Here is a 57,671-nt window from a genome sequence, read left to right as displayed (position 1 = left end):
ATTGGCATCACTGGGAGAAGGCACCGCCTACCGCGCGAGCGATCAGTGAAATGGTGATGCGACACGCACGCCAGGCGTTGGGTCAATTGTCATCAGAGTCGCCTGACAGGTGGGACGGGAGTGCCCTAGCCGATTGAGCGCCGGGAGAAGGGGCAGGTTGTTGAAACGCCGGCGACTGGTTGAGTGCGTTTGAGGATGCGCCGTGAAGCCAGAAGTCAATTCCGCCCGCTTCGACGAGCGATCCCAGGCGCGTTGTGTTGCTCGCAAGCATGCAGATCGCGAAGCCCGCGGAAAGCCATGAGAGTCGCACGTTGGATAGTGCAATCAACGTGGCGTCGATCAACACCACCGCCGCAGTCGGTGTGAAACCGATCAGGGCTAACAGAGCGCATCCTCCGCGAATCTGTGCGGCAAGCACCCCGGTCATCCAGACGAGAGAAAGGAGCGCTACACGACTCCCGACTGAGGCACCATAGCGTTGATCAAATCGGGTCCAGATAGACTGGCCGTCAGTCCAGAGCGAACGGGCAACGAGTGCGAGCACCGCCAAGCCGAGCGCGGTGGCGATCGGATAGTCGCGGCTGAGGACTCGCTCGTGGCTAAGGTCACGGAGCCACAGCTAAGTGATCTCGGTTCCCGCTATCTGGACCTCTGGCGCCGGATGGCGAAAGAACTCGCCGAGCGATTGCGCGAGCGCAACCGGTTCGTCAGCGTAGTGTATGCGGTCGGTGTAGACCAACCAACTGTCAGGAATCCATGGCAGTAGAGCGGCGCCACAGCAGCACTGAAATTAGGATCAGGGGAAGAACGGAAACGGTCAGCGGATTGGTCTCCGGGACCGTTGTCAGGCCAGTCCACCGCGCGAAGTAGATCGCGATTGCTATGCTTCCTCCAATCGCCAGCGTCGCTTTAGCGCATTTCTCGGAAATTCGACGGTTCAGCAGCGCGAATCCTAGCAAAGGGCCGACGGCGGTAATGTAGACCATGTTCAGGTCGACCATCATGTCGACCAGACTCTGGCCATGCTTAGCTACGAGTGTGCCGAGGGCAATCGATAGGACGCGCGACCAGATGGGCCGAGCGGCAGAGTGCGGGCCGAGAGAGACCGCAGCGTCAGTCATGGCCCTCAGAATCGAGCAGCCGGCACCCAGGGCGGTGGCGAGCAGAACGACGATGACGAGCGCTCTTGCGGTACTGGGTACGTATGCAGATAGTGTGTGCATCAGCACAAAAGGAATGACTTGAACGGGGTCGGCAAGAAACTGCAGATGCCAGACCGGCGAGGCTGCGATTACCGCGGAAGCTGGCAGGAAGCCGATCAGGAACACGAACCCTGCCGCGACAAGGCACCCGTTTCGCGCCATCGCCGGCGTGCGCGCCGCTAGTAGGAACTGCTGATAGTCTGCGCCACAGATGACCATGAGCACGACCAAGGCGACCGTGGACCCTGTATGGTCAAGCGTCGAGCCCCGAAGTCCGTCCAGAAACTGCACGGGAGCAGATAGCCACACATCGAGTCCATCGGTCAGGAAAAGCGTGCGCACGAGCACGACGTTGCATGCGAGCATGCAGATCGCGAACCCTGCAGCAAGCCACGACAGTCGCAATGCCGAAAGGCAGATTAACAACCCGTCAACAATCAGAAGAGCGGAAGTCGGGCCGATGCCTGCCATTGTCAGTATTGCTATTCCTCCCCGAATCTGTGCGGCGAGCACGCCGGTCATCCAAACAAGGGACAGCACGGCCACTGCGCGGCCAACTGAGGCACCGTAGATCTGGTCAAACCTTGCCCAGATGGATTGCCTCGTTGTCGAAAGGCCACGTGCGACTGCGGCGAGCGCAAGCAGGCCCAAAGCGCTGGCAATTGCATAGAGACAACCTGTCATGCCACCATGGAGCGCGAGTTCGCCGGTGCCAAGGAGAAACCCCGTACCGCAGCTCGTGGAAACCAGCAGGCTCGCCATCTGAACCGTCTTCAGTGTCCGTTCAGGCATGAGTTGCCTCCCACTTCGTTACGCTGGCGCAACTGCCCCACATGTAGGTCTCGCAAATGATCGCGCGTCGATTGAACTCGGAAATCTGTCTCAAGCGGCTGTGAAATTCGGGAAGATCAGGATAAGGGATATGCGGAAACAGGTGATGTGTCAGGTGATACCCGTTGTGATGCGGGTGCATGAAGACCGAGCTGATGCCATGATCTGGTACGTCACGGGTGTACGAGAAAATGCCGCCCGGTTGGAGTCCGTAGTGATCGGTCATTTCGCGAAACGTTGTGATGGCGTGGAACACTGTCGCGCGCGCAACTATCCATAGCGCAAAAAACAGCAGTGCGAAATGCGTCCCGATAGTGATGTCTAAAAGGGCTTCGCATGCGGCCCACCACAGTACGATGACGAATTTCTGGCGCAGGGCGAGGCGCGTGCTGATCAGGTGCCCGAAAATTGAGCCGGCCCACGTGGAGGGGGTAGTCAGCACGCGCAGGTAGACGCGGAACCAGTGATCGCCCGCGCGCGTGACGCTGGAAAGATAATCCGGATCGTGAACCGGATCGCCGAGTGAACCGTGATGCCAGGCATGCTGAAAGCGATACAGCGTCAGCTCGTTGAAGAGTGGTGGCGCAAGAAAGACATAGGCGATCCGGTCGTTCACGTCGCGGCTTTTACTTAAGTTCTGGTGTCCGGCCTCGTGCAGGAGGTTACCCAGCGCCCGCTGGCGGTTGCCGATGACGAAGAGCGCAGCGATACTTGCCCAGACCCCTATCCGGTAGGCAATCCAGACGGTAAGGCATATGATTGCCCAGTCTGCGGCGATGTCCGAGAGTGATCGCCATGTTCTGGCGCGCGGTGTTCTCCAGTCCATGCCCGTTGAATCTAGAGCGGCGTGCATGGCTGCCTGATCGGCAATAACGGATGATGATGCGGGTGATCTCATCGCAGGCTCCTTGTGGTTACGTGAAGTCCCCGGTGGTCCCCGATCGTTGAATGCGTATCTGTGTCAGAAAAAGCTTTGATCTGATCTTATGCGGTCATTCATGTCCGGGCAGCGGCAGTTAGAAATGCTGCCCGGTGTGCAGCATTTTTAAATTCACGACGCGTGTGCCCTTCAGACAATGGCATAACGTCACCATCTGAGGAGGGTGGAAAAGTTGAGTGAAAAGGACCTTGCAAAGCTGTGTGCGACGCTTAGTCCTGTGATGGCGGAGGCGACCTATGTCTATTGTTCGTTTCCGGACTTCACCTTGCCGGCCGGCTTGCTGGCCTTCTGCATCATCCGCGAGCGCGAAGGTCTGACGGCGATCATCGAGCGTGATGAAGCGCTGCGGCGCGGACTCGCCTTTACCTACGACGCTCGGCTTATCACCCTGTCGGTCCATTCGAGTCTCGAGGCGGTCGGATTCATCGCGGTGATCAGCCGCAGGCTCGCCGGGATGGGTATCTCATGCAATGTCGTAGCGGGCTACTACCACGATCACATCCTCGTGCCGGTCGACAGGGCAGAAGAAGCGATGACGCTCCTGCTCGAAATCGCGGCGTCGCCCGGCTGACGCGTACTTGCTCCAATGTGAGGGCACGAAGTTCAGGCCCGCTATTTTTTCTGTACGGCGAGTAGCTTTTATATCCCGGGTGGGCTTTGGCTTGCCGTGTGTGCGGGCAATCATTAGATTAATGGAAGATTGGGGGTATGGCGCGGCCCCTGCGAAGGAGGGATGTCCTGTCATGCCGAGATTGGGGTATCGACGGCGATATCGAACGGTCCCGAGCCGCGCTGGAGAGGAGGGAGCATGTTCGAATCAACTGATGGCCGCCCGGCGCAAGGGGCGCAGGATCAGGGCTCGACGCCCGAGCTTGAATACTGGCAGCGACATACCGAAGAATTGCAGGCTCTGATTGCGCGCCTGACGACCCGTCTCAGGGGCCGCGAGCGCCGTATCGCCCGTCTGGAGCTTGCCATCTCCCGCACCGTGGTGATGCATCACGTCTGGGCGTCGCATCTTGAACGCAGGCTCGAACGCCTGCCTTTCACCGCTACCGCCGTCGCCGACGACACACCGGCCGTAGTAGCTGAGCATGGGCACGGCGTGACGGTGCATCTTCCTCACCTGACGCGAACGCTCGAGGCGCTCTTTGAAGTCATGCGGGAGTACTGGACGGAATGGGAACCCGACCGGCCGCCGAAATCGTCTACCGTTGCGCGCGCAATCGATGCAAGACTCGGGCTCAAGGGACAGGCCAATGGCGAGGCGTCGCGTAGTTCCCAAACCTTTGCTGCTGCCTTGAGGCCCGACTCGGTCAACGAGTCAGATGGCCGCCACCACTGAACCGGACTTCCGACGGGCACTTCCGACGATATGACGGAATTGCCCGTCAGGCTTCCCGACTGCTTGAATGAGACCCATGCAGGAACTCTTTCGAACAGAACAGCGGGAGGTTATCCATGTCGGTCCAGTTAAGGGGAACGGGTGCAATCCTACGGCGCGGGCAGGTCGAAAGGGAAGTTGGTTTGAAGCGTTCGACGATCTACCAGCGGATGCAGGAAGGCACGTTCCCGCGCCCAATCCGCCTTGGCGAGCGCGCGGTGGGCTGGCGCGCATCGGATATCGAACGATTTCTTGAAGACCCTGCCGGGTATCGCGTCTTGCCGCCTGCCGATGAGGACTGCGATGTGTGAGCGCGCCTCTCAACGGTCCCTTGATGCGCGTCTGGATAACTGGGCGAGCGCTGGTCGCGGTCCGTACGATCCGGTAGATGCGGGTTGTATCGAGCGTGCATGGCGGCGGTTATCCGTACGTCAGCGCGACCTTTTACGCATGGCGTACCTGTGGCGCGCAGGTCGCGAGGTGATATGCCGCCGGCTTGGGATTCCAAGGCATCCTTGGCGCCGGTATGAGCTTGAACTGTCATCCGCGAAGCAGGCGCTGGCGGGCCTGCTGGCGGAGAAACCATGAATTGAAGTGTCCGGGTGCATGCCGGAACGAGCGCGGCCGTATGATGCGGCACGACCCCGCGCTCTGGTAGCAAAGCTCCGGGGGTAATTCAACAACCTGTTCCGGCCAATGTGCGACATGCACGGCCGAGTACGCATGAGCGGCCCCGACGTATCGACGGATGCGTGGAAGCATGGCGGTTGTTGCCCGATCCCGGGCCTGCGTTCGCAGACCCTTCTGTTTCTGACGCCTGATCCCCCTTGAGCCCGCGGTTTGCCTCCCTGGCGCCGCGGGTTCCTTTTTCTCCATCCGGTTCGACACCTCGGCGTTGCATCGATGGAAGGAAGCGGATCATGAACCTGTTTCGGTTGAAAAATGATGGAGTGCGGTTGCCTGTGATGCGCCGCGTCGCGCGTCGATGGGCGCTTGCGCTGACACTGTTCGCCGGTATTTCCCTTCTCGCGCCTGGCCTGGCTCACGCGGATGACTGGGACTGTCAGGTGCTGCTTTGCCTGTCCAACCCGGGCGGCCCGGAGCAGTACGGCGCGTGCGTGCCGCCGATCGAAAGACTGTGGAGTGCGCTGCGCCATGGTGATCCTTTCCCGACCTGTGACTTCGGCACGGGCGGCTCGCCGGGGACGTTCGCGACCAGCACCTTCGCAAGCGGTGGGTACTGCCGGGAGGGCCTCCTGTACTGGGGTGGCCCTGAGCAGAGTGAACTGCTGTGCGGTGCCACCGGTGCAATCAACGTCGACATCGATAACCAGCTGTATGCCCGTGTCTGGTGGGATGCGGGGGGCGCGGGATCGACGATCACCGAGTTCTACGGCGCGGGTAGTACGCTGGTGCCGTATGACCCTTCACAGTCAGCCGCGCTTTTCCTGCAGCGAAGCGAACAGTCGAACAGTTTTGGCGGCGGGGGCCAATGATGCTGCCTCTCGATTTCGCCACGCTTGCGGAGCAGTGCGCACCCCAGGTCTCGCCGGTCACGATGGCGGCGATCGTGCGGACCGAGTCCGGATTCAATCCCTACGCGATCGGTGTTGTGCGTGGCCGGCTGCTACGTCAGCCGGGAAGCGCAGCCGAAGCGGTGGCGACGGCGCACACACTTGCGGCCGCCGGATGGAACTTCAGCGTCGGTCTCGCACAGGTCAACCGCGCGAACTGGAGCGCGTATGGACTAACCGAGCAGAGCGCCTTTGACCCCTGTCTCAACCTGGCTGCGGGTGCCGCGGTTCTGGAGGGCTGTTTTATGGCCGCGCGCGCTGCGCGGGTGGACGGCAGGCGCGATCCACAGGCTGCACTGCGGGCAGGGCTTTCGTGCTACGCCAGCGGTAATTTTTCGGCGGGGTATCGCACCGGGTATGTGCAGCGCGTGGTCGATAACGCTCGCGTGCCTGCGTCGGCGCCGTCACACATAGTCGTGCCGACGATTGAGCCCATTCCGGTCGTTCCGGCGTTGCCGGTGGACCGGGCGCGGTCACAACCGGCGGGTCATCAGATATTGGAGCCGCCGGGCAACGCTTCCGATACGAATCCCGGCGAGCCACGCGCAAGCGCCGTGGTCTTCTAGCCTGGCTTAGCAGAATCAATCATGATGGAAAGGAGCTTTTTATGAATTTAGTAATCCATATCATAAAGAAGAGGGCTGGACGTTCACCCGTCGTTCTTTCTTCTGACCGTCGGGTGGCGCGGCGGGTTTCTGTCATCGCGACTGCGCTGCTAGTGGCGTCGCCCGCCTGGGCGCAACTGTCGCAGGTCAATACGCTACTGGGCACGATCCAGACGACCCTGCTGGGTGTCGGTGGCGTGATCTGCTCGATTTCGATCATCTGGGCGGGCTTCCGGATGATGTTCCAGCACGCCCGTTTCGGCGACATTGCGAACGTGTTCATCGGCGGTCTCTTCGTCGGTTGCGCGACAGTGATCGCCGGCATGCTGATTCCGACGAGTTGATCCGGGGCCCGCAACCATGAACCCGATCATGAATTCGCCTATTAGTCCACTTAGGGATCCGGTCTTCAAGGGATGCACGCGGCCCGCGATGCTCTGGGGTGTGCCGCTCGTGCCATTCCTCATGGTCGGTGGCGGCATGCTGATTCCTGCCATCTGGGCATTGCTTGCCAGCCCACCGCTCGGTGTTGGGCTCCTGTTCCTGATGATCCCAGTGTTCGTCGCCATGCGCGTTATCACGCGCCGCGACGACCAGCGTCTCGCGCAGTACGCACTGCGCCTGCGCATGGTCCTGCGGCAGGGCAATCGCCGCTTCTGGGGTATGCACGCCTACACGCCGGTTCGCCTGAAGAGGAGGACCTGACATGCGGGCCGACACGAGACACGGTGCGGTCGCCCACCGCGAGGTGGCGATTGCTGACCACATTCCGTATTCAACGCACGTCACGGACCATGTGATCAGGACGCGGGAAGGTGACTACCTGCAGATCTGGAAGCTCGCCGGCATCGCATTCGAGGCCGCCGATCCGGTGGACATCCTCGTTCGTCACGATGGGTTCAACCAGCTCGTGCGTGCACTGCCTGGTGGTCACGGTGCACTCTGGTCACACCGTCTGCGCCGGCGTGTTTCGGACCACTTTGCCACGCCTTATGGCAACCGCTTCTGCCAGGAGTTGGCGACACGTTACTACGCGAGCTTCGCGGGTTACCGGATGATGGCCAACGAGCTGTATCTGACGCTCGTCTATCGCCCCAACCGCACGAAGCTCGGACGCGTCTTCAGCCGTGCGGCACGCCGCACGCGCGACGACATCCGGCGCGACCAGCAGGAGGCGCTGAAAGTAATGGACGAACTCGGCGCCCAGGTCGAGTCGGGGCTGAAGCCCTACGACCCGGTGGCGCTTGGGGTCTATCACAGGCCGAGTCCCTTCACGAAGCGGCCGCGCCGGTATTCGTCGGCGCTGGAACTGCTCGGCTATCTCGTCAACGCAGTCTGGGAGCCTGAGCCGGTTCCTTCTGGCGTGATTCGGGAGGCATTGCCGACTTCCCGTCTGTTCGTGGGTGTAGAAAATGTCGAGATCCGCATGCCAGCCATGACGCGCTACGCCGCGCTGTTGGACCTGAAGGACTATCCTGAAGAGACCGAGCCGGGGATGCTCAATGGCCTACTGTATGGCGATTTCGAGTACATCGAGACACAAAGCTTCACGATCCTCGACAAACCTGGCGCGAAGGAAGCGTTAGAGCGTCAGCGCAACCAGCTGATCGCTGGCGAGGATGTGGCCGTCTCCCAGGTCGAGGCGATGGATCGTGCGCTCAACGACCTGATCAACGGCGATTTCGTGCTGGGTGAGTATCACTATTCGCTCGCGGTGCTGGCCGATACGCCCGCGGCGGTCTCGAAGCACGTGGCGAAGGCCCGCACGCAACTCGCCGATGGCGGTTTCCAGACCACCCTTATCGATCTCGTGGCGGACGCTGCATGGTTCGCACAGTTGCCGGGCAACTGGCGTTACCGGCCGCGCGAAGCGAAGCTGACGTCCCGCAATTTCTGTGGTCTTGCCAGTCTTCACAATTTCGCAACCGGCAAACGCGACGGCAATCCGTGGGGCGAGGCGATCACGATCGTCAAGACGCCGAGCGGCCAGCCGCTTTACCTGAATTTCCACGTTACGCCCGAGAAGCAGGATTCAGCCGACGAGAAGGCGCTTGCCAATACCCAGATCATCGGTCAGGCCGGTGCGGGCAAGACGGTCCTCGAACTGTTTCTGCTGGCGATGGCGACGAAGTTCGGGCTGACCGCGGTGCTGTATGACAAGGATCGCGGCACCGAGATCGCGATCCGTGCCATGGGCGGCATCTATACGGTGTTCCGCCGTGGCGAACCGACGGGGCTCAATCCGTTCCAGATGACGCCGGACGAATCGGTGCTGGACTTCTGGGAGCGGCTGGTGCGCAAGCTCGTCGATACGGGTGTGCCGTTGTCTGCCAAAGACGAATTGGACATCTCGCGTGCGGTGCGTGAAGTCTCCCGCATGGAAAAGCCGTTGCGCCGCCTGTCGATGGTGCGACAACTGTTGCCGAATGTGGGCGAGAACAGTCTGCACGCACGTCTCGCGAAATGGTGTGCAGGCGGGCGACTGGGCTGGGTCCTCGACAACCCGAGAGACACCGTGGACCTCGCACGCTCGAAGCTCTTCGGCTTCGACGATACCGAACTGCTCGATGACACGGAGGTTTCGACGCCCGTCACGATGTACCTGCTTCACCTGACGGAAAGCCTGATCGATGGCCGGCGCTTCATCTATGTGATGACCGAATTCTGGAAGCGGCTGGGGGACCCCGTCTTCACGGACTTCGCGAAGAACAAACAGAAGACGATTCGCAAGCAGAACGGGCTCGGCATTTTCGATACCCAGTCACCGGCGGATATGCTGCGCAGCGATATCGCACGGGCACTGATCGAACAGAGTGCGACGTTCTTCTTCCTGCCGAATCCGCGGGCCGACTACGACGACTACGTGCATGGCTTCAAGCTGACGGAAGCCGAATTCAACATCGTGCGTAGTCTCGGCGAGAACAGCCGCATGTTTCTGATCAAGCAAGGGCATCGGTCGGCGATCGGGAAACTCGATCTCGCTGGGCTCGGCGATGTGCTCGATGTCCTCTCGGGTACGACCGACAACATCCAACTCCTCGACACGATCCGTGCTCAGGCGGGGGACGACCCCGAGGTATGGCTGCCGGTCTTCCATGCGCAACTGGCGAAGCGTCGGGCGACCCAGACAACCCGGCAAACCCAAGCACCCCGTGCAGGAGGTGCGCAATGAGCGGCCTCTTTACCGCGGTTGGCGGCACGCTCGAGAACGGCATGTCGACCTACGTGACGAACGTCTCGTCGGCGCTGTCGGCCGCGCTCGTTCCCGTCGTAACGACGGCTGTGACGATCTGGGTCATCGCCTATGGTCTGGCGATCGTGCGGGGAGAGGCACACGAAGCCGTACCGGCGTTTGCGTGGCGAGGACTGAAAGTGGCAGCCATCCTGGCTTTCGCGCTCGGCAGCGGTATCTACCAGCAGCAGGTCGTGGCCTCTGTCAGCGGTGCCACGTCCGGCCTGGCACAGACGATCCAGAACGCGTCCAGCACCACGGGCGGTGGCAACCCCGGATGTGGATCCGTCAGTGGCAGCAGCGTGACATCGGCCAGCGCCACCAGCATCTACCAGACGCTCGACTGCTATGACCAGCAGATCGATCTCGTTCTGGATGCCTATTCCGAAAAGGCGACCCACGAGGGGCTTAGCCCGAGCGGCCTGGCTGCCGCCATTGGCGACATGGTGTGCGGGTTCGTGGCGGCGGTCGGCGGTTCGATTTTCCTGATCGTGCTCGCGTTCGAAGTCGTGATGGGGCGCATGCTGCTCGACCTGGTCCTCGGGATCGGTCCGATTTTCATCGCCTGTGCTGCCTTTGCGCCGACCGTCCGTTTCTTCGAAGCGTGGACGGCGAAAGTCGCGAACTACGCATTGCTACAGGTACTGGTGGCCGCTTTCCTGGGGATGGCACTGACGGCCTTCTCGACTGAGCTCGCGCCTTTCCAGGTAACGACTTCTCCGCCCGGCGCGAATGCGTCTGCTCTCGTGGCGGCCAGTCAGGCTGCGCTCGAAGCTGCGTCGGCGTGGGGTGCGGCACTCGGCATGTTTGCGACGGCGATTTTTCTGGCGATGGTTGGCTGGCAATTGCCATCAGTGGCGTCCGGCCTGTCAGGGGGGGCGACCGTGTCCGGCTTCGGCGCGTTCGTGGCCGGTGTCGCCTCACGGCGCTTCGCAACCGTGATCGGTCAGATGCTCACCCGCAGCGGGAATGGTCCGCGTCCTGGCGGCACGATCCGTGACCGGACTGGCCCCGGCGGCGGCTCGGGGAATTCATCGGGCGGCGCGGTGCCAGCTTACCAGCGTGCCGCGCACGCCAACCTGGGACAGGGCAGTTGAAGGAGGTCGACATCATGAAAGCACGATCGAAGGTAGCTACGTCTGCGCTCGTCTTGGCAGCCGTTTCTCCGGTGGGCTACGCCCAGGGCATTCCGGTATTCGACGCGCAGAACGTGGCCCAAGCCATTGCGACGGTCGCGCAGCTTGAGCAGGAGGTGCAGCAGGAGATCCAGATTTACCAGTCGACGGTTGGCACACGGGGCTTCGGTGCGTTGCTGAACAATCCGGTGGTGGGAAATTCGCTGCCGTCGAACTGGCAGGGCGTCTATGCGGCGGTACAGAACGGCGGCTACGCGGGTCTGACTGGAAGCGCGCAGGCGCTGCGTTCAGCCAGTAAGATCTATAACTGTGAAGACCAGGCCGGCATCGACCAGCAGGTGTGCCAGCGCGCGCTCAACAAGCCGTTCCAGGACAAGGCGTTCGGCCAGCAGGCCTACCAGTCCGAACTGCAGGAACTGAACCAGGTCCAGAGCCTGATGCAGCAGATCGATGTCACGCAGGATCCGAAAGGTATTGCGGAACTGCAGGCGCGCATCCAGACCGAAACCACGGCGGTCGGCGACGAGATGACCAAGCTGCAGCTCTTCCGGATGCTGGCCGATACGGAAGACCGGCTCATCGAGGAGCAGCAGAGCGAACTGGTATTGAGCCGCGCGGGCAATACCGTCAGGCTGCAGGACCAGATGGTGCCAGCGTCGTTCGGTAACTGAGGGGACGATCATGAAAAGATTTCTGGTTGCATTGCTTCTCATGAATTTCGTCATCCTTACCAGTGGATGCGCGTCGGGTCCACCTAAACCTGTCCTGCCGGATGGCTTGCATCGCGTGCCGATCAACCGCGAGCGTCCCGTGCCGCCGCTGCCGTCCGCCGCGTCGGCAGTCGGAGCCGCATCATGAGCACCGGTGACGACTATGGACGCGTGCTCGACATTGAGGCGTCACTGACACACCTGCAGGAGCAATCTGAGCGACGGGCCTGGCACGTGGCGTACGGGGCGGTTGGTGTGGCCGTGCTCAGTGTGATGGCGCTCGCCGTCATGGTGCCGTTCTACCGGGTGGTGCCTTTGCCGATTGAGGTCGATCGCCTGACGGGCGAATCGCAGGTGATCGATGTGCTCGACGCGCGTCACGTGCATACGAGGGAAATCCAGGACAAGCACTGGGTTGAAGCATACGTGCGCGAGCGTGAACGCTATGACTGGGGGCTGCTGCAGATGGACTACGACAGCGTGCTCGCCATGAGCGATGACGTGGTCGCGCGCGACTACCGGGGCACTTACAGCGGCCCCGATGCGCTGGACCGGCAGCTCGGCCCGAACACGGAGCGGCGCGTGCGGATTCTTTCGACGACGCTGCCTCCCGATGAACCCGGGCACGCGGTTGTGCATATCGAGCGCACGACATTCAAAAACGGTCAGGCGAACGCCGAGCCGACGCAGCGCTTCGTCGTCACGCTGGCTTACGCCTATCGGCCGCCGGTTTTCACACGCGAAAGCGTGGCCGTTGCGAATCCGTTCGGCTTCAAGGTGACGGCTTACAGCCGCGATCCTGAATATACGCCGCCGGCATCATCGTCGAGCGCGGGAGGTGCGCCATGAAAACGCTCCGTGTTTCGGTGCTCTGCCTTGTGGGTCTGCTGGTGCTGAGTCCGGTCGCACGGTCCTGGACCGTGCCGGGCTGGTCCGATGACTCACGGGTGCGGCAGATCGTATATGCGCCCGACGCCGTCGTGCGCATCAATGCACAGCGAGGCTTCGCCACCCATATCGCCCTCGACCCGCATGAGCAGATCCAGGTAGTCGCACCCGGCGATCGCGATGGCTGGCAGGTGGTGGCGAACAGGGGTGACCACGACGTTTTCCTGAAACCGCAGCTCGCCGCGCACAACTCGAATCTCGAGATCCGTACGGACAAACGCAGCTACAGCTTCGACCTGGTGGTGCTGCCCCTGAAGGCGAAATTCGGCAACGGCGACGAGATATATCGGGTGACGTTCGTCTATCCGGACGAGCTCAAGGCTCAGACCCATGCCGAAACCGATGCGGCGCTGGTGGCGCAGCGTCTTGCCCAGCCGTCGGTGGTGCGCAACACCCGGTACTCGATGCAGGTCATGCCGCATTCGGACGATATTGCGCCGATCGCGGCGTGGGATGACGGGCGGTTCACCTGGATCCGCATTCCTGCCAACCGGCGCATCCCGGCGATCTTCCGGGTGGCGGATGACGGTACCGAAAGCGTGGTCGACAAGCACATGGAGGACGGCACGATCGTCGTTCACGAGGTGGCGAAGCGCTTCGTATTGCGGCTCGGCGATGAGGTTGTTGGCATCTGGAATGACGCATACGACATGGACGGTGTGCCGCCCAGTGACGGCACGACGGTCTATGGTGTGAGGCGTGTTTTGCGGAGTCTGGATCATGAGTGACGACATCCGCAACACGATCGAACCGGATGATCCGTCCGACCGTCGTCCGGATGGCGCTAGCCCGAATGGCATCAACTGGTCCGCGGAGCCGCTTGATCGGGGCATGCCTGCACTCGGGCAGTACGGGGGCACGCGCCCGCGCGCCTGGTGGCTGACACCGCTGGTGGTTGTTCTCGTGGCCGGCGCTGGTGCGGTCTGGACGGTTCACACGTTCCTCGCACGTCACGACGCGGAGGCGAAAGCGCACCGCGATGCGGTGCAGGATACCGCGACGCAGGGACGCGTTTTCAGGGACGCGCCGGTGGCCGCGAGCGCGGCGTCCAGACCGGTCGCAACAATTGCGCCTGCCGCGGTCTCGGGCCCGGTTGTCGCCCGTCCGCCTGTCGCGGTCCAGCATCCGGCGTTGGTCCGGAGTTACTACGATGCGCCGTTACTTGCGGTCGGTAATACGCCCGGCGCCAGTGGCCGGAGGGAAGGCCTGGCGGACGGGCTTGCTGCCGGGGGCGTTCCAGGCAACGTCGTGGACGCAGCTTCTTCGGTCGCGGCATCGGTATCCGGCCGGCCGTTGACGACGCCGGGCCAAGGCGGGATCGGGGCACTTGACCAGGCGTTGACCCCGACCGCCACGCCGCGGGTGCATGCCGGCACGATCGGTGACCGCAGCCTGGTGCTCGCGCAGGGAGCCAAGATCGATTGCGCAGGCGACACGGCGTTCGATTCGACGGAAGCGGGGCTGTCGACCTGCACGGTGACGAAGAACGTCTATTCCGATGACGGGCGGGTCGTGCTGATCGAGCGTGGATCGCAGATCGACAGCCAGTATCGTTCGAACCTGTCGCCCGGCCAGAAGCGGACGTTCATCCTCGCGGCCCGTATCGAGACGCCCCACGGCGTGACCGTCGAGATCGATTCTCCGGCAGCGGACGCGCTCGGCCGCATGGGGATCGATGGCTATGTCGACAACCACTGGGGGCAGCGCATCGGCGCCGCGATGCTGCTCGGCATCACCCAGGACGCGATCGGGTATCTCGCCACGCGAGGCGGTAACAGCAACGGGTCCGTCGTCTACGAGAACACGCAGCAGCAGGGTAACGACATGGCGACGCGGGTGCTCGACAGCACGATCAATATTCCGCCGACGCTGACACAGAACCAGGGCGCGGAATTCACGATCGTCGTCGCGCGCGATCTCGATTTCGGAACGGTCTATGCATTGCAGCCGGAGCGCGCGCCATGATTGTCCGCCCCGACATGCAGGAGCGATCTGTCGACACCGTGCTTGCGCGGCTTCCCGACGATGCGTCGGTTCGCGAGCTGATGCGGCCGTTCGCGCCGCTGCTCGACGATGCGGATGTGACTGAACTCGTCATCAACCGGCCGCAGCGCGTGCTCACCGAAACACATCTTGGCTGGCATGGTCACGACTACGACGACCTCGATTATGAGCGCCTGATGTCATTCGCGGTGGCGGTTGCGACGCTGACCAACCAGGAGGTATCAGCACAGCATCCGGTGCTCTCCGCGTTACTGCCCGGAGACGCGCGCATCCAGATCGTGGTGCCGCCCGTCGTGCCGCCGCGCACAGTTTCCGTGACGATCCGCCGGCCTTCTGCCCGCGAAAAGAGCCTCGACGCGTACCGTGACGAAGGGCTGTTCGACGACACTCTGTGGCACCGTCCGGATGGACTTGACGCCGCGTTGCCGACGCTGCGCCCGACAGATCGGAGGCTCGTGCGGTGCCTCGAAGAGCGGTACTGGTGCGCCTTCTTCGAGCAGGCCGTGACCGGCCGCCTGAACATCGTGATCGTCGGCAATACGGGGTCGGGCAAGACCAGTTTTATGAAGACGCTTTGCCGGTCGATTCCGTCGACCGAGCGGATTGTGACGATCGAGGATGTCCGCGAACTCTTCATCCGGCATATCGAAAACTGTGTGCACCTGCTGTACAGCAAGGGCGGTCACGGACAGGCGCGTGTGACGCCGGCCGATCTGATCGCGAGCACGATGCGCATGCGGCCCGACCGCGTGCTGCTCGCCGAACTGCGCGGCGCCGAAGCCTATGACTTTCTGAAGCTGCTGACGACCGGCCACGTCGGCTCGATCACAAGCTATCACGCATCAAGCGCGACCGTTGCAATCGAGCGCTTTGCGCTGATGGCGAAAGAGCATCCTGAAGCTGCTGCCTACGACGATGCCGCACTGAAACGCCTGCTCGCCCTGACGATCGACGTGGTCGCCCACATGGAGGCATATCCGCTTTACGACGCGGCGGGCGAACAGATCGGCAAGCGCTGGGGCATGACAGAAATCTGGTTCGATCCGGTGCGCCGCGCGCGCACGACGTTTTCGTGAGGCCTGCATGGACACAAACCGCCGATCATCGATTCCTTCCACCACCGCTGATCCGGCAGCACATCATGTGCGTGCCGCCTTGGTCACGCTCGCCATTCTGGTGATTGTCACGGGGGCGGTGCTGGCCTCGTCGTGGGTTGCATCATTTTTCCTGTACGCGAGCCTGCGGCTGAACCCGTTCCGTGCGGGCCTATGGGGCTGGCCCGATGCGCTGCTGCTGGCCTGGCATGACGGCTTGATGCCGCACGGCGGCCGGCACCTCGCTGGCGCGGCTCTGCTGGGTGTTCTCGTCGCGGTAGGTTGTCCTGCGATGGGACTGTATTCGCTATGGGAGCGGTCCGGGCGGCGGCGTCTCTACGGCAGTGCCCGGTTCGCCAGCGAAGCGGAAATCCGTGCGGCGGGGTTGCTATGAATGCGCCCGCACTGATTGATGCGCCGGCTATCGTCGTCGGGATATGGCGGGGGCGCTATCTGCGCTTTACCGGGCAGCAGTTCGTGCTGCTCGCCGCGCCCGCGCGCTCGGGCAAGGGGGTCAGCATCGTGATCCCGAACCTGTTGAGTTACCCGGATTCGGTTGTGGTCCTCGACATCAAGCGCGAGAACTACGCGATTACCGCGGGCTTCCGGCTTGCACACGGGCAGGAGGTCTATCTCTTCGACCCGTTTGCGGAAGATGGCCGCACGCACCGGTTCAATCCGCTGTCATCCATTTCGGATGGACTATTCCGCGTAGGCGACATTCTGGCGATCGGCTACGCCCTCTATCCGCCAAATGGCCACGATGACTTCTGGAAGGACCAGGCACGTAACCTGTTTCTCGGCATCGTCCTGCTGCTCAGTGAGTGGCGTGACGCGCGGCGCACGGGCAGGGGCGAATCCATCCCTGACTACCCCGTCACGATGGGCGAGGTGTTGCGGCAGTCGTCGGGCCACGGCATGCCGGTCAAGGCGTACCTGCAGCGCGCACTCGTCCAGCATCGCGCTCTGCTGAGCGGCGCATGCGTCGATGCGCTGAACCGTTTCCTGTCCAACGACGACAAGGTGCTGGCGAGCATTCTTGCGACATTCCACGCACCGCTCACGATCTGGGCAAACCCCATCGTCGACGCGGCGACGAGCGCTAACGATTTTGATCTGCGCGACGTGCGTCGGCGTCGCATGTCGGTCTATATCGGAATCACGCCCGATCACCTGTCGGAAGCGGCACTGCTCGTCAACCTCGTGTTCTCGCAGCTCGTCAACCTGAACACAAAACAGTTGCCGGAGGCAGATCCAACCCTGCGGTTCCAGTGCCTGCTGTTGCTCGACGAGATGACGGCAATCGGCAAGATCCATATCATCGCGCGCGCCGTGGCCTACATGGCGGGCTACAACCTGCGTCTGCTCTCTGTCGTGCAGTCGATTGCGCAACTCGAGTCGGTCTACGGCCGGTCCGATGCACGTACCTTCCTCACGAACCACGCGATGCAGATCCTCTATGCGCCGCGTGAGCAGAAGGACGCGAACGACTACTCGGAGATGCTCGGCACCTTTACTGACCAGTCGCGCAGCGTCAGTCGCCCGAACACGATGTTCGGCGGCCGGGGCGGATCGAGCGAGAGCATGTCCGAGCAACGTCGCCCGCTGCTGCTGCCGCAGGAACTCAAGGAACTGGGGCGTGACAAGGAAATCATCGTGCTGGAGAACACGAAGCCGATTCTCGCCGACCGGATCTGCTACTGGCGCGATCCGGTGTTTGCTTCGCGGGTCTCGATTGCACCATCGGTGCCGGCCATGGATCTGGCCCGCTTCACGGCACAGATCGAACGGCGTTTGCGCGAGGTCGAGTCCGACGAGGTCGAGTCCGACGAGATCGATCCGGAATGCGCGGGTCTCCTTCATCTGTCGGCTGAGTATCTGGAGGTGCTGCAGGCCTGGGACCCGCGCGATCTGCCGCCGCGCCTTGCCGACCTCAGTGAGGACGAGGTCGCGGCATACGTTGAACGGCACTTCATGCTGCTGGGCGTTCCGGCCAGGCATATCGGACAGGCGACACGCCGACTGTCGGTCGCAGACCTCGACGTCGCGGAGCTGGTGCCGCCAAAGTCAGCACGTGAGCGGCGCGGTCAGGGGACTCGTGCCGGAACGAACAAGGCATCGATTAAGGGAGCAAGGCGATGAGTATGCCGCAGACGGACGAAACCGCCCGTGTCCGGGCAGCCCTTGCTTTGATTCCGGCAGAGGACTACGGCACGTGGGTCGACATGGCGTTTGCACTGAAGCACGGCTTGGGTGACGCGGGCTTCGAGATCTGGGACGAATGGAGTCGCACAGCCGGCAACTATGACGAGAGGGCTGCGCGCACGACCTGGTGCTCGGTGAAGGAGTCGGGCGGCAAGACGCTCGCTTCGCTCTTCTGGCTCGCGCGAGAGCATGGGTTTGACCTGAGACGCGGGCACTACCCGGACCGGCTGGCGACCGCGCTCGTGCCGTCTCCCGACGTGCTCGAACGTCGCAATCGGGAAGCGGCGCGCCAGCAGGCGCGACATGCCGCTGCTGCTCGTGAGGCGCAGGAAATCTGGCAATGGGCGCGACCTGTTGGGCCTGCGCATCCTTATCTCGTGCGCAAGGGTCTCGATTCCGTGCCGGCGCTGCGCGAACTGGAAGCGCCCGAACTGCGTGCGTTGCTGGGCTATGCCCCGGCGAGCGAAGGGCGACCGCTTTCTGGGCGCGTGCTGGTCGTGCCGGTCTGGATCGATCGTGCCATCTCGACGCTCGAGCTGATTGACGAAGCGGGCAACAAGTCGTCGCTGGCCGGGGGCGTCAAGAAAGGCGGGTACTGGATGGCTGGAGCTGCGCCCGTCGCCGACGGCCAGGCGACGCCGATCCTGATCGGCGAGGGCATGGCCACGATGCTCTCGGCGCATTGCGCAACGGGATGGGTAGCGCTGGCGGCGCTGTCGAGCGGCAATCTGCCGCCTGTCGCGGAATCCTTGCGAAAGCAGTTCCCGGACGCGGACATCGTCGTGCTGGGTGAGCTGGGGCCGGGTGAGATCAAGTCCAGACAGGCCGCGGACGCATCCCGCGCGCGCATGGTCTTGCCCGTATTCGCTGCCGACGCGCGAATTGACGACAAGGCGCCATCCGATTTCAACGACATGGCGGTGCTGTCCGGGTTTGCCCGTGTGGGCGAGCACCTGGGCGAAGTCGTGGGCCGCGATGTCATGCCGGTCGTTGAGCGTACCGGATTGCCAGCGGGCATGGTAAATGGCCGGTCAAACGGCAGGGAGTCGGATGAACCGATGGAGGACATGATGGGCAACGTGAAGGAAAAAATCGTCAATGCCGTAGACGACACGCCGCGTCGTCGCACGTTGAAGCGCGGCGCACCGAAGCCGACCACTCCGTCGGAAGCACCTGAGCCGGTGATGACATCGGCAGAGGCACAACCGACGGGGGACCGGTCTACGGCCGGCCCCGCGGGGGATACGCCGGCTGCTGAGCCGAGGCGCTTCGCGCCGACGCGTCCGCCAGTTGGCGAACCGTTGTTCGCCGTAGCGGAAGTGCCCAGTGAAGTAAGGGCGCTGGCCGAACATCGGTTCGGTTCGCCACTACGCATGGGGACACCGCGCGAGAACGGCGGCCCCTACCGCGGCGAGGTATTCAATACGGAGCACTACCTGATTCAGGAGGTGGCGACGCGCAGCGTCGTTTTCCATCCGAAGACGCAGATGGAATTCGTCTCGGAGCGGCTGCGGTGGATGGATGAGAACGCACGCTTGAACGGATCGGAACTGCAGGTCGGCTACGAAGGCGATCGGCCCAGGGTCTATCCGTGGGATCGCGCGCGTGACCTGCTCGACCGCACGGTGGGCTCGCTCAAGAAGTCCGCCCGTGAACTGAATTTCAGTCCGAACCTCGACGGGATGCTCGACCAGTTGCAGGCACGTTCATGGGCCCGGATACGCGAAGCACGTACAGCGGCGCTCGAGCAGTCGAAGGAGCGGTCGGTATCGCAGGATCCGCCTGGGCCGGATCGCTAGAGCAAAAGATGTGTTGCCTGGAAGCATGACCGATCAGAAAGGAGTTCCACCATGTCTGAAACCCTGTCGCCTGCCACGCCGCTCGTTAATGTGATCGAGCAGGATATTCTTGGACATTCGCCATCCGTTGAACACACCAAAGGTGATGGCGATACCAGTCGCCTCGACGCGGCGGCCATGGATGCTGTGTCGGCCCGGCGCTGGCGTGAGTTTGACGCGGCACGGGCGCGTCTGCGTGATCAGGCCATCCGGGACGATGCGGGTGTGTCACATCGGTCTGCATCCCGTGCAACCGGCGACGGGCCAACCGGACAGGAAGATCCCGCTGCTGTTCGCGCGCCGCTTGACCAGCCGCCGGAGCGCGTACGCAAACGCTACCTGCGGGCCGGTAACCAGTATTTCCTGAAGGATGCGCCGTATCAGCTCGCGTTCGAGGATATCGGACCGTACCTTGTCACCGAACACAACCGGCCGGACGTGGTGGAGTCGATGGTCGACATGGCGGCGTCGAAACCGTGGCGTCGTATTCGCGTGTCCGGCCACGAGGCGTTCCGCAGCCAAGTATGGCTGCAGGGATCGTTGATGGGCATCGAGGTCAGCGGGTATGAGCCAAAGGCCGCCGATCTGGCGCGTCTGGCCGATGCGCGGCAGGGGCGTCTGAATAACCGGATCGAAGCGGATGCGTCATTGCGTGCGGCCGGTTCGACGATAGATGTAGCAGAGCGCAGTCGTGCAACGTCTGCACCCGCGCCGGCCGCCGTACCGACGGGTGTGGACGATGGCGCCTCACCCGCAGCCCTGCGACGTGATGCTCAGCGGGTTGAGCCTCATGACGCGAAGCGACAGCCGGCAGCAGGCGATGAAGCCGATACACCGAGGCGATATACGGGCGAGCTGCGCGAGCACGGTGGTGCGCCGTATCAGAATAATCCTGCGCGCAGCGAGTCGTACTACGTCGTGTTCCGCGATGCGACAGGCGCGGATCACGTCGTCTGGGGTGTAGATCTCGAACGCGCGATGCGCGAATCGGGCGCGCAGCCCGGGCAGCAGGTCGCACTTGAAAACCTGGGGCGACGGCTCGTCACGGTCAAGGTACCGATCCTGAACGAGCACGGTGTAGTGGTCGGTGAAGACGAGCGTGATGTGCACCGGAACACTTGGCAGGTAGATGTGATGGGACGGGAGCGTACGGCGGCGCAATCTGTGTCAGAAGCCGAACGCGCAGCAGGAGCAGACGCGACACCTGCGGGCACGAATGCGCGCGAAAGCGGCCATGGGCTTCGACGGTCGAGTGTCTTCGATGAAGACAAGGTGCTGCATCTGGCTGTGCTCGCCAGCGCGATGCGGGAGCAGGGTTTCAGTGCGCGCTCGATCGGACGCGTGCAACGGCGTGCAGAAGCGCTGCTGGATGCGTTTGGTCGCGAGGGCATTCCCGTCCCGCGGCCGAAGGTCTTCGATCCGAAAGCGCCGTCGGAACGGGATCGTCGGACACGCACAGCGGTCGGACGTGCGTCTGCGCGAGATATCGAGCTTGAACTGGTGCACACGCCCGTCGAACCCTCGCCGGCGCGCTAGGAGCTGTTATGCGTGTACGCGAGCGCCTGTGTGTCGAACTTGGCAGTATGCGACGGGATTGGGATCGATGGTGTGTGCGCCGGGGCCTGACCGTTGGTGAGGGCGCGCGGCAACTGGTGGCTGCCGCGCTGCGTGCGGACGCTGGCAATGATGATCTGCAAATCGACGCGGATGTTCGCTGGACTGCTGTCGGCGATCCTCGCATCCGGATCGAAGTCAGGCTGACGGCTGCCGAACTCGAGGCTGTTGATTTGCGCGCGGAGGCGTCGGGCCTGACCGCTAACCGCTGGATCGTTGCGCTGATCCGTGCGCAGTTGACGCACGAACCCCAGCTTGGCGCGCGCGAGATGCGGCTGCTGTCGGATTCCAATCTGCAGCTTGCTTCGATCGGGAGATGGCTTGCACAACTTGCCCGCGGCGGCCACATACGAGATGGCGGACAGGACGGGAGCGGCGCCATCGAGGCTATTCGTGGGGCGATCGATGCGCATCTGCGCGTCGTGGCAGATGTGATGCGGGCGAACCTGGATCGATGGAGCCGGTGAGATGCCTTATCCGAAAGTCTACATCGATGCGATGCTTCTGAACTGGGGTGACCGGTTGTTTCAGGAGCCGTTCAGGCACGCGAGGGCGCAGCGCCTCTCGCAGGCGAGCTTGCGAGACGAGGCCGCGAGAATGCGCGAGCAGCTGGCGCGCACGCTTGGGCGCACGCCGGAGGTAATGATCAAGATCACGAACAAGGCATCGGGCGCGCAGGGCATCGGCGCGGTGCGCCGGCACCTTCGATATATCTCCCGAAACGGTCAGGTGGAGCTGGAAGACCAGAACGGGGATAGGATCGCGGGTGCAGAGGCCGTACGTGATCTCGTGCAGACCTGGCAATTCGGTGGATGGGGGATACCGGAAACGAGCGCCCGTCGCGAGGTATTCAACATTCTGCTGTCGATGCCGCCGGGTACGAACCGTCAGGCCGTGAGGGACGCGGCCCGGGATTTTGCGGCCGTTGAATTTGGGGATGGGCGTGCATATGTGTTTGCCGCACACGAGGATGAGGCGCATCCGCACGTTCACCTGAGCGTGCAGGTGCGTGGACCGGATGGCCGGCGTCTGAATCCGCGAAAGCAGGATCTGCGGCGTTGGCGCGAGCGGTTCGCCGAGCAGCTACGCGCGAACGGTGTGGAAGCCAACGCGACGCCCCGACGGGCGCGCGGCGAGACCCGACGATATCCGGCACAGGGCGTCAGGCATATGGTGGAGCGTGGCGAGATGCCGAAGTACTGGCGCGCCGTGGCGAGCGAAAAGCAACGCCAGGCTGGATGGCACGCTCACGGCAAGGCATTTGCAGTGTGGCGGGAGGTGGCGCGGACAATGGCCGCGTCCCCAGCCGGTGCAGACCGCGCGACGGCCGTCGGCATCGTGGAGTTCGTGCGTACCATGCCGGTCCAGCGGGACGCCCTCGTCCCCGACATGAGGCGGCATCCTGCGCCAATGCGCGAGCATCGGACGGCACCAGAGCCTAATGGTCGGCCGGACGCTCCCGATCCGAACATCGAACTCTAGCGCGGCCGAGAGGGTGTCACCGTTCTGATCGGCGAAGTGAGCGACGCGCGGCCCGGTGTCCTCATCCGCTCACCGCGTCGGGCGCTGTTGGCAGGTCTTAGGGGGCGCGTCTAGTGTGGCCGCGCACCCGCCATCGTGCGCTTGCGAAGACAACGTCGAAGTTGCGGGCGATGTGAAGGGTGTGCTGGCGTAAGACGGAGCGCGACCACACGAAGCATGCAGGCACGATTGTTATCGACGGCAGGCGGTTCACAGATCGATAAGCCATACGGGCACGCCCTTGTACGTCGCGAAGAGCAGGAAAATCAGGGCGATCGCGAGGAGCGGCAGGCCGTAGAGTGCCACCGGAAAAAACGTCACGAGCTGGAGAGACGAGCCGACGACGCCGTATAGGGTGTTTGTTGCGTGAACGTTTTCGTAGATCAGCCAGGCCGCTGCAGCGATACCCAGAGCCATCAGGGCAAGTCCTTCTGACGGCGGCGCGTTATGGAGTGCGGCCGTCGCCCACGCATAGTATCCCCACCACAGGAAATTGATCGCGATGGCGGCGAGCCAGAATCCTCGCGCAGTAAAAAAGCTGTGGCCGAAACGAACCCGGCAGTGGCGACCACATAGCCGGATTGCCTTGGCCGTACCGAAAAGAATGCCAGCTACGACCGCAAGTTTCAGCAGAGTCATATGACGTCCTCCCGCGAAACGTGGCTGCTCAGGTTTCGAGAAAAACACACAGCCTCAATATCCCATTCATGCAATATAGACGCCGCTCTAGCGAATGCCATGAGTGGTTAGAAAAGCTGACTCATGGTTAGCGTGCCGCTCGTCTACCACGAGCGCAGTTGTTGTTGTATCAGTGCGATGTCGATACATAGCGTGCCGATGCTCAGCACTTTCGCTGTGTCCTTCTGCAGCGCGCGTTCGTATAGCTCCAGAAACAATGGGCACCAGTTTTCACCGCGATCCGGAAATGGCCAGGCCGTCCGCGTACCGTTACCATTTGCATCGCTCTCACGAAGGGTCGCGGGAAGGATCGGGATGTCGATTCGTGTCACCACGCGATGGCGCCCGGGAGCCAAATCAGGATGATCCTTCCGCAGCAGGAACAGTACTGTAGCGATCAATTCCACGTCTTCATCCAGCCGCGCAGTATTACGGGTCTGGGCGGTAGCAAGACCATACGCCGCGACCATTTCGCTGCTGCGGCGAGAAATCCACTGTTCTGCCTGCGCCAGCTCGTCGTTGAGCAGGCGCAGGCGGTTGCAGTCCCGTTCGCTGAGGTCAATACCGAGGTCGGTCGGCAGTCGCTTGTCCGGCATCGTTCACTTCCTGCGTTTCCGGGCGCTGAGCGCCGGCCCGTAACCATGCAGCAACCGTCCTGAAGTAGCACGTGTCCGAGGTTGCCGCGACAGGGTGCTTCAAGAAACCTTCCAGTTGCACGTAGACACTACGATAATCGTAGTATCTAAGCAGACGCTTTGCAACGATATTCGTAGCTTCGTACATAACGAGCTACCAGTGAATGTCTGTGGCGTCATCTTCGATTTTTGGAACGCGACTGAAGGAGGCTCGCCTGGAGGCCGGGCTATCGCAGAAGCGACTCGGAATCGAGGCTGGCCTGGATCCATTCGTCGCGAGCACCCGCATTAACCGCTATGAACTGGGTGTCCATAAGGTTGACCACACATTCGCAAGTCGTCTCGCCACCGTGCTCAAAGTGCCGGTGGCCTTTCTGTATGCTGAAGACTCTGACCTGGCTCAACTGATTCTGATTTTTGGCAGGTTATCAAAGCGAAAGCGAGCCGACCTTTTGCAGAATGCGCGCAGTCTGGAGGCCGGGTCATAGCGCAGTATTCGACGGCAATCGACATGATATACCGTGTCAACGCTCTGATTGCATTACGTTTTCTGATTCTCGACGTCGCCCTGCCTGACACTAACGTCTTGAGCTTCGACGTAGGCCTGGTTCAGATCATCTTACGATTAGAAGACACCGACACCGCGCAGTGGTTCTCGGACAAGGTCGGTGAAACCGCGACCAACGTCTTTTATCGAGAAGCTCATCGTCTACGGAAGCAGCCAACTATGCTGGTCGTTCGCGACCCACTCAATAACAGCGACTACGGGGCGGTCGGCATGGGGCTGGCTGTGATCGAACGCTATGTCCGAGGACCTGATTGGCGACGGATGAACGTCATGCACAGTTGGAAATCCGGTGCGGGAGCCCAAAACCGGCGATAGCCAATCCTGCCATCCCTTGTTTTCTGTGCATTTTTTGTGGTCCAGAGTAAACGCAGTGCGCAGAGGTTTCTGCCTTCGAGTAAACGGCCGATCGTGCCGTGGAGAACGGTGTGCGCTTTCCTTGCTATGACGATGCGACGTGGGGTTGTGTCTGAGTCAACGCATTGCGTAAATCGATGTGTTAAGGGATGCGCGACCAGTGCGTCATGAACTGCGAACCAGTGGCGAACCCAATGTGTGAAGTGTGCGCGCTGCCGTGCGTTGGGTGCTCACAAAAATGCGAATGGTTTGCTGGGTATCTGTGCTGATCGATGCGCTTCGCGAGGCGCATGAAAATCCAAAACGAGAGAGAGTGTGCTGGGAGCCTATGCAACGCTCGGAACGAGTGAAAGCATGTGGACGGTGCGATTCAAGCGGTGCGCTATGAGGCGAGCATCGAACGCGCAGACGAGAGCGAAACACCATGAGCAGTTCCCGGCTAGGCGTGTACAGTCTGCGTGCCTGCATGTGACACAACCGAAACCACAATCCGGCGTCAAGGTGATGGTCTCCGGAGTGAGCGGCAAGCGCTACCCCGGCGCATCCTAGATGCGTTGGTGAAGCGTGTCGCGTGCGCACCACATACGCAAAAAAGTGCGTTGTTCTCCTACATTCCCTTCGCTGCCGGTGTGTTCCTGCGCGGGCAAGTCGTGCGCAAAAACCGCGTTGACGCGTGCTCAGGACGTGCGCACGATGGTGTCACAGCGATGCGTAGCCGATGTTCAGGAGAGTAACGATGCCTGTTGCGAAGGTCTATACGAAGTCGCAATGGGAGGCGTTTGGTCGCGCACTCGATGCGCTGCCGGAGAAGCCGGATACCGAACGTGGCGTGACGGTGCGCGATGCGATGAAGGACATGCGTGTGCGGGTGCGGACTGCGCAGGCGAAGGGCTATACGCTGGAGCAAATCGCGGAGCAGGCGCAGCAGCAAGGACTCGACATCACGGCTGGGACGATTCGCTATGCACTGCGCTCGACCGGGAAAGGCGGTAGCGCAGGTGGTGTTGTGCGGTCAGCATCAGGTGCACGCGCGCCCGGTGCTGAGAAGATGTTCACGGCGCAATCGCGCGCGCAGGATGCGACGTCTCAGACAAAGCACGGTCGCAAGGATGGGGGAAAGACGGAAGCCAGACCGCAATCCGGACCAATGCAGGGTGCACTCGGATTCGCGATCCGGCCCGACACCGACGATCTGTAGAGGAGTCGCGATGGATACGGCAGTCAATCCCATCTATCTCGTGGGCGGCGGCAAGGGCGGCGTTGGCAAGAGCCTCGTCGCGCTCGCGCTGGTCGATCATCTGCAGCGGCGCGGCGTCCAGCCCGTGCTGGTTGAGAATGACACGGCAAACCCTGACGTGATGAAGGCCGTGCAGGGCGAGATTGATTGCGCCGCGTTCGATCTGGACGAGGCGGACGGGTGGATCAATTTCGTGAACTATTGCGACGAGCATCGCGACGCGGTTGTGGTGGTCAGCACGGCAGCCCGCAACCAGGATGGCGTTGCCCGCTACGGCGCGACGCTGGCCAGCACGCTGGGCGAGCTTGGCAGACGGCTCGTCGTGTTCTGGGTGATCAACCGGCAGCGCGATAGTCTGGAACTGCTGCGTCAGTTCGGTGAAACCTTCCCGGACGCGATGACGCATGTTGTGCGCAATGGCCACTACGGCACACCGGACAGGTTCGTGCTGTATCAGGACTCAAAGATCCGCAAGAGTGTCGAGGCGAAGGGCAAGTCGCTCGACTTTCCCGAACTCGCGGATCGCGTGGCGGACGATCTGCGTAGTCAGCGCTTGTCGGTGCGCAAGGCGGCGGAGTCGCTACCCATCGGGCAGCGCGCGGAACTGCTGCGCTGGCGGGCGCTCTATGACGCGATGTTCGCCGGGGTGACGGGCAATGCCTGAGCGGCGGGCGCGGCGCGGACGTCCTGTCGATCCTCTCGCCCGGCTCTTTTATGACGTCACCGGGGAGAAGCCGGACGACGCGAGCCTGCTGCGTATGCGCCGGGTGTCAGTCGCCCTGAATCTGCGCGACAACGATGCGCTGTGGTCGGTGCTGGCGGTGCTCGAATACTATGCGCGGCTTTACGAAGCGATGCCGGAGCGCATCGAGCGGGTAGGCAACGGTAAACTCGACGCGGTGCGGGAGGAGGCACGTGAGGCGACGGACGCGTTAATGGCGCAGCACCGCGACGCGCTCGCGCGCTGCAAGGCGACCATCGAACTCGCGGAACGCATGGCCGTTGAACACGAGGCGAGGTATCGCGCGAAGCTCGCAGCACTGAATGAACAGGCGTTGGTCACGCAGGTGGGGCGCGCCGCTGACCAGATTGCGCGCATCGCGGGAAACCGGGTAGTGGGCACGGTAGCCGTCGCGTTGCGTGAGCATCGGCAGCAGCTCGACGCAGCGGTAGCTCTGTTTGAGCGGGAGATGAGCGCGGCAGCGGCGCGTGCCGCGAAGGTTGACCAGATAGCCGCGAGACGGATGACGAAGGTGTTCCGCGCGCTGGTGGGCGGGGCGCTGATCGTGATTCTACTCGCGGCGATAGTGGGTGCGCTGGCGGGCCGCTACTCCGGTAGTCATACGGTGCGGGCAGAGAGTTTGCCGTCTGCCCGCACGGGTCATACCTCCTTGATGTCGCCATTTACGAACGCGAGCGCATCATGAAGCACGCGCGAGTCCGGCAGCGGTCGGGAGGGGCCACGGCGGCTGCGTGCCGGCTGTGGCGGGAGACGCGGCCACATCGCAAACCGTGTTGCTGATGCCACCGTGATCGCTCTCGGGCTCGCCGGCACTGCCGTCGTCCTGCGCGTCGTCGGAACCGTTGCCGGTGTCCGGGTCGTGTTCATCCGCCCCGGCGTTCCCATCCTCGTCGTCGTGAGCTTCCCATGACGGCGTGACCGGGATTTCCGTATCGGTGAGGATTTCCGGGAGCCACGTGACCTTGGCCAGCCGCAGTTCGGCGGCGGCAGCGGCGTCGGCCTTCTTCATCTTCCCGAGGTCGGCGGCAACCTTTGGCGAAACGGCTGCGGACACGACTTCCCCGATGCGCGCCTTGCTGACATGATCGAAATACGTGGCGCGGGTCGGCGTCCAGTATCGGGTCATGTCCAGGTTCAGCGCGCCCGCGAGCGCGCTGATCGCCTGGGGCTTTTCTTCGCCGACGATGCCGTCGAGCAGGGTGCCGGTGCAGAAGGCGAGCAGATCGAGCAGCGTCGTGCCGGGATCCTGCTTCGCGAGCCACGGCAGCAGGTCGGTGCGTTTCGCGGGCAATTCGGCGGTCCATCGGGCGCGTTGTGTCTCGACGGCGTTCCATGCAGCACTGGTGGGCAGATCGTCCGCCGCGCGTAGCAGGCTGTCGTGATTGTTGTCGCCAGACAGCGCCAGATAGTCGCGCGCGGACGCGTAGCCGTAGTGCTCGGGCAGCGCCTGCGGAACGAGATGCCGCAACAGGGCGGCGAGCGCGACGGCGGGCTGCGCGACCATTTCGGCGTGGATAGCGACGGTGCGGTGCGCGGTGAGTCGCTGGCAGAGTTTCGCGCTGTGGACTGGCTTGATCTTCGTAACAGGACAGTCTGCCGGGTCCGCCGCTTCCGCCTGCGGCGTGCCGGTGACGGTCGCACCCGCCGCGTCCAGCGCCGCACTGTTCTCGCGCCGCACGAGACCGCGCTCGATGAGCAGTTTTCCCTGCGGATCGATGATCACGAACGCGCCCGCCTCGGCCATTTGCTCTGTATCCCACACCAGGGTGCGGCTTTCGAATGCGGCTATCTCAGCGTTAACCTGTCCGATTTCGGCATCGAGGCGGTCCGCTTCCTCGTAGGCATTTTCATCGTCCTCGGACAGCGCTTCGAGCTTCCCGACCAGGTCGTTCTGCTGTGCGGTGAGCGCATCCATCTCGCGCTGCTCGTCGTCCGTAAAGGGGCGCTGGATCGGGCGCAGCTTGCCGTAGCGGTTAAGCTCCAGCACGTCGCGCTCGACGCGGGTTTCTGTCCAGCCCCAACCCTCGGCGCGCACTTCTTCTGCTGCTACGTCGAGTTTCTGCGCGACGAGACGCTGTAGCAGTTCGGCATCGGCGATGTAGCCCGCATTCCCGTCGTCACTGAAGAGGTCACGGCGTACATATCCGCCTGCCGCCTCGTAGGTGTCAAGGCCAATGAAGCGTACAAGGCGGCTGCGGCTCGCGTCGATTTCGGCCCGCGTAATGGCTTGCCGCAGATAGTTGGGCTGGCGTTGCCACTCGTTTGCATCGAACCAGACGTGTTCCTGCGTTTCGTGGTTGTCCGCGAGGGCGATTGCAGCAAGCTGGTCAAGCGTGATCGCGTCCTCGCGCAAAAGGGCCAACAGCCTTGGGGATATGCTGGCGAGCTTCATGCGCCGTCTGACGGTGAGGGGCGAGGCGGAAAAGAGCGCGGCGATGTAATCGACGCTTCGCCCTTCCTCGGCTAGCATCCGGTATGCGCGCAGCACGTCGAAGGGATCGAGTCCTTCGCGCTCGGTATTTTCGATCAGGGAAACGGCGAGGGCCTCGCCTTCGCTGACGATCCGTACGGGGACCGGGTAGTCGGCATTGATGTCTTTCTGTTCGAACAGGAGGTCGAGGGCAGCCTCGCGGCGCTGACCGGCGCACACGCCGTATTTGCGCTGTCTGCCGCGCGATCCCTTTATCTCGTGGACGACAAGGTTTTGCAGCAGACCCTTCGCCCGGATATTGGCGGCAAGGCCAGGAATGCCCGACAGGGGTTTCGTGCGCGCATTAAGTGGCGAAGGCCGCAGGGTGGAATACCGGACGGTCACGATGGGCTGCTCGTTACCGAAGTGGGATTCGAGCACGGCCACGGGTTCGGCGGTATCTATCGTCAAGGTTTCGGATTGGGCTTGCATGACTGACTCCAGAATGTAGAAAAGAAAGTTCCGGGCCGGGCACTATCGGATTTCATCAGGACTCGACCCGAAGAGGAGTCCTGATGGATGTTGAGTGGAAGCGGATTTCTCGCCCCTGTCGCGGCTATGCCTTCATCTGGCGCATTGCATCCGCGAGCATCCAGAGGGCGCGGTTGAGCTTTACGTTTTGGTCAATGCCGGTGATGGGGCGGGTGGACATCGAGCGACCCGTGCGCGAACGTCCATGCAGGCCGCCCTTGGTGAGGTTCTCCTGGACGCGGTTGAAGACGGTCCAGAGGTCGTCGCGACGATCCTCGAAGCGGCGCGGGGTAAGTAGCTGGCTGTCGGTGACAGGGGCCGGTGCCTCTGAGTCGGTCGGGTCGTAGCGCAGCGCCAGTGCGGAGCGGGCGAACGCGTGCTGTTCGTCGCGGTCGAGCGTGACGGCACGCATGCCTTCCTTCTGCTCGCGGATCAGGTCGAAGCCGTCGAGCACGTCGAATGCGCCGCTGATTACGTTCTGAACGATGTTGCCCTTGTGCGGGACGCGGATATCGGCGACGTTGTCGCCCGCTACCATGCCGTTCTGGCAGACGAAGCGCAGCATGCCCGCGAGCATCTGGTAACTGCTGGTGCCATCGTTACGCGCAAGAGAAAAACAATGGACATCCGCTGTGGCCTTGAAAATACCGGAGTCAACTGTCGGCCAGGTGTCCATCTGATTGGATGGTAAAAGTGGACAGAATGGCCGTCGGAGTGTCCATCTCAATCTAGCTCGAATGCAAGGGCAGGACGCTACCGCCACGCAGCGCGGCCAGTTCTTTGCGCAGGCTGAATACCTGTCGCAGTAGTGCGAGCTCCCGGGCCAGCGACTCGTCAAGCTGTGCCTGCAAATCCTTTGCGTCGCCTTTCGCGCGGTTCAGACGATCGTTCAGTTCAAGCTTAGGTCGCTCGGCTACGGCGTTGGCCGCGTCGATCGCTTCGATCAGTTCAGCGAACTGCGGGCGTGACTTCTTGATGCAGCCCTTCTTGCGGCCAGCCTCGATCGCCACAGTGTCGTTGTTGATACGCGCACCCTTGCGCTTCTTCAGCCGCTCAAGGGCGGCGTAGTAGTCGGCCATCGTTTCGCTCATGTTACCTCCGGTTTGATCAGTCTCTCCTGCGCATCAAGCAGTCGTTGCAGCGTCCGGACCTCGATACGATATTCGACGCTCGCATCGTCGACAGCGCGCAGCTTCCCGACCGTAACCTGCTGCGCCTTGATCACGCGCTGAAGCTTCGACGGCACGACCACGAGGTTACGGCAGTTCGACTCAAGACAATCCAGACGCATCCAGTCGAGCGGTGTCGACTTGCACGGTTCGATGCTGGCACAGCCGCCCAGCACCGTCTCGCGGTACGCCAGCTCGCCCTTCCTGAACATCCTCACCGTCTGGTCGCGCGAATAAACCGACACGGGCGAGGCCTGCACGGCACGGCTCTGCGTCCACGCTGCGTGCCCGCCGAACAGCCGCTCGTCGGAGAACAGCACCTGCTGGGCGTATGCAAGGTATTCGGACAGGCTCTGTGTCTCAACCCATTCCTTCGCGAAGTGGGTCCTGTCGATGTCGATGAAGCCCTTCGCGAACGCCGAGCCGCGGGCGTAGTACATGCTCATTTCCTGCGTGATGTGCTGCAACTGACGCTTGAGCGTCGGCAGTGTCACGAGTCCGCTCCGATGCGCGTAGAGGGCCAGGGTCCGGCGAAGCTGGTGGCGCGTGAACGGCCACTGCTGCCCGGGCGCGTACTTCGGTTCGTCTTCCCACGCGCGGTGCATGTCGACACGCTTCAGTTCGGCAATGTCCTCGACCGTGATCGTCGGGAAGACGCGCTCACGAAACGCTTCGACATCGAGATGCAGGGTACTCGCCCCACGGTTTGCCACGTACCCATAACGCAGACCCATCCGGCAGAACAGCAGGTGTGACCCGTCCGTTGATTCGGCGTAGCTCGGTGCGCCGTGCGCACGGTGAGCCTCGCCCGACAGCCGCTGCGCAAGCCGGACGGCACGAGCGGCGAGCGGGCTGGTCACCCAGCGCGCGCGCCTGGGACGACCACCCGACAGCTTGGTTGTGACGCCCTCGATGGTGTAGTGCGTCACGCCATCCAGACGGGTCTCGCTCAGGCAGTCGTACGGCAGGTTCTCCGCTTCCCTCGCGCGCATGCCGGTGAATGCCAGGATGACAAGCTGGCATAGCGCGCGGATCGACGCCACAAGCGACGACACGACGTAAGGGGAGTCTTTGCACCCGAAGTGCACAGCATTCGTTGCGACCGCTGCAGAGACGTCTGGATTCTCGCCGGCGTACACGCGTGCGAGGTAATCCGACAGGATGTCAGCGACGTCCTCAGCGACGCCGAGGTCATGCTCACAGGTCGACAGGAAGTGCTGATAGATCCGCGTCGGGATGACAGGGTATTGTGCGTATTCAGCGCGTTGCGCGAAGCGATCGAGCAGAGGCTTATGTAGTTGGGCCAGCGGCACACACAGTCCGGTGGTCCCGACGCCCAGACGGTGAAGCTGCACCAGAATTGAATGAAGGCGTTGGGCCTTCCTTTCCATCCCCGCTTGTGCCACATAGTCCAGAACAATGGGGACATTGGACAGCCCCTCGTAGAGCGTAAGCTGCCGTTCGGCGGCAAAGAATGCGAATTCCCTCAGATAAACCGAACGAGCCTGAAGCGTACTGGACGCCGGTACCATATCGGTTGCTTCATGCATCAGAAAGTACATGATCTGCTTCCACTGACGCGTGGTCGCCTCTGAAAGAGCACGGGTCACGCCGTCAGGCAGGTGGCCCCTAAAATGGAGGCCGGTGCTGCGCGGCCCAATCGCGTATGCGCCGATGTCCCAGGCGTCGTCACCAAACAGCGAAACGGCATTCCCAGCCTTGTCGCGCGTGACGACCGTATCATCCTCGATCCGATACCAGTCGGGGCGCTCTGCGATCGGCGTGATCAGCGTGTTGTTCATGCCACTCCCAGTTCGTAAAGCTGGTCGAGCTTGGCCGACCAGAACGCGTCCAGATTCCCTTCGATATCAACGTCGTGCTCGATCTGATCGACCAGCGCGGCGTCGCGCTTGCGCAGCTCATCCAGCAGGAAGTCAACGCGCCGCAGCACGGCGCCGAACGATGTGTCGTACTGCTCGATCGAGTCAGCACGCCCGCTCACGAGCCTGACGCAGTGACGGCAGCCCAGCAGCTTGCGGATGTCGGCGGCGTCGGCGTGCACGCGGTACTGGTCGCAGAAGAGACATCCTTCGGTCGAGCGGCAGTCAGGCTGTACGGTGACTGAAGCTGCGATCGGCGCAGGTTTGTGGAACTCGATGCAGACGCCCACCGCGCTCCTGATGCTGCCCGCCGGGTCGTTGCCGGGCTTCAGCACGGTCTTCTCGACCGAAGCGAGGAACGCGCCCATCTCGGCCTTGTGCGCGGCGTCTGTGCCGTTCGAGTATGAGCGCAGCGCCGTGGCCAAGGAGTGGCCCATCAGTCTGGCTGCGACGACAGGGTCGTGGTTGCTCACCGCCCAATCCTGCTTCGCCGCACGCCACTGACGTGCGGTAATGCGCGGTAGCACGATCCCGAGCGTATCGAGTCGACTGTAAAGCTGAGCCAGAAATTGAGTTGGGAGACCCATTGGCCGTCGTCGCTTTGCGTAATGCCCGGCTAGAATGAACAACGCGTCGCAGTCCGCGTTCTGCACCAGATACTCTCGCAACGCCAGATACGTCTTGAGCTTCGGCATGAAGCCCAGCGAGACGGTGAACGTCACCCCCTTCCCGCCTGCACGGTACTTGATCTCGCGAAACGTCTGACGTACAACTGACGTATCCTGCAGGCTCGCGACAAGCTCCGGGCTCCACTTCATGGCCAGCAGTTGCGCGAGGTTGACGCCCGTTTCGGCCAGGAACAGCGCGGCGAAGCAAAGGGTCGCCATTGAAGCGTGCGAGCGACGGATCGCTGATTGCGCATCCTCGTTCGCAGCCCTAAGATGTTTAGCCGCAAACGAGGCGATCATCCACGCACGCGCACGAGGATCTTTAGCGCCTGCCGCAGCCATGTGCGTCGCGATTTCTTCCCGCGTGCGCAGCTCCCCGGTCTCCAGGTTCCAGCCAAGCAGGTGGCCGTGCAAGTTGTCGTCTTCACGACGGTGGTGTCTGTGCGGAACTAGGCAAAGACTCTCGCCACGCGCCGTGCTTACGCGCACCGGGTACGACTTGAAGTCGAGCACCAGGGTGCTGATGCCGGTGAAGAGCGCGTCAGCCCACGCGAGCAGGGCGGCTTGTGCCTCGGTGTCAGGCACAGCAGTCGGCACAGAGGCATCCAGTTGGCGGCGCAGCACCCTCGCGTCGGTGCAGAAGTCGTCGTTTCCGAAAAACTCACGGAGCATCGACAACAGATTACGCTGATCGTGGCCGACGGAATTGCGGTTCAGATTGCCCAGCGAAACCTGTTCGCGTTTCTCGCGGAAGTAGCGATGAACTGCCTCCGCCGTAGCCTTCTCGTCACAAAGCACCTGATGCAAGCCCTGTCTGTCGGCCCAATTGACGAAATCAAGCACGACGCGCAGCGCTATCGAGATCGTTGCCGGACGCATCGCGCCAAGGGCCATACGCCCGGAAAGCTGCGTCACCAGCAGGCGTACGACCCTGACGCGTTCGATGCTGAAGCTCAGGATATCGAAAGTTCGTCGCGCGCGGTGCGAGCTTGACGTGTCACGCCTCAGGTAGCAGATCTGCCCGATATCGGAACGGCTGCTCATGCCTTCCCACTTGAGCAGCGCTCGCTCGGGGTGCAGCAGCATTGTGCCCTCCGCGAGCGGCATGTGCACTTCGTCGTAAAGGCGGTTCATACTGTCACCGCAGTGTCGAGGGTGCGTGTGACCAGCGTCGACAGGTGCGCACCCCAGCCATCCTGAACAGCATCGAACAGCTTACGATTCTCGCGGTAAGCGAGGTAGCGCTCGGTCGTAGATGGTTGTACGTGCCACATCAACTGTCGCAACTGATCGAGCGCCCGCGTGTAGCTCGTCTTGCTCGCTGTCATCGCGTCGACCGTATTGAGCCCAAAGGTCGCTCGCAGGTCGTGGTAGCTGAACTCATACCTGGGGTTGCCGAGCTGCACGCGCATCATGGGCAACAGTTCGTCCCTGATGAACTGGCGAACGGCCTGCCCGGTCTTGACATGGCGGCGCACCTGCGGGCCGGTGCTGAGCGGGCCACGCGACCCGCGGTCCTCGTAGAGCGGCGCACCGCGATGGCTTAGAAAGAGCGGCTGGTCGAAGTGATCGCCGCCGTCTGCCAGTTGGCGACGCTTGCGAGCTCGATCGCTGTGCACATAGATGTAGAGCCGCTCGTAGAAACCGCGCGGCAGGTGCAACACGCCCTTGACATCGCCCTTCGTGTCGATACCTGTACCTGGCCCGCAGGCGAGACGTATGTCGCCGCCGTGAAACTCGCCCGGCTTGCGCATTACGTGTTTCGCACGCACGGTCAGTACCGTCTGGATGCGAGCGCCAGTCAACAGCGCGAACAGATGAACGAGCGTCATCTCGGAATTGCCGAGAGTGGCTAACGATTCGAGCAGCACCGACTGCTCGGATGAGGGGAGCGGGCGCAGGCGACCGCCGTCCTGGATGTGATCGTCCCACGGGTCATCTGCGCGCCGGCCACTGATCGACAGGTCGGTGGTCTTGACCTCGATCGTGCTGCTGAAGCCCTTCTGGTCCCTGAACTCGATGAAACGGCCAGATTCGACCCACGGCGCGTTCGCAGGCTTGAAGCCCGCTTCTGCCATGAGCCAGCGATAGAAGCGCACCACGGCGCCCATACGGCGCCTGGCAACACCCGGAGAAAGTTCGCCAGCCTGCACGGCCAGCCTGATCGAGGCGCTGTAGCGGTAGGTTGGGCGTTGCCGCTTGTTCGCGGGGAACGTCAGCCAGTCGACGCCTTCGTCATCCAGGTAACGACGGAATGCCACCAGGTCGTCAGCGATGCTGGCGAACGTCAGCATGTTGGGCGAGGACTTCGACTCCATCATATCGATGAGCCAGAGGTTCGCCTCAGCCCACGGCGCACCGTCCGCGAGCCGGACAACGGGAAAGAGAGGGAAGCTACCTGCGATCCACCGCGGACGGGCGTCGCGCCGCTTGCCGGTGTCGGGGTCTGCGAGCGGGACCGTGTGATAGATGGTGCCGCCCTTGGGCATGGTGATGCTGATCGCCGCCGCACCTGGAGTGTCGCGGTTAGCGACCTCGGTCAGTGCCAGTTGCCGGATGGTGGTTCGTCTTGCCGTCATCGCCGAGATCCTCGTGCCGTGTTCGTGTTGATGGCCGTTTTAAAGCAACCTGAGAGTATCGGGAAATCGCTCTTGGCTTGCGCATACATCGTGCGAGTTCAGCAGCACGATTTCGTTGGCTTCCTCGCCGGTAATCTGGTCAGCGTGACGAAGCCGAAGCATGTGTTTCGTGTACTCGCGACGGTCGTCGTGCCGCACGCGCGTCTGGCAGACCATGAAAGGCTGGAAACCTTCATTACGCAGACCGCGCAGCACGTCGATGGTCGGAATGTAGGTGTAGCGTTCGGAGCGGCTTTCGTGCTTGCTGTCCGCGAAGATGGACGGGGCAATGCGGCGAATCTGATCGTCCGACAGGGGCGAGTCAGCGCGCAGCGTCGGGGAGCCGTAACGGAAAGAAGAAGCGAGTTGCATGGCGATCTCCAGAGTCAAGGTTGAGGACCTGAACCGGGCGAGGGGATGTGACTTGCCGTTGCGGCTGAACACCTCCCGGTGGAACTCGGGGTAGGCCTTGCTGCCGCCAAGCTCCCGGGTTTCCGCCCGTGCGACTTGAGGAGCCGATAGCGGACAGACGTCAAGGAAATAGGCGAGGGAGGGGTGCGGGCAACACGGTCCCTCGCCCCTTGACGTCTGTCCGCTATCGGCTACGGTCGCGGGTCGAGGGCGGAAACCTGGGATCCGGATGCATGTCGGGCCTCGGGTTGACCGGGCAGGGGGGCGCGCAGAAGGCGCGGCTGCGTGGCCATGCCGGCCACGCCTAACTGGAAGATGCGCGGGGTTGACTGCTGCGCCAGGGGTTGATGCCCGACAGGCGCGAGACACGGGACGCGGCTCGACGCACACCGCGAAAGCCCGGTCCTGGTCCGTAAGCATCGGGAGGCGCCCAGTCGCTAAGGGTAGCTTTGATCCGACCGCTCTCGATGGGAGAGCTCGGCGGCGGAGACGAACGTCTGATTGAAGATGAAGAAAGAGCGGCGACTTCCGGTGGTTCCTGGTGCGTCACGTTCGCCGTACAATCACTCCGCCTAAACTGCAATCACCAACAGGGCTGCGCATAGGTCCATGGCGTGCACACGAGCGGCCACTAACATGAAGCGACGGTAGGGACCACGGGGGAGAATGAATGCATCTGCAGAAGCTTGGCATCAGGAATTTTCGTAGGTTGCGCGACGTTGTCATCGATCTCGCACCGGATATCTCCATATTCGTTGGCGCCAACAATAGCGGAAAGACCTCTGCCGGCCATGCCCTTCAGCTCTTTACCGGGAAGGGCAGATTCACTCTCCATGATTTCAGTGCCGAGCTGTGGCCGCAATTTGTGGCTTTCGGAGAGGGTGTGGCCGGCGCAACACTTCCAACGATGTCGATCGATATCTGGCTACATATCGACGGGACTGATATTCACAGGGTGATTGACCTCCTGCCTAGCCTGGCTTGGCAGGGAGCGCTCGTGGGTATGCGTATCGCATACGTGCCAATCGATCCGGAGGCGACGAAGGCAAGGTACACGGAGATGCGGAGGCGAGCGCTGGCTGCTGTTGCACGTGAAGACGGCCAAGCGGCTGCTTTCGATCCGGCACCCAGGAATATGCACGATTTTCTTCGCGAGGATCTGAACAAAGAATACGAGCTTCGCTACTATGTGCTCGATCCGGCGCGTTTTGCGGCTGACATGACCGCCGACGCGGACTATGTGCCGGTTGCTCTGATGCCAAGCGAGAGTCGCAGCGGACGGGAGATACTGAATTCGTTGATCCGGGTCGACTTCCTGCATGCACAGCGTCACTTGTCCGACAGTCCAGGCGGCGCGCGAGCCGAGGATCTGTCTCGCGTCCTAAGCCGCTTTTACGAGCGTAATCTTGAGCAAAAGGAGGACGACCTGGATGTGCTCAGGGCGCTCGCCAATTCGGAGGCAATGCTCAATGACCACCTCGAACGGGTCTTTGAGCCAACCCTGAGAAGCCTCGCAACACTTGGCTACCCAGGTCTTAGTAACCCCCGCTTGATGATACGGTCTGCGCTGGATCCGGCCGCCATTATGAGCGACCGAGGCGCGCGCGTTCACTACGCGCTTGGTGATGCCGAAGAGCAAGGCATCGATCCGCCGACGTTGCCCGATCACTATAACGGCTTGGGGTTCAAGAATCTCATTTTCATGGTTGTGGAGTTGCTAGACCTGCATGCTCAATGGCTTGCTATTACCGATGGCCGCCCACTGCTCCATCTGGTTTTTATCGAGGAACCTGAAGCGCATCTGCATGCACAGCTTCAACAGGCTTTCATCAGGAAAGTTCTCGATATTCTTCAACTCCAGGGCGAGGATCAGCGGCATTGCAGTAGTCAGGTCGTGGTCACGACACACTCCTCGCACATTTTGTACGAACGAGGGTTCCGCCCGATTAGATATTTTCGGCGAAGTCAAACTGGTAATCGATCGGAGATACTAAGTTTGTCGTCATTTTATGACCGGACGCCGGAGGGAGAACGAAACTTCCTCGAACGCTATCTCAAGCTTACGCATTGCGACCTGTTCTTTGCTGACGCCGCGGTACTTGTTGAAGGCAACGTCGAACGACTGCTGCTTCCGCAGATGATCGAGATCGCCGCGCCAAAACTCCGGTCGACATATTTAAGCATTCTCGAGGTCGGTGGCGCATTCGGGCACAGATTCAAGCCGTTGATAGAATTCCTTGGGCTCACAGCGTTAATTGTCACCGACCTCGATAGCGTCGTCGGTCCGCCAGTCCCTGATGTCGTGGCCGGCGATCCTATTGAAGCCGCGTTACCGGTGGTTGCTGATGAGGTAGACAATGAGGCACGGCCGCCGGAGGAAAATGATGCGGACGACGAAGACGAAGACGAGGAGGGAGCTGGAAGAAGAGCAGGAAAGGCTTGCCTACCAGAGCTCGCAGGCGCCGTCACATCCAATCAGATGCTGATCCAATGGTTGCCCAGGCGTCGGACCATCGCGGACCTTTTCGCGGTAACGCCGGAGGAGAAGATTCAGCCGAGAGGAGGCGAAGGAACGGCATTGGTTCGCGTCGCCTATCAATACCGCACAGCGGTTACCTGGCGTGAGGAAACCCTTCAACTGGCCGGGCGGACGCTGGAAGAGGCCTTCGCGCTTGAGAATCTTCCGTGGTGCCAGGCGAATGAACAGCGGGATCTGGGTCTACGAATACCGGGCGCTGCAGGGAAGGATTTGAGTACGCTCGTCGAACGTGTTCATAAGCGCGTCAAGGGCAGTAGCTTCAAAAAAACCGACTTCGCACTGGGTTTGTTGGGCCACCAACCGGACGCGTGGCGGGTGCCCACATACATCGCTGAAGGACTTGTTTGGCTGGAAGGCGAGATCACCCCTCAGGAGCAACCTGAGGAGCCGGGAGGGTTGCACGTAGAGGAAGCGCGATGACCAGTCGCATCGGGTCTCCCGACACGCCGGCAGACATCGAGGTCCGCGAATGTCTCGATGAACAGCCTGCTCGATCCTTCGTCATGGTGGCCGGTGCCGGGTCGGGCAAGACGACCTCGCTAGTCAAGGCGCTGCAACACCTCGCTGTGTCGCGTGGTGCGATGCTTCGTCGGGCAGGTCAGCAGATAGCCTGCATCACATACACGGAAGTCGCCGTGGCTGAAATTTCAGGAGACGTTGGGAATGCTTCGACGTTTCACGTCTCGACCATCCACAGCTTCCTGTGGCTACTCGTACGCAGTTTTCAGGCGGATATCAAGCTCTGGGTCGTCGATCGCATTCGGGAGAAAATCGCGGAGAAGGCGGAACACCGCGACAGACGGGGGACGCGAGCGGGAACGCGAGAGCGACTGATTCGTGAGATTGCCGAACTCGAGGAGGTAAGGACAACCGTTGCGCGCGTGGAGCGATTCACTTATGGCACGGGGAGCGACTATGCCGAAGGCGTGCTGGGACATGATGACATTTTAAAGCTCGGGCCGGCCCTCATCGTCGAACGTCCCCTACTGCGCCAGATCATCGCCGGCCGTTTCCCATTCATTTTCGTGGACGAAAGCCAGGATACCAATCCAGTCGTAGTAAGTGCACTGCGTTGCGTCGCGGCCGACCAGCCGCAGTTGTGTGTGGGTTTTTTTGGTGATCCCATGCAGAAGATTTACACCACTGGAGCTGGACCAATCGCGCGGGAGCGTGAGTGGCGTGAAATCACAAAACCGGAGAATTTCCGGTGTCCGACATCGGTGCTCCGCGTCGTGAACGCAATCCGGGCGACGGGCGACGGTCTTGAACAGACGAGAGGCCGGGCGCTCGAGGTCGATGGTGTGCTGCAACCAGTGACCGGATCCGCGCAGATGTTTGTGCTACCAGCGGACGGAAATCGCACAGCGGGTCTGCAGGCCGTGCGGTTGTGGCTGAGAAACTCGACCGCCGACCCGTTGTGGTCGAGCGATAACGCTGAGGCAGACGTTCGCCTGTTGGTCCTGGTTCATCGAATGGCAGCCTCGCGCCTAGGGTTCGCGAACATCTACGCGGCGCTCCACGATGGAGCACCTGCCAGCTTGAAGGATGGCCTGGATGACGGCAGCGCTTGGCCGCTGCGTCCATTGCTGCAGTTTGTGTTGCCACTGGTCATCGCCGTACGGTCGGGTGACCAGTTCAAGGTCATGAGCCTTTTGCGGTCGGCGTGTCCTCAGCTCGAAACGGATCGAATCCAGCAGCAAGAGATTCAAGGCGTACTTCGTCAACTCCAGGAGGGAGTCGACGCACTTGCTGGTCTCCTTGAGGACGGGGCGCACGCGTCGATACTGGATGTGTTGAGGCTCATTCGCGACCGAGAGATGTTGCGGCTTGATGAGCGATTCAATACCTACCTGATGCCAGACCCGCTGGATAACGGCAGCAGCGAATTCCAACATATTGTCGGTTTTCTTGCCTGTCACGCTATTGAGTTGTGGGGGTACCGGAAGTACATCGAAGAAGAGTCGCCCTTTGCCACGCAACAGGGTGTCAAGGGGGCTCAATTTGAGCGGGTACTGGTCGTCCTGGATGATGAGGAAGGACCACACAGCCACTTTTCCTACGGGAAATACTTCGGCTTTGTTCCGCTATCGGAAAACGACGAGGAGAAAATTGCATCCGGCGCTGAATCCGTACTAGACCGCACTCGTCGGCTCTTCTACGTTTGCTGTTCGCGTGCAGTCAAGGACCTGGCGGTGGTGATGTTCGTACCGGATGTCGAGTTAGCCCGCAATGCCGTTGAGAGAACGGCTATTTTCCCACCAGGGAGGGTTTTCGGGCTCGAGGATCTGGAGGGGTTGGCGTGACGATGTCCACGAGGAAATACGAGTACCAGACGCTCATTTCCGATCTATAAGGATCAACCTGACGATATATGGACTTTATCGACAAGCAGATCGCACCGCCGAAGTCATGGGAGAAATTCGAAGATCTGACACGAGCATTGTTTGCGGCTGTCTGGAAGTCGCCTTTCACCCAAAAAAATGGTCGGACGGGTCAGAAGCAACATGGCGTTGATGTCTTCGGTACCCCCGAGACTGCACACGGAAAAACGTTTGGTGTGCAGTGCAAAGGAAAAAGCGAGGGCTACGGGGCCAAGGCAACGATTGCCGAGTTCGACGCTGAGCTTGCCAAGGCAGAAAATTTCAAGCCCTCGCTTGGACATTGGACGTTTGCCACTACTGCACCAAACGACGGACCTCTCCAAGAACACGCGCGGATCATATCGGAACAGCGTGAAAGAGAAGGGCGATTTCCGGTCATTGCCATCGGCTGGGACACGATTCACGCACTACTGTCAAGTCACCAGGCCGTTGTCGAAGAATTTTATCCCGAGCATGCGGGTCATTTGCCGAAGATCATGGCGGCGCTGCAGGCGCTCCCGAGTACGGCCGAGCTCGAACGATTTCGGCTGAGCCTGAAGACGTTTGTACCGTACAAATCGGCGCCGAGCGTCGACGTTTCTTCGTGGTCTGAGGTTCGTTTCGAAACCGCCCGCGATCTAGGACCCGCGCTGATGGGGCGACCGCTAGGCCCCGCTGATGTAGCGGCCTGTCCAGTGCTTCCGGAGGCTGCCGTTCTGATCGCCGACCTGGAGCGAGCGGGTTCTGCTCGGGTCGCTGGCGTTCCGGGGGCCGGTAAGTCGATCTGCATGCTTCAGGCTGCACGCATTGCACGCCATCGCGGCTGGCGAGTCTTGCGACTGATTGATCCCATGGGAGCAATTCCACCGTTTGTCGAGACCGGAGAACCCACCCTCTATATCGTCGATGACGCGCATCTTGCCCATCCTGCAATCCTGCGCGAGCTGGAGGAGCGCGCGACTGCATCGCACTGGGTGCTTAGCGCTCACACGACTTCCGAGGACAAGGCAAGCGCTCCGGGAACCATCCAGCTTGATGCAAAGCGCGCGGTACGAGTGATTGCAGACAAACTGAGGGCGTCCCCAGACACTACGCTCGCGGCTGTCCGTCGTGCGGATGACCGGGTCGGCGATCGTTTGGGGGATGAGCGACTCAAGGAGCGACTCGAACATGCAGCGGAACAGGCGCTTTACCCATGGCAATTCTGCTTCATCCTCGGGGGCGGGTGGCGGAGGGCCAGTGCGTTGGCAAGTTCAGCCCGCGCAGCCGGAGCCGACCTGGTACTCGCGGCTGCGGCTGTTCGTCAGCTTGGTACCCGCGACGCCCGATGCTCGCGCGAAATGTTGATGAAGCTCGTTGGCGATGTTATGCCCATCGAGGATATTGACGCCGCAATCACGTGGTTGATCTCTCAGCGGCTTCTTCTGAATGTTGGTGACCTTCGGTGTCCGCATCAGCGCCTAGCCAGCGTCCTGTTTAAACGCATTCTTGAGGGGCAGTCAGCGAAAGAGCATCAGATCGTTGCGCGTATGCTGGAGACGGTATTTTGCGACGAGCAGACGCCGCTCGCAGGACTGAGCCTTCTGCTCAGTGAATTGTCGTTCGCGGGCGACTATGGGCGGTGGCGTTGGCTGGTGAAATCAGAATGGCTTGCGCCGGTCCTCATGCGCTGTTGGGCCGCAGCCACACCAACTGATATCCGAGATGCCTGCTGGCTGCTCTGCAATGTGCATGGGTATCTGCCTCAAGAGATGGACGAGTTTGCCCGCCATAAGAATTTGCTGGCGGATTGGATTCAGGGCGCACCCGAAGGCGCAGGTTATGCGATTGCCCGGGTCATTAATCATATTCACAACACCAATGAGGCGCTCGGTAAGAGTATCGTTTCGCTAGTTGACCCAGCACCGTTGGCACAAGCGATAGGTACTGCGGGCCCGTTACATGCTGGTGAGATCGCCCGTCTCATCTCTACGATGGGTGCGGGGAACGATGATGCGTGGAAGGCGCGCTATCTTGAGCATATCGATCGGAGCGCATGCTGGCATACGGTCTCGAATTGGCCGCAGGACGCGTACCTGTCGGTCGTGGCCGACATATGCGAACACTTCTGCCATTTCGAGCCAGAGTTTGGATTCGCACTGATCGAAGCTCTAGTCCCTGCTATCGCCGATCGGCTGCGCGCTGACCCGCAAGAATCGTTTCATGAGATCAACGACATTGTGTGGAATGCGTTACGACTCTATGACCCACTCAACATTTTCGTCGGCAGGTTGGCGCCGTCACGGCGAATGCGGCAGGTTGGGCGCAGGATTTGTGCTTGCTGGTCGCCGCAGGATCTTGCAGGCAAATTATCGCGCAGCACGCACCGTACCTTTCAGTCTGCCGCAGGCGTGCTCAGCTTCATGCACAAGGCATCACCAAAGCAGTTCGAAGCGACCGTGCTGGCACTCGATTGGGAGCTGATCGATCAGGCGATTGGTGCTGATTGGGCGGAAGAAATCGGCGACGCACGGATGCTGCTCGGCGTGGCATATACCCTGCCGGCGGCGCGCCCTGCGGTCGAAGCATTGATCGAGCGTAACAGGGAACGTATCGTCACCATGTCGACAATTCTTGGGGTGCTCGCTCCAGCAAGCGCACTACGTCACGTGGCCGCAGGCAAGCGCATTGCACTCTGTAGTAGGTTTCATGTGGATTGGACGCTGGCGGCTTTAATCCTGGCTCGATTCGTCCAGTCGGAGCCATCTCTGGTTCCAGCTCTGCTCGAGCCGCACTACGGCGGGTTGGCGGCGGCGCTGTCGCAGGAGAGTCCGACTTTCTATAAGTATGGCCTATTGTTTTTGCGTCTGCTCGCACAGGTCAGACCGGGAGGGCTAGCGCGCGTATTGGACGAGATCGATACCGAGAAGGTTGAGCGCGGTTGGCGTAATGCACTGCGCGGGCAGGGAAACAATACTATGCCGGGGGCCAAGGCACAGGCGCGCCAGGTTGCCTCGTTGCTCATTCATCATGCGCTCGAACGAAACGATGCACTTGGCGAACTGTCACGACGATTGAGACGCGATTTCCCTCGACAGTCTGTTCCGTTAGCGGAGACCGTTGAGCGGATCGACATCACAAAACTGGTCGACTGAGCACGCGAACAATTGCATAAAAAAGCGCTCGCGCTGTTGGCAGTCTGACGCATATTCAAATCTGCAAGGTGAATTGAGGGGGATTCTGGGGGAGGTTCATTTCGCGTCGATTGCCAGATCTTCTATCGGGAATCAGGCTTCATTTGCCGTAGAATAATCAGACAAATACGTGAATCAATATTTCCCTGCGCCGACGGGCAGGGTGATCGGAAATAACAATGAACAACAACGACGAAGCGGTTGTATCGGGGTGGATTGATCGCTGGTTATCTGCGTTATCGTGCATGACGGTGTCGAGGCATGAAAGGTTGCTCGAGAAAGCTGGCACGCGCCATGGTAATGAGCTGACTGAGCGTCTTCGTCTAGCCAAGAGCGATAGCTATGCGCTAGGTAAAACCGCTGGCGATGAAGAGGGCTTTAAGCGTGGCCGTATTGAAGGACACGCGGCGGGTAAGAAGGCGGGTCTGGTCGAAGGGCGGGTGCTCGAGAGGCAGGAACAGGAAGCCCTGATGCGCGCTCGAGCCGAGGCTGAGGCGAGGCGCATGCGTCAGGAAGCGGAAGCGCGCGCGAAAATGCTGGTTAGCGAAAAGCCCATCGGCATTAATGCGTCTCTAGCGCAGGAGATCCGTCGTGACGTGCTCGCCCGCACCGACCAAAGGCCGAGGGACGCCCAGTGGGAAATGATTCTTTCAGATCATCCGGCAACCTACGTCGTTGCCGGTGCGGGCTCAGGAAAATCTACGTCGCTGGTTCTGCGTGTCATCGCACTGAACCTCTATCGTGGGATCAACCGCAACGAGATATCTGTCTTTACGTTCACCAAGGAGAGTCGGAAGGATTTCGTAAAAAAACTACGCACGCAGATGCAGGCATGGGGAGAGACTCTGTCGCTTGATGATGCCCGCGGTGTTGTGCGGACGTTTCATTCTATGGTGTTGCGTATGGCGCGCTCCACCATTGATCCGTGCCTGAAGGTACTCGAGTTGATTGATCTCGAGAAGGGCGGACAGATTCCCGATACTGACATCGAAAACCTTCTGGAAGCAGGCGCTTCGATTGCAAGTGACGCTGACGATCACGTCTCCGATACGGAAAACCCCAAGGCGGCAGCAGGCGACGAGGTCGCGTCGGAAGCCCGCGGGGTTGCCCGTGAGCGCGACCGCCTTTTGCGTCTGGCCTACGAAAGGGCATTTTCAACCGATCCGACGTTTGCCCAGGATATTGCGACGTTGCATCGTATCAGCACGTACCAGCTGAAACGACCCAAGGAAGACGTTACGGCAAAGGCGATCGCCTGGGTCGCCAAACACGACGCGGTGCTCAATTCGACCGTCGACAGGGCATGGCGCGAGCGCATTGCCTGTGGGCTTTGGCCTGCCATCCACGTGGAGCCTGTGGCGAAACCGGTCAAGCTTTCGAGTTCCATGACAAAGCCGTTCCATGTGCATGGATACCTGCCGTCGATGAAGGCCTATCTGGTGCTTGGTGGCGCACAGTTCTTTTCTGATAGCCAAAACTCTGCGTTTTCGGTACCTGCGCTCGTGAACACGAAGCGAAAACTGCTTGCCGCACGCAGCGAAGAACCGATTATCTGGATCGACACCGTCGAGGATTTGCAGCGGCTCGCATCGGTGCTTCAGTGGCAAAAGGATTTTCAGGAAAAACGCGTAAGCGTCCCGATGTTTGAATGGATCGCTCCCAGCGATCTCAAGAGAAAACCGGTGTTCGAAACGTTTTACGAACTGGCTCAGTTCGTTGAAAACCTTGGTCTCCCGGTAGCGAAAACATTGTCGGAAGCCGTTGACGGATCAGATGAGGCCGGACTGACCGGCGCGGAACGTGTGTTTGCACGCGCCGTGTCCTCGTTCTGGCCCGTGTTTGAAGAACTGCTGGCAGAGGAAGAAATCTGGACGTTCAACGAGCTGTTCGCGCATTTTTCCGAAGACTACCCCGCAAATTTTAAAGACGTGCCGCCATACATACTTGACGGCATGAGACACCTGCTTATCGATGAATTCCAGGATATCTCGCCGCAGATTGTCAAGTGGATCCGAGGCTGCCAACGTGAACTGGTAAAGCGCGGACGAGCAGGGTCGCTGACGTGCGTAGGCGACGACTGGCAATCAATCTATGGCTGGCGAGGCAGTTCCCCGGACTTCTTTGTTCGATTCAAGCACTTCTTCCCTGCGAGTTCGCACGGCTACGTCAAGCTCGAGGAGAACTTCCGCAGTAGCGACCATATCCTTCGGTGCGCCGAGTCGGTCCTTGTCGATGTCCCAGGGATGGGCTGGAAAACTTGTGTGGCACAAAGTAAGTGGGCGAAGGAGAGCATGCCAGTCCTGATTCACGAAACTCCGGACAAGTTGCCTTATGACGAAATCGAGCGACTTCTTGAGTCGGAAGTAATGCGAACCAAGGCGACGGCGCGAGACCCTCTACTTGTGTTGGCTCGTCGGGCTAAGGCCTATAAGCCGCTGGTCGCATTGAAACGCAAGCCGTGGGGTAAGGCACTAAAGTTTTTGACTTTCCACGGCGCCAAGGGGCTGGAATCGCGATCTGTTGTATTGCTCGGTGACTGCGCTTACAACGGCGTAAACCCGCTAAGGAATTTTCTCTATCGGAAAGCTGGACTTGGTAGCTTTGATGAAGCGCAGCATGCAGAAGCGCGGCGTCTCGCGTACGTGGGGGTCACGCGCGCTATGGAACGGTGTTACTGGTACGCAAAGAAAGAGTCTGGTGGCGCGTTGGCCAGCATTCCAATGGCTAGATCATTTGCGGTTCGATGCGATGCCGAGGGTAATGTCTTGCGTCCTCAGTTGCAGTTGCAGGAATCGTAGAGATGACCGCGTCGATTCAGCGGATGTGGGGTAATTTCAAGCGGCAAACGGTCGAAGTACCTGTCGAACGGCTCGACGTCGTACATGCCCCGATTCGATGGTGGGGGAAACCTTGATGCACTTCGCATCGAAATCGCGCTGGCCACAATCGGTCGAGTATTCTCCGCACAATCTATGCTGTACCGCAACAGGCCAGGACTCTGGGCAGTACCTCGGTTGAGCTACCCGCAATCCCGACTGCCTGGCCCGGTTACACTATGTTGTACGCAAAATGACCACATAATCGGGGGCACCGTGACGCGATCAAACGACTCGGACTGGGAAAAGTTGTCCGCCCAGGTTCAACGTGCCCTGTCGGCCGGATGGAATGCTGGCGCGATGCCAGCCGCGGCGTCGGCGTTATACAGCCGCTGGTGGCAGTTGGAGACCTGGCTTCGCTCCTTGGTCTATGTCGAGCTCCGGAGCGCGAAAGGCGCCGCATGGGCTTGCGAGCTACCGGCGGGTTCGGCGACTCGACAGCAGAAGGATGATGAGATCCACTACATGCCAACGCCCGATGCCCAAGACCAACTTGCGTACTTGGACGCCGGGCCGCTGTTGCAGATGACGCTTGATCATTGGCGGCTATTTGGTTCCTATTTTCCAGGCGTCAAAATCTGGACGGGTCGAATCGAAGAACTCAAGGCGATTCGGAATCGGATCGGCCATTGCCGACGCCCTCATGATGACGATCTCGATCGACTGGAGCAAACGCTGCGCGACCTCAACGGCGGTGCCTTCCGTGCAACGTCGTCGTTCAATGAACAATCTCGCCCGAACACGGATTGGTCGGACATCTTGGTCCGAGACTGGATCCACGGAGCACATTCCGAGGCCCATCTGATAGAGCATGCACATCGCCAGTACGACACGAGTTTCAGGCTCGCGGTCTCGAAGCGACCGTGGGCTGAGTCTTTGTCGCCAAACGAAGGGGAACTCGGCTGTCGAGCCGGCTACGTTTGGCACGCATGCTGGTACTTCAGAGGGGGGCGGGCCTTCGATCTTGCGCGATTCTGGCGAGACATCGCAGCCCATAAGGACCCCATCTTGCTGGTGTGCGCGGACTCCTCCTCGAGTCTTCAAGTATCATTTTCGGCGCTTGAAGATCAGCAACTGGTCAGCGACGTGATCGGCCGATGTTTCGACGCAGCGTTGGCGAACCGTGGTTATCACCGCTCCGAAGACGATCCCTTTGACTGGGCTAGGCGATTCGCCAATGTGGATCCCCGCGTGCATGCAGGAACACCGTGGGCGGGAGTGGATCCCGCATGGGAGGAGTGCAGTCTGTTTTCTGCATGAGCGAATGCGGCCGTCGCATGAACGACTGGACTTGTCTCTCGATAAAATAGATAAAAACTTAGCTGATGATGGGTAACGTTCCGCGAAAAGCCGATGCAGTCCGAGCCTCACGTGACGGACATGAGTACCACGAGGCGTGGGCCGCCCGCAAGGCGATGCAGTTACTGCTTCCCGATGGCGGACTTGTGGGCATTGCGGTGGAAGGCCTGGAAGCTGGAGACGAGGCCTCAGCTCGTGCGGAGGTCGTTGAGATCGCCGATCTCACGCTTTATTTCGGGAATGCGCCGGGGTTTGAACACTCGCATACCGTCGCGATCGTCCAATTCAAATATTCTCCCGCGCGAGAGAGCACGGATTTTCGAGCCAGCGACGCGAAGAAAACGGTTAGAAAATTCGCTTTGGCGTTCGAGGATTTTATTTCCCGCTATGGATTCGAGAAGGCCGAAGCAAAGCTGCGCTTTGAACTGTTGACAAATCGCCCGATCTATCCGCCACTGGCCAAGGCGATCGACGGAATGGCCAAGGGAACGCGACTTTCGGGCGAGGCAAAGAATCAGGCGGCTCAGTTGAAGGTTGCTGCTGCCCTGGACGGACCTACGCTCTCCTCGTTCCTGAAGAGGCTGGTTGTGGTTGGCAGTCGCGGAAGCCTACTCACAACGAAGAGCGATTTATCCATGCTTCTGGCCGACTGGTCTGCGAGTACCGATTTGAGAGCAGTTGCGCTCGTCGGTGCGATACGAGACATGGTTCGTAACAAAGCGGGCTTTATTGGCACTGGCCGTAACGTCATTCGTGACACCGATGTTCTAGCGGCACTGCAGATTCCAGATCGGGACGCACTGCTACCTTGTCCGTCGAGTTTAACGACCGTGTCAGACATTGTTCCACGGGCGCAACTGGAATCGGCCGTCGCCCTGATTCCAACCTTGAAGATTCCAATGCTGGTGCATGCCGCAGGCGGTGTTGGGAAAACCGTTTTCATGGAAAGCCTGGCGAAGACTCTTGAAGTGCGGTTCGAGACGATATTCTTCGATTGCTTCGGAGGCGGTGCATACCGATCACCAGAGGACGCGCGGCATCTGCCCAAACACGGCCTAGTCCACATTGCGAACTCACTGGCCTGCCGCGGCCTATGCGACCCAGTGATTCCTGGTGCGGATGACCTACAAAGTCTGCTAAAAACTTTCCGTCGCAGGCTGGAGCAGTCCGTGAGCACGTTGGCAACCGTGGCGCCGCAAAAGGAGCTGTTGATTTTTATCGACGCGATCGACAACGCGGCCGAGCACGCAAGAGACGTGCATGAAGACTGCTTCCCTGTGCGACTTCTCGAAAGCCTGCAGCAAACCCCGGTTGCAGGCGTGAAGGTTGTCGTGTCCTCGAGATCTCATCGAATTCCGATAGCGCATTTGTCTTATTGCGATTTTGAACTGCGACCGTTTGGTCCGGCAGAAACAGCGACGTATTTGCACGCGCGCATTCTGAAGGTCACTGAACTCGAGATACGGGTGGCGCAAGCGAGGTCAGACGGGAACCCTCGCGTGCTAGCCTATTTGGTGAGTGGTGGAAGTGGATTACTGGATGCTTCGGACATCGACAGTAAGATCGAATTGACCGACCTAATTCAGCAACGGCTCGATAGTGCACTTGCTGGCGCGATCAGCCGAGGATACAAATCGTCCGATGCCAGCGCTTTCCTGGCGGGGCTTTCGGTTCTACCACCGCCGGTGCCGCTGGAAGAATATGCGGCGGCACACGGACTACATCTCAGTGAGGTCGAGAGCTTCGTTGCTGACCTGTGGCCACTGCTGGAGCGCACGCGTCATGGGCTGATGTTTCGCGATGAACCGACAGAGACCCTTGTGCGGGAAAAATATGGCTCGCTCATGGAGCCGCTACGAAGGGTCGCTGCCAACCTCCTGGCGAGTCAGGAACACTCCGTTTATTCCGCTCGTGCGTTACCCGGTCTGCTGCAAAAGCTCGGTGACGGGCAGCAATTGTTTGCGCTGGCATTTGACGTGAGGTTTCCTTCAACGATCACCAGCACGGTCGGTCGACGCAACATCCGTTACGCGCGGCTCCAGGCGGCCATTCGGTACGCAGCCGACAGGGAGGATTTCGACCAGCTCGTGCGTTTGCTTGTCGAATTATCAACCGTCGCAGCCGTCAATCGCCGCGGCGCCGATTACATTCTGGCGGCACCTGACCTGGTTGTCGCAGCGGCAGACGTAGATGCGACGCGGCGCCTTTTCGAAACCCGCACGTCATGGCCGGGGGCGCGGCACGCGCGGCTTGCCATTGCAAACACCCTTGTGGGCGATCTTGACGAGGCCTCGCGACACGCGATTCGCACGGACGACTGGCTTCGTCACGAGTGGCAGCAGGACGAGAGCAATGGCTTCCGGCGAGAGGGGCCGCGCATCATCGATCACACGGCCATCCCCCTGTACCTGATCGCACGGGGGAAACATGACGAGGCACGACGCTACATGGGAAGCTGGAAAGCCCCGTACGCATTTGAAATCGGCAAGTATCTTTTCTCTCTAGTTCGTCAAAGAGACGTTGCCACAGGCTCCAACGCCATGATGCGGGCATTTCTGGCTGGCCTCACGAAGGAGGTGGGCTGCATGGCAGCCGCTCTATCGTTTGTCGAGTTAGCCCCCGCCACAAGGAAAGAGCTGGTTGCCGCGCTGGCACGCATTTGCGCGCGGGCGAAGTTGGATATTAAACCGGAATACGGGCGTGACACTGGCTACCGATTGGACGACGGTTTGCGCAAAGCGTCGGCGATCGCTGCGTCATACGGCATGCGGCGCGAGGCGGCAGCGATTGCCAGGCGTGCAACGTACAAACGGCCGGATTTGTGGTCGTTTCGGGATCACTTTGGTGGTTCGTTCGTATTTCCCTTTCTGTTTGATGTTTCACTGACCGCGGCGTTGAAGGGCTACGATCTACGTGAAAAGGATGTTGTCCCTGCCGAGCTGATGACGTTTTGTCGGGGTATGAAAAGCGGGCTGAGCGGGACGGATTTTCGGAACGAGTTGAAAAAAAGACTGGAGAAGCGATGGCAGGCACGCGACAGTGATACTGACAGTAGCGGTAAGACGTTTTCGTACGAGACGAAGCGGGAGGCGGAGGAGTACCTCGATGGGCGACTTGGCCCCGTGCTCGAACTGGCTAATTCCCTTGTTGCGGTGCTAAAGGCAACAGCGGGCCGTGCGGACAAGCCGTATCTCGCCTTGTTGAGCACATGGGCGGATGTGGAACGGCGTGGAGACCGATACGGCCTGCAAAAGCGCTCTCCGTTCTTCGAGCGGTTAGCCCGTCAGACAGCGATGTTCGTCCTGTGGGCACGGAGCGACCTCAAGCTCGCCTCCGTACGGGCGTTTTGCGCACGACTCAGGGAGCAGCAGTTCCTCACGACGGGGGACGCGATAGAAATCATCGCGATTCTTTCGAAGCGAAAACCACTACAGATGCTCGCTGGCGAAGAGGCGCTCAGAGTTCGCGCAATGATTGAGGCCGAAAGCGATGTCACCTCAAGGGCATCGCTGCATGCGCAGCTTGCCAGGGCAATCCTGCCGGCCAGTCAAGACGAGGCGGTCGCGTATTTCCGGATCGGGCTTGAGCAGATGGATGCCATCGGATCCGGCGACTACGAGTTCGTCAATGAACTGCTTATCTTTGCGTCGTCCATCAGAGGCGACGAGATGGATGGGCATGACGTTCACACCCTTACCAATATTTGCGAACTGAATCTCTCTGACGAGCCGGAGAAGTTCACGTGGTATGCGTTCGGTAAGGCTATGTCGCGCATATCGGGGTGTCGCGAGCTTGCCAAGCTGGGGCGATGGGACGACCGCGCGAAGGCACCGCTTCGTTATACCCTGCTGCCGTATCTGACGGCGTTGGTGGAGGACAGCAAGATCGGTTCGGATGAGGCGCTCTTCCTGAACCGGCTCGCCGCCCCCGCGGAGCTTTATGTGTGCGGCACGGATGCTTTTGCAAAAGCCATCGCCGCGCCGTCGCGAACAGAGGAAGCACCTGTGATTCGCGAGATGATCGATCAATTCTACGAGAACAATCCGGGAAGTCTCATGGCCGAGACAGTCGAGACACTCGCGGCTGTTTCCAGGCAAGTACTCGGTGCGAAGGCCGATATCACCAAGCGGCTCGACCAGGCATTTTCGCTGACTGTGCGTACGCGCGATGTGCGCAATGCACAGATGAATTATCACGGGCGCAAGGCGCGGTCTTCCGCCACCGCTGAGCGTTCGGACCATGCGGCTGGACTGGCGCGTGTGTGCCGAAAGGCTAATCCGATCGATGAGCGGTCTATGCAGGACGCGGTGTCTTCCGTCCAGGCGCTTGGTGATTTTTATCGCTTGAGAGGCCCATTTTTCGAGCGAATCCGCAAGAAGGTGCAGCTCGGCGACATGACTGCTTATGTTCAGGTTCTTCTGCGTTTGGAGAATCTCGATCTCTATTCCAAGATAGAGGAACTCGAGCGATGCAAGACCTCATGGGCACGAGCATCAAGCGCAATTCGGCGGGTTTTCAAGAACCTTGCGGTCCCATTGATGCAAATTCATTGTGACGACATGCTGACAGGCGGACGACTTGCTGGCTATCGGCTAAAAGAGATTTCTGATCTGTGCGGTGTGCCCATCGCAACGCTAGCGATCGAACTTGTAAAGGTATTCGCGGGCCCAGAAGCTGATGTCGGACCATCCGCTTGGCTGAGCCTTGCCAGTTTTTTGTGCGAGCAGGCGCAGGCAGGTGTAGGGCAGGTCGCACTCAAACGGCTGCTGAACAGTGATGCGGCGAAGCTGTCATCGGCTGCTACGGACGGTGATTGGGATAGGCGCTTCGATCCGTCTGGTGCCCCTGTTGAGGTGGTATCGGGGCTCACATGGCGCATGCTGGGGTCACCTTATGCCGCGGATCGATGGCAAGCGGCGCACAGCATGCGGCGAATGGCACGGTTTGGTCGGTGGGATTTGGTCGCTGCGATCGTTGCACAGATTGAAAGGGAGGATGCCGCTCCTTTCCAGGCACCAGATCTGCCTTTCTACTACCTGCATGCACGTCTATGGCTGCTGATCGCGCTCGCGCGGATCTCTATCGATAGTCCCCAGGCGCTCGTGGACCACTCTGATGTTCTGTTTTCCATCGTTACCGGAAGATTCGGGCCGCACGTGCTGATGCGGGAATTTGCGTCGCGAGCACTGGTTAACTGTATGGACCATGGCGGACTTAGGGTGGCGCCTGATATCGAGCAACAGGTGAGGCGCACCAATGCGCCCGCGATGCCGCGGCGAGCAGGGAAGCGCCGAAGCGGGAATGACTTTTATCAGGGGAGGCCTAAGGACGCGCCGAAGCAAAAGTCAGAGTTCCGGCTGGACTATGACTTTCACAAATATGACGTGCAAAGCTTGGCGCGAGTGTTCGACCTGCCAGGGTGGCAGGTCGAAGATCGAATATCTGAAATGGCGAGACACATAGATCCGAAGGTGCAATCAATGTGGGACAGAGGTGGTCGTAGTCCGATGTCTTCCTACCGGTCGTCCGGAATGTCGTCGAGTGAGCACACTTACGGAGAGCAGCTCGGATGGCACGCGTTGCAGCTTGCGGCAGGTGAACTTCTCGCCAAATTTCCGGTTATGGAGGCGGAAGCGTGGTCGGCTGGTGATGACCCATGGTTAGACTGGATTCGTCGTTACGATCTTACTCGCCGAGATGGACTATGGCTGTCGGATGGCGTCGATGACGTGCCATTGGATTTAAACGGCATTTTGCTTGAAGAGGGTGACGACGGTCTTATGTTGACCGGCAACAAGGATACGCTGCTCTCTTTGGTTGGCCTACCAAAGTCTGACGACGGGGATATTACTGTTTCTGGCTACTGGAAGTCTGCCGACGGTGTCGATGTTCGAATCTCGTCAGTCCTGGCGCCTCGTGGGGAAGCTGGGCGGCTCGCAAAGAAACTGATCGCTGAACAGCCAGTGCTTGTCTGGTTACCGGAGTGCGGAGAGGGTGATGATGGCGACGACGACTACGAACGGAGCGAACATCCACATTGCATCCCATGGATCGTCACGCCGTCTGGCGAAGCCAGGTTGGATGCTGACGATCCGCTAGCATCGGTGGTGGCCGCTCGCCGTCCGAGGATCGCGAAGCGCTTCAGAGAGGCAGAGCGGCTCCATTGCGGCGATGCATTCAATCGGGAATGGCGGAATTCACGCGGCCGGGTGCTTGCACGAGCAGACGCATGGGGATGCGACGACAAAAGAGGAGAAACGGGCGCGTCAGGAGTCAGACTACGCTGCAGCACCAGGTTGCTTTCAAACGTGCTGGCCAGGAACAATGCTGACCTTGTTCTGCTCATCACGCTGAAACGATATATTGAAGGGGCGGGAGCTCACGCGGACAGCAGGCGTTTTGACACGGTCGCTGTTGTCCGTATCACCCAGACTATGACGGTATCCTTTTATAAAGGACGAGTAAATCATCTTTACCAGTCGCAGCACTAGAGCGCTTTAGCGAACCGCTATTTCGCTGCTGATGTTTGTGTCTCGGTTCGTTCAATTGTTGCCTTCGGCGACCCCGATCCTCGCATCTGTTTGAGTCAATGAAGAGTCATATACAACCCAGCATCGGGTGGTTCGTGCTATCGGAAGCTGATCGCGCCTCCGCCAATCGCTACCTGGCTTCGCTCGCTTCGGATGGAACCAGGGATGAACTTGGCTTTGCGCCAATCCACTTCGCTTTCGCCGATCGGCTCTTTCCCGGCACTTCTGTTCAGCACGCTCAGTTGCGATATGTCTTCTTCGTCGCGTGGGGGTATCAGGAGCTATTGGCACGGACTGCCGGTCAACGGTTTTCGGTCGACGAGTTGTTCGAGATTGAACGTCGCTTTTCGCTTCGTCTTATGAGGACGGTGAAGAGTCTCGACAATTCGGGCATCTCTGGCTGGACCAGGTATCAGGCAGGCGAACGGCCGATAGTTCGAGCGAGCACCATCTATTGGACTGCGCTCCGATCCTGGAAGATGGTCGGCGCGGTCGGAGGGGGCGACGGGTCTCCTACGGAGGTGCAACTTCGAAACATCTGGCCGCAGCTCGTCACCCGGAGCGATGGCGACGAGGGCAAAGCGCTCGTTACCACCCTGTTCGAAGGGCTGCCAGCGGCTCCAGCCGGTTGGCAGAACAAGACCGGCGAGTTGGACTTCAGGCTGCGTCGCTGCGAGGCCGAATATCTCCGTCGGAGATGGAGGGTCGCGGGGGATGGCGGCGCGCAGCCGCTGCTCAGCCGACTGACGGATGCGGGTGTGAGCACAGAGTCGCTCTGGAGCGCCCGGGTATTCGACGTTGCGACACCATCGGAGCGTCGCGCGCTTGTGCTCGCCAGGCAGGCGGCTTCACTAGCCTGCATTGCCCGCGCGGCCCACTCCGCGCTAGTTGAGGCCAAGCGCAACGAAGATCGGGGGCTCTGCGAAAGTCGTCACGCCGATGCGTTTCCGGATCTGCGAGATCAACATAAGGAAACAGCGCTTCAGCTTGACGTGGATGCCCTTCAGCGGGAGACCGGCATCGACAGGGAGCTCGTCGGCTTTATAAAAGTGGTGACGGGCTGGCTGCGCGATCAGGGATCGCTCGAGGCGATCGCCAGGGACTTAACGCTTCGTGAGCGCAGCCTGAAGGAAAGTCGTGCTTTTCTACTGAACGAAAAGCGACGTCGGGACTGGAGGAAGGCGGTCGCGACGCCTCTTGATTACCGATGGCCCGTCGTCCGAAACATGATTGATTGCATTCAGGAGGCTTCATGAGCTTCTCTGAGGAGAACCGGATTTCGATCTTCGGCGCGCTGAAGCCGAATGCCGGACAGAATGTCACCAGGGCGATCATCACCACCTACTCGCTCGACCTCGTCGCGATGCTCGGTCTCGTGCTGTCGCTCGGCGGCGATGTGGATGCCGAATTTGAAAGCTCTCCGCTTGGTCTCGTGAAGGCCTTTGACCGGATGCGAGGCAGGCTTGTCGTGCTCCATCAACTTGGACGTGTGGTGGTGCCTGGCAAGCACCGGTCGATCCTGCCTCTGCTGGATACGATGGTCAAAGCGATTGCCTCTGACGAACGTGAGGCGAGCTGGCATCCCAAGATAGCGCTGGTGAGGTACGAAAGCATCAAAGATATTGAGTGGCGCTTCTGGATCGGCAGTCGCAACCTGACAGGATCGACGGACCTCGATGCCGGCCTGATGCTAGCCTCAACGAAGGACCGATCGGCGAGGGCGATTGCCGGCATCGCGGATCTGGCCCAAGGCCTTCTAAGCGACGCGTGCCTCTCGCATGCCGAGATCGATGAACTGCGGTCTGCCCGCTGGAGTGCGCCCGCGGGCGTTTCCGTTCGCAAGGTCCTGTGGCGTCGCCATGGGCAGTACAAGCAGTTCATCTCCAACTCCATGATCGCCCGCGCTGAGAGGGGGTGTGCGGTCAGCCCGTTCATCGATCACGCTGGACTCGACGAAGCGCTCAAGGCCGGGGCGGCCAGCATCACGCTGCTTACGACCGAGATGGCGGGAACGGGTTGCGCGCCGCACGCGAACGTGAAATTCAGGGTTGAAACGCCGCCGGAACCGGAGATGGCGGTCTCGGTAGAACAGCAGCAGGGACAGGCGGACGGGGAGTTCATCGAGCCGCCGTCTACCGGCATCCACGCCAAGCTT

43 protein-coding genes and 2 pseudogenes (2 of these 45 only partly in view) are annotated in these 57,671 nt (G+C 60.8%); 34 read left to right on the top strand and 11 right to left on the bottom strand.

Going from position 1 to position 57,671, the window contains the following annotated elements:
* Positions 1-137, top strand: partial view of an HTH-type transcriptional regulator ArgP gene (locus BPHYT_RS32240; protein ID WP_012428326.1) — the 3' portion only. Its footprint begins 796 nt before the window's first position; 137 of the gene's 933 nt are visible here — the last part of the coding sequence; its start codon lies off the left edge, out of view; the stop codon is at positions 135-137.
* Positions 138-746: 609 nt separating this feature from the next.
* Here the strand turns inward: BPHYT_RS32240 and BPHYT_RS32235 are convergent.
* The gene (locus tag BPHYT_RS32235) at positions 747-1,994 is read right to left on the bottom strand and encodes an SLC5/6 family protein (protein ID WP_012428325.1); all 1,248 of its coding nucleotides are present in this window, start codon (positions 1,992-1,994) and stop codon (positions 747-749) included.
* Positions 1,987-2,931 carry a fatty acid desaturase family protein gene (locus tag BPHYT_RS32230; RefSeq protein ID WP_012428324.1) on the bottom strand — a complete coding sequence of 315 codons (945 nt, stop codon included), beginning with the start codon at positions 2,929-2,931 and terminating at the stop codon, positions 1,987-1,989. The genes BPHYT_RS32235 and BPHYT_RS32230 overlap by 8 nt, the downstream gene beginning before the upstream one ends.
* 205 nt (positions 2,932-3,136) lie before the next feature.
* On the opposite strand from BPHYT_RS32230, the gene BPHYT_RS32225 reads away from it, so the two are divergent.
* From BPHYT_RS32225 to BPHYT_RS32125, 20 genes are all read left to right on the top strand, one after another.
* Positions 3,137-3,544, top strand: a complete 408-nt coding sequence (locus BPHYT_RS32225; protein ID WP_238535701.1) for an ACT domain-containing protein — start codon at positions 3,137-3,139, stop codon at positions 3,542-3,544.
* A gap of 237 nt (positions 3,545-3,781) precedes the next feature.
* Positions 3,782-4,318, top strand: coding sequence for a hypothetical protein (locus BPHYT_RS32220; protein WP_012428322.1), 537 nt, complete (start codon positions 3,782-3,784; stop codon positions 4,316-4,318).
* 116 nt (positions 4,319-4,434) lie between these two features.
* Positions 4,435-4,668, top strand: coding sequence for a helix-turn-helix transcriptional regulator (locus BPHYT_RS32215; protein ID WP_012428321.1), 234 nt, complete (start codon positions 4,435-4,437; stop codon positions 4,666-4,668).
* Between the two features lie 609 nt (positions 4,669-5,277).
* Positions 5,278-5,853, top strand: coding sequence for a hypothetical protein (locus BPHYT_RS36810; RefSeq protein ID WP_012428318.1), 576 nt, complete (start codon positions 5,278-5,280; stop codon positions 5,851-5,853).
* Positions 5,853-6,497, top strand: coding sequence for a lytic transglycosylase domain-containing protein (locus tag BPHYT_RS32200; RefSeq protein ID WP_041759846.1), 645 nt, complete (start codon positions 5,853-5,855; stop codon positions 6,495-6,497). Before BPHYT_RS36810 ends, BPHYT_RS32200 begins: the two co-directional genes overlap by 1 nt.
* Before the next feature lie 41 nt (positions 6,498-6,538).
* Entirely contained in the window at positions 6,539-6,880 is a 342-nt protein-coding gene (locus tag BPHYT_RS32195; RefSeq protein ID WP_012428316.1) for a TrbC/VirB2 family protein, read from the top strand.
* A 40-nt stretch (positions 6,881-6,920) separates the two neighbouring features.
* Entirely contained in the window at positions 6,921-7,241 is a 321-nt protein-coding gene (locus BPHYT_RS32190) for a type IV secretion system protein VirB3 (RefSeq protein WP_167315802.1), read from the top strand.
* A 1-nt stretch (position 7,242) separates the two neighbouring features.
* A complete protein-coding gene (locus tag BPHYT_RS32185; protein WP_012428314.1) occupies positions 7,243-9,708 on the top strand; it encodes a VirB4 family type IV secretion/conjugal transfer ATPase in 2,466 nt (821 codons plus the stop codon).
* Positions 9,705-10,865 (top strand): type IV secretion system protein, encoded by a 1,161-nt coding sequence (locus BPHYT_RS32180; protein WP_012428313.1) that lies wholly within the window; start codon positions 9,705-9,707, stop codon positions 10,863-10,865. The genes BPHYT_RS32185 and BPHYT_RS32180 overlap by 4 nt, the downstream gene beginning before the upstream one ends.
* Before the next feature lie 14 nt (positions 10,866-10,879).
* Positions 10,880-11,575 carry a P-type DNA transfer protein VirB5 gene (gene virB5, locus BPHYT_RS32175; protein WP_012428312.1) on the top strand — a complete coding sequence of 232 codons (696 nt, stop codon included), beginning with the start codon at positions 10,880-10,882 and terminating at the stop codon, positions 11,573-11,575.
* A 183-nt stretch (positions 11,576-11,758) separates the two neighbouring features.
* Positions 11,759-12,463 (top strand): virB8 family protein, encoded by a 705-nt coding sequence (locus BPHYT_RS32170; RefSeq protein WP_012428310.1) that lies wholly within the window; start codon positions 11,759-11,761, stop codon positions 12,461-12,463.
* Positions 12,460-13,290, top strand: a complete 831-nt coding sequence (locus BPHYT_RS32165; protein ID WP_012428309.1) for a TrbG/VirB9 family P-type conjugative transfer protein — start codon at positions 12,460-12,462, stop codon at positions 13,288-13,290. The genes BPHYT_RS32170 and BPHYT_RS32165 overlap by 4 nt, the downstream gene beginning before the upstream one ends.
* Positions 13,283-14,527 carry a type IV secretion system protein VirB10 gene (virB10, locus tag BPHYT_RS32160; RefSeq protein WP_012428308.1) on the top strand — a complete coding sequence of 415 codons (1,245 nt, stop codon included), beginning with the start codon at positions 13,283-13,285 and terminating at the stop codon, positions 14,525-14,527. Before BPHYT_RS32165 ends, virB10 begins: the two co-directional genes overlap by 8 nt.
* Positions 14,524-15,642 carry a P-type DNA transfer ATPase VirB11 gene (virB11, locus tag BPHYT_RS32155; protein ID WP_012428307.1) on the top strand — a complete coding sequence of 373 codons (1,119 nt, stop codon included), beginning with the start codon at positions 14,524-14,526 and terminating at the stop codon, positions 15,640-15,642. The genes virB10 and virB11 overlap by 4 nt, the downstream gene beginning before the upstream one ends.
* A gap of 7 nt (positions 15,643-15,649) precedes the next feature.
* Complete coding sequence (locus BPHYT_RS32150; RefSeq protein WP_012428306.1) at positions 15,650-16,054, top strand: hypothetical protein; 405 nt, start codon at positions 15,650-15,652, stop codon at positions 16,052-16,054.
* Positions 16,051-17,802, top strand: coding sequence for a type IV secretory system conjugative DNA transfer family protein (locus BPHYT_RS32145; protein WP_012428305.1), 1,752 nt, complete (start codon positions 16,051-16,053; stop codon positions 17,800-17,802). Before BPHYT_RS32150 ends, BPHYT_RS32145 begins: the two co-directional genes overlap by 4 nt.
* Positions 17,799-19,664 (top strand): PriCT-2 domain-containing protein, encoded by a 1,866-nt coding sequence (locus BPHYT_RS32140; RefSeq protein ID WP_012428304.1) that lies wholly within the window; start codon positions 17,799-17,801, stop codon positions 19,662-19,664. Before BPHYT_RS32145 ends, BPHYT_RS32140 begins: the two co-directional genes overlap by 4 nt.
* A 51-nt stretch (positions 19,665-19,715) precedes the next feature.
* Positions 19,716-21,239: an LPD7 domain-containing protein gene (locus BPHYT_RS32135; protein ID WP_012428303.1), complete on the top strand. Its 1,524-nt coding sequence runs from the start codon at positions 19,716-19,718 to the stop codon at positions 21,237-21,239.
* A gap of 8 nt (positions 21,240-21,247) precedes the next feature.
* Entirely contained in the window at positions 21,248-21,784 is a 537-nt protein-coding gene (locus BPHYT_RS37660) for a hypothetical protein (protein WP_012428302.1), read from the top strand.
* Position 21,785: 1 nt separating this feature from the next.
* Positions 21,786-22,799, top strand: a complete 1,014-nt coding sequence (locus tag BPHYT_RS32125; protein ID WP_012428301.1) for a relaxase/mobilization nuclease domain-containing protein — start codon at positions 21,786-21,788, stop codon at positions 22,797-22,799.
* A gap of 249 nt (positions 22,800-23,048) precedes the next feature.
* Here the strand turns inward: BPHYT_RS32125 and BPHYT_RS32120 are convergent, their stop codons facing one another.
* Positions 23,049-23,477, bottom strand: coding sequence for a hypothetical protein (locus BPHYT_RS32120; protein ID WP_012428300.1), 429 nt, complete (start codon positions 23,475-23,477; stop codon positions 23,049-23,051).
* Positions 23,478-23,620: 143 nt separating this feature from the next.
* On the bottom strand, positions 23,621-24,112 hold the full coding sequence (locus tag BPHYT_RS32115; protein ID WP_012428299.1) for a hypothetical protein: 492 nt from the start codon (positions 24,110-24,112) through the stop codon (positions 23,621-23,623).
* 203 nt (positions 24,113-24,315) lie between these two features.
* Here BPHYT_RS32115 and BPHYT_RS32110 point away from each other — a divergent pair, with 203 nt between their 5' ends.
* The 5 genes from BPHYT_RS32110 to BPHYT_RS32090 all read left to right on the top strand — a co-directional run bounded on the left by BPHYT_RS32110 (position 24,316) and on the right by BPHYT_RS32090 (position 27,737).
* Positions 24,316-24,639 carry a helix-turn-helix domain-containing protein gene (locus BPHYT_RS32110; RefSeq protein WP_012428298.1) on the top strand — a complete coding sequence of 108 codons (324 nt, stop codon included), beginning with the start codon at positions 24,316-24,318 and terminating at the stop codon, positions 24,637-24,639.
* 23 nt (positions 24,640-24,662) lie between these two features.
* Positions 24,663-25,034 (top strand): hypothetical protein, encoded by a 372-nt coding sequence (locus tag BPHYT_RS32105; protein ID WP_012428297.1) that lies wholly within the window; start codon positions 24,663-24,665, stop codon positions 25,032-25,034.
* A gap of 775 nt (positions 25,035-25,809) precedes the next feature.
* On the top strand, positions 25,810-26,271 hold the full coding sequence (locus BPHYT_RS32100; RefSeq protein WP_012428296.1) for a hypothetical protein: 462 nt from the start codon (positions 25,810-25,812) through the stop codon (positions 26,269-26,271).
* A 10-nt stretch (positions 26,272-26,281) separates the two neighbouring features.
* Positions 26,282-26,974, top strand: coding sequence for a nucleotide-binding protein (locus BPHYT_RS32095; protein WP_012428295.1), 693 nt, complete (start codon positions 26,282-26,284; stop codon positions 26,972-26,974).
* Positions 26,967-27,737 (top strand): hypothetical protein, encoded by a 771-nt coding sequence (locus tag BPHYT_RS32090; RefSeq protein ID WP_012428294.1) that lies wholly within the window; start codon positions 26,967-26,969, stop codon positions 27,735-27,737. The genes BPHYT_RS32095 and BPHYT_RS32090 overlap by 8 nt, the downstream gene beginning before the upstream one ends.
* Here BPHYT_RS32090 and BPHYT_RS32085 read toward each other — a convergent pair.
* From BPHYT_RS32085 to BPHYT_RS32055, 7 genes and pseudogenes are all read right to left on the bottom strand, one after another.
* Positions 27,732-29,954: a ParB/RepB/Spo0J family partition protein gene (locus BPHYT_RS32085; protein ID WP_012428293.1), complete on the bottom strand. Its 2,223-nt coding sequence runs from the start codon at positions 29,952-29,954 to the stop codon at positions 27,732-27,734. The genes BPHYT_RS32090 and BPHYT_RS32085 overlap by 6 nt on opposite strands.
* 124 nt (positions 29,955-30,078) lie before the next feature.
* A pseudogene (locus BPHYT_RS32080) lies at positions 30,079-30,603 on the bottom strand (DUF932 domain-containing protein); the annotation flags it as partial.
* Between the two features lie 118 nt (positions 30,604-30,721).
* The gene (locus BPHYT_RS32075; RefSeq protein WP_012428291.1) at positions 30,722-31,084 is read right to left on the bottom strand and encodes a hypothetical protein; all 363 of its coding nucleotides are present in this window, start codon (positions 31,082-31,084) and stop codon (positions 30,722-30,724) included.
* Positions 31,081-32,964 (bottom strand): integrase, encoded by a 1,884-nt coding sequence (locus BPHYT_RS32070; RefSeq protein WP_012428290.1) that lies wholly within the window; start codon positions 32,962-32,964, stop codon positions 31,081-31,083. Before BPHYT_RS32070 ends, BPHYT_RS32075 begins: the two co-directional genes overlap by 4 nt.
* Positions 32,961-34,796, bottom strand: a complete 1,836-nt coding sequence (locus BPHYT_RS39320; RefSeq protein WP_238535612.1) for an integrase — start codon at positions 34,794-34,796, stop codon at positions 32,961-32,963. The genes BPHYT_RS32070 and BPHYT_RS39320 overlap by 4 nt, the downstream gene beginning before the upstream one ends.
* A 44-nt stretch (positions 34,797-34,840) precedes the next feature.
* Positions 34,841-36,289 (bottom strand): site-specific integrase, encoded by a 1,449-nt coding sequence (locus tag BPHYT_RS32060; protein ID WP_012428288.1) that lies wholly within the window; start codon positions 36,287-36,289, stop codon positions 34,841-34,843.
* 42 nt (positions 36,290-36,331) lie between these two features.
* Positions 36,332-36,700 (bottom strand): annotated as a pseudogene (locus tag BPHYT_RS32055) (DUF932 domain-containing protein); the annotation flags it as partial.
* 709 nt (positions 36,701-37,409) lie between these two features.
* On the opposite strand from BPHYT_RS32055, the gene BPHYT_RS32050 reads away from it, so the two are divergent.
* The 8 genes from BPHYT_RS32050 to BPHYT_RS32015 all read left to right on the top strand — a co-directional run.
* A complete protein-coding gene (locus BPHYT_RS32050; protein ID WP_012428286.1) occupies positions 37,410-39,698 on the top strand; it encodes an ATP-dependent nuclease in 2,289 nt (762 codons plus the stop codon).
* Positions 39,695-41,581, top strand: a complete 1,887-nt coding sequence (locus BPHYT_RS32045; protein WP_012428285.1) for a UvrD-helicase domain-containing protein — start codon at positions 39,695-39,697, stop codon at positions 41,579-41,581. Before BPHYT_RS32050 ends, BPHYT_RS32045 begins: the two co-directional genes overlap by 4 nt.
* Positions 41,582-41,649: 68 nt before the next feature.
* Complete coding sequence (locus BPHYT_RS32040) at positions 41,650-44,772, top strand: hypothetical protein (RefSeq protein ID WP_012428284.1); 3,123 nt, start codon at positions 41,650-41,652, stop codon at positions 44,770-44,772.
* Positions 44,773-44,990: 218 nt separating this feature from the next.
* Positions 44,991-47,609 carry a UvrD-helicase domain-containing protein gene (locus tag BPHYT_RS32035; RefSeq protein ID WP_012428283.1) on the top strand — a complete coding sequence of 873 codons (2,619 nt, stop codon included), beginning with the start codon at positions 44,991-44,993 and terminating at the stop codon, positions 47,607-47,609.
* A gap of 327 nt (positions 47,610-47,936) precedes the next feature.
* The gene (locus BPHYT_RS32030; protein ID WP_148225171.1) at positions 47,937-48,947 is read left to right on the top strand and encodes a Swt1 family HEPN domain-containing protein; all 1,011 of its coding nucleotides are present in this window, start codon (positions 47,937-47,939) and stop codon (positions 48,945-48,947) included.
* Positions 48,948-49,012: 65 nt separating this feature from the next.
* A complete protein-coding gene (locus BPHYT_RS32025) occupies positions 49,013-55,477 on the top strand; it encodes a hypothetical protein (protein WP_049869384.1) in 6,465 nt (2,154 codons plus the stop codon).
* Between the two features lie 98 nt (positions 55,478-55,575).
* On the top strand, positions 55,576-56,772 hold the full coding sequence (locus BPHYT_RS32020; RefSeq protein WP_012428280.1) for a DUF6361 family protein: 1,197 nt from the start codon (positions 55,576-55,578) through the stop codon (positions 56,770-56,772).
* Positions 56,769-57,671, top strand: the beginning of a protein-coding gene (locus BPHYT_RS32015) for a phospholipase D family protein (RefSeq protein ID WP_012428279.1). It continues 903 nt past the right edge of the window; 903 of the gene's 1,806 nt are visible here — the first part of the coding sequence; it begins with the start codon at positions 56,769-56,771; its stop codon lies beyond the right edge, outside the window. The genes BPHYT_RS32020 and BPHYT_RS32015 overlap by 4 nt, the downstream gene beginning before the upstream one ends.

The organism is Paraburkholderia phytofirmans PsJN (assembly GCF_000020125.1).
Classification (GTDB): domain Bacteria; phylum Pseudomonadota; class Gammaproteobacteria; order Burkholderiales; family Burkholderiaceae; genus Paraburkholderia; species Paraburkholderia phytofirmans.
This window is presented reverse-complemented; position numbering and strand designations above follow the sequence as displayed.

What these genes read in the sequence shown, in the direction of transcription:
- BPHYT_RS32230 (WP_012428324.1), bottom strand. Translation starts at nt 2,931, where the DNA reads ATGAGATCACCCGCATCATCATCCGTTATTGCCGATCAGGCAGCCATG.
- BPHYT_RS32045 (WP_012428285.1), top strand. Translation starts at nt 39,695, where the DNA reads ATGACCAGTCGCATCGGGTCTCCCGACACGCCGGCAGACATCGAGGTC.
- BPHYT_RS32060 (WP_012428288.1), bottom strand. Translation starts at nt 36,289, where the DNA reads ATGACGGCAAGACGAACCACCATCCGGCAACTGGCACTGACCGAGGTC.
- BPHYT_RS32020 (WP_012428280.1), top strand. Translation starts at nt 55,576, where the DNA reads ATGAAGAGTCATATACAACCCAGCATCGGGTGGTTCGTGCTATCGGAA.
- BPHYT_RS32180 (WP_012428313.1), top strand. Translation starts at nt 9,705, where the DNA reads ATGAGCGGCCTCTTTACCGCGGTTGGCGGCACGCTCGAGAACGGCATG.
- virB5 (WP_012428312.1), top strand. Translation starts at nt 10,880, where the DNA reads ATGAAAGCACGATCGAAGGTAGCTACGTCTGCGCTCGTCTTGGCAGCC.
- BPHYT_RS32235 (WP_012428325.1), bottom strand. Translation starts at nt 1,994, where the DNA reads ATGCCTGAACGGACACTGAAGACGGTTCAGATGGCGAGCCTGCTGGTT.
- virB11 (WP_012428307.1), top strand. Translation starts at nt 14,524, where the DNA reads ATGATTGTCCGCCCCGACATGCAGGAGCGATCTGTCGACACCGTGCTT.
- BPHYT_RS32125 (WP_012428301.1), top strand. Translation starts at nt 21,786, where the DNA reads ATGCCTTATCCGAAAGTCTACATCGATGCGATGCTTCTGAACTGGGGT.
- BPHYT_RS32025 (WP_049869384.1), top strand. Translation starts at nt 49,013, where the DNA reads ATGATGGGTAACGTTCCGCGAAAAGCCGATGCAGTCCGAGCCTCACGT.
- BPHYT_RS32070 (WP_012428290.1), bottom strand. Translation starts at nt 32,964, where the DNA reads ATGAACAACACGCTGATCACGCCGATCGCAGAGCGCCCCGACTGGTAT.
- BPHYT_RS32220 (WP_012428322.1), top strand. Translation starts at nt 3,782, where the DNA reads ATGTTCGAATCAACTGATGGCCGCCCGGCGCAAGGGGCGCAGGATCAG.
- BPHYT_RS32095 (WP_012428295.1), top strand. Translation starts at nt 26,282, where the DNA reads ATGGATACGGCAGTCAATCCCATCTATCTCGTGGGCGGCGGCAAGGGC.
- BPHYT_RS32115 (WP_012428299.1), bottom strand. Translation starts at nt 24,112, where the DNA reads ATGCCGGACAAGCGACTGCCGACCGACCTCGGTATTGACCTCAGCGAA.
- BPHYT_RS32040 (WP_012428284.1), top strand. Translation starts at nt 41,650, where the DNA reads ATGGACTTTATCGACAAGCAGATCGCACCGCCGAAGTCATGGGAGAAA.
- BPHYT_RS32105 (WP_012428297.1), top strand. Translation starts at nt 24,663, where the DNA reads ATGATATACCGTGTCAACGCTCTGATTGCATTACGTTTTCTGATTCTC.
- BPHYT_RS32075 (WP_012428291.1), bottom strand. Translation starts at nt 31,084, where the DNA reads ATGAGCGAAACGATGGCCGACTACTACGCCGCCCTTGAGCGGCTGAAG.
- BPHYT_RS32120 (WP_012428300.1), bottom strand. Translation starts at nt 23,477, where the DNA reads ATGACTCTGCTGAAACTTGCGGTCGTAGCTGGCATTCTTTTCGGTACG.
- BPHYT_RS37660 (WP_012428302.1), top strand. Translation starts at nt 21,248, where the DNA reads ATGCGTGTACGCGAGCGCCTGTGTGTCGAACTTGGCAGTATGCGACGG.
- BPHYT_RS32185 (WP_012428314.1), top strand. Translation starts at nt 7,243, where the DNA reads ATGCGGGCCGACACGAGACACGGTGCGGTCGCCCACCGCGAGGTGGCG.
- BPHYT_RS32050 (WP_012428286.1), top strand. Translation starts at nt 37,410, where the DNA reads ATGCATCTGCAGAAGCTTGGCATCAGGAATTTTCGTAGGTTGCGCGAC.
- BPHYT_RS39320 (WP_238535612.1), bottom strand. Translation starts at nt 34,796, where the DNA reads ATGCTGCTGCACCCCGAGCGAGCGCTGCTCAAGTGGGAAGGCATGAGC.
- BPHYT_RS36810 (WP_012428318.1), top strand. Translation starts at nt 5,278, where the DNA reads ATGAACCTGTTTCGGTTGAAAAATGATGGAGTGCGGTTGCCTGTGATG.
- BPHYT_RS32035 (WP_012428283.1), top strand. Translation starts at nt 44,991, where the DNA reads ATGAACAACAACGACGAAGCGGTTGTATCGGGGTGGATTGATCGCTGG.
- BPHYT_RS32140 (WP_012428304.1), top strand. Translation starts at nt 17,799, where the DNA reads ATGAGTATGCCGCAGACGGACGAAACCGCCCGTGTCCGGGCAGCCCTT.
- BPHYT_RS32085 (WP_012428293.1), bottom strand. Translation starts at nt 29,954, where the DNA reads ATGCAAGCCCAATCCGAAACCTTGACGATAGATACCGCCGAACCCGTG.
- virB10 (WP_012428308.1), top strand. Translation starts at nt 13,283, where the DNA reads ATGAGTGACGACATCCGCAACACGATCGAACCGGATGATCCGTCCGAC.
- BPHYT_RS32165 (WP_012428309.1), top strand. Translation starts at nt 12,460, where the DNA reads ATGAAAACGCTCCGTGTTTCGGTGCTCTGCCTTGTGGGTCTGCTGGTG.
- BPHYT_RS32200 (WP_041759846.1), top strand. Translation starts at nt 5,853, where the DNA reads ATGCTGCCTCTCGATTTCGCCACGCTTGCGGAGCAGTGCGCACCCCAG.
- BPHYT_RS32150 (WP_012428306.1), top strand. Translation starts at nt 15,650, where the DNA reads ATGGACACAAACCGCCGATCATCGATTCCTTCCACCACCGCTGATCCG.
- BPHYT_RS32170 (WP_012428310.1), top strand. Translation starts at nt 11,759, where the DNA reads ATGAGCACCGGTGACGACTATGGACGCGTGCTCGACATTGAGGCGTCA.
- BPHYT_RS32100 (WP_012428296.1), top strand. Translation starts at nt 25,810, where the DNA reads ATGCCTGTTGCGAAGGTCTATACGAAGTCGCAATGGGAGGCGTTTGGT.
- BPHYT_RS32195 (WP_012428316.1), top strand. Translation starts at nt 6,539, where the DNA reads ATGAATTTAGTAATCCATATCATAAAGAAGAGGGCTGGACGTTCACCC.
- BPHYT_RS32135 (WP_012428303.1), top strand. Translation starts at nt 19,716, where the DNA reads ATGTCTGAAACCCTGTCGCCTGCCACGCCGCTCGTTAATGTGATCGAG.
- BPHYT_RS32215 (WP_012428321.1), top strand. Translation starts at nt 4,435, where the DNA reads ATGTCGGTCCAGTTAAGGGGAACGGGTGCAATCCTACGGCGCGGGCAG.
- BPHYT_RS32090 (WP_012428294.1), top strand. Translation starts at nt 26,967, where the DNA reads ATGCCTGAGCGGCGGGCGCGGCGCGGACGTCCTGTCGATCCTCTCGCC.
- BPHYT_RS32145 (WP_012428305.1), top strand. Translation starts at nt 16,051, where the DNA reads ATGAATGCGCCCGCACTGATTGATGCGCCGGCTATCGTCGTCGGGATA.
- BPHYT_RS32110 (WP_012428298.1), top strand. Translation starts at nt 24,316, where the DNA reads ATGTCTGTGGCGTCATCTTCGATTTTTGGAACGCGACTGAAGGAGGCT.